Raw genomic sequence first — 57,671 nt, forward strand, 5'->3', positions numbered from 1 at the left:
CGATTTCCACGCCAGCAGACGCAAAGTATTGCGTCTCTACATCGGGCTGGCAACTCACCAGCTGGCACAACCAGCTTATCAGGCGCTGGTCAGCCACCAGCCCAGCAAGGCCAGCCAAGGCAACGACAGCGGAATCCCCAGCCCCACCATCTGCGCGGCCAGTGGCGGATTCAGTCCGTACCGGTCGGCCACCACAGCGGCTGTGTTCATCGGGCCGATGGCGGCGCCCAGCACGCAGAGGTCTACCACACGCCCCGGCTGCTGCACCACGGCGTGGTAAAGGCCATAGATAAGCAGTGGCGCCAGCACCAGCTTGTAGGACAGCCCCAGCAGCAGGGCCTGTCCGTGGGCCCGGGGCACCGCCAGATTCATTTGCAGCCCTACCGAGAGCAGCGCCATAACGGCGAAGGGCGCGCTAAGCTTTTCCAGCACGTCGCGCACCAGCGCCGGATGCTGGTAGCCCAGCGCATTGGCTACCATAGCCAGCACAAACGCCAGAAACGGCGGAAACCGCAGCACGTTGCCCAGCATGGCCCGCCACGAAGGCTCGGCAGCCCCGTACCAGGAAGCCACGGCCACGCCCAGCGTGACGCCAATCAGAAACGAGCCCACCTGGCTCATCATAATTCCCAGCTCCAGCCCTTCCCGGCCATACAGCAGCTCGAAGATCGGGAAGCCAACAAACGAAGTGCTGCTGATGCCGGCCGTCAGAATCAAGGCCCCCACGGTGCCCCGCGAGAATTGAAGCCACCGGCCGACGACGCTGAAAAACAGGTAGCTCACGCCAAAGATAAGCCACGGAGCCAGCACTGGCAGCAGAAAATGCTGGTCGAGGTGTGCTACGGATAGGTGCAGAAACGTCAGGGCCGGCATAAATACCAGCACCAGCAGCTGATTCAGCACGGCGGGCGTGCTGGCCGGCACCAGCTGCCAGCGCCGCAGCAACGCTCCTACCGCCAGGCACAAGAGCAGCAAAACCAGGTTTGTCATGAAAGGGGTCTTGGGGGCTTAGGGTCTTGGGGGCTTGGATGCAGTTCCAAGGTCGATTAGGGTTGAATCCGTCAAAACAGAAATCCAAGACCCTGAGCCCCTAAGACCCCAAGCCCCCAACCTCCAAGCCTCTAAAACGTCAGCGTTACGTTGGTGTAGTAGTAGGCCCCGTTGAAGCCAAACTGCGCCACGTTGCGGGAATACGGAATTTCGCCGTTGGAGTAGCTGGCGAAACGGCTGGAATCCACTTTGTCGGGATACACGTTGGTGATGTTGTTGGCGCCCAGCGTAATGGACACCACTTTGGCCGGGTTGTACACCAGCGCCAGGTCAAACAGGGTTTTGCCCTTGAACTCCTGGCTGATGTGCCGCGGGTTGGGAATGGCTGTGGTGGCCGTGGGCTTTTCAAAGGCCGTCACGGCGCCGAAGTACGAGGCGCGGGGCGTCACGCTGAACTTGCCGATCTGGTAGGTTGCCGACAGCAGAATCTTCTGCCGCGGCTGGGCCCGCTCAATCAGCCCGATGCTCACGGTGTCAATTAGCAGGATGCGGTTGGCGGTACCGGCCTGCAGGGCCGCGGGCGTGTCGCGCGTGTTTTCAATGTTGGTGGCGTTGAAGGTCAGGGCCAGGCTGGCAGTGAGGCGGCTGGCGTCGGTCAGCTCGGTTTTGTAGGTGGTTACCAGATCAATGCCGCGGGTGCGGGTATCAATGGCGTTGGTGAAGAAGCGGATTTCACTGATGCCGTCGAAAGCGGGAGTTTGCAGCGCTTTGATGCCCGTGTTGCCCGAGCCCTTAATCAGCCGCTCACTGTTGATGATTCGGTCCCGAATGTCGATCTGGTAGGCATCCAGCGTGAACAGCAGGTTTTCGCCGACCTTGGCCGCCACACCCAGGCTGTAGTTCCAGGAAGTTTCGGCCTTGGGGTCCTGCACGCCCAGCGGTACCAGGCGGGGGTCGTCGTTGCGCAACTGTTTGGTTTGCACAATGGCGCCGCTTTGCACCGTGGAGGTACTCACGCTGTTGAAGGTTTGCTGCAGCGATGGCGCCCGGAAGCCGCGGTTGACGGAGCCGCGCAAAGAAATGCCTTCGGTCACTTTAAAGCGCGAAGCAAACTTGCCCGATATGTTGCTGCCGAAGTCGGAGTATTTCTCGTAGCGCAGGGCCGTAGTCAGCAGCAGGCGCGCCGTAATGTCACTTTCCACATCCACATACACGCCCACGTTGGAGCGGGTGGTGTTGGTTTCATCCTCGGGCGCAATGCCGGGCCGGCCGCTGGAGCCGGGAGCCTTGGCTGTGCGCGCGGGCGTAACGCCTGGCGCAGTACCGATTGCCAGGGGCCCCACAAAATACGACTCGGGGCTGCCGCGCTCCAGCTGAAACCGGTCGACCCGGAACTGGCTGCCCAGGGCGAGGTTAAACGACTTGGTGCCGAAGAGGCCTTCGTAGTTGCGCGACACGTTCACCTCGGTTGTGCTCTGCCCGAAAGCGCTGCGCCCCACGTAGAAATCAGTGGGCGAATCGGCGCCCATCGACGGGTTGGCAGTTTTGTTGGCGTTCAGATCGAGGTAGTTGTAGCCGTAGCCGGTGCTGAAGTCGAGGTTCCAGCCGCCAGCCAGCTTGCGGCTCACGCCCACCACGCCGGAGTAGTCGTCGCTGCGGCCCGGCAACTCGGGCAGGTAGCCGTCGGGGTGAATGGGGCTGTAGTTGACGTTGGCCGGCTGCGCGTTGCGGAAGAAACCGTAGGCCAAAATGTTCTTGCGCGAAAACCCACCAAAGCTGTACACCGACCAGCCGCTGCCGCCCACCGGCACGCCCAGGTTGAAAAAGCCCTGGTAGATGTCGGCCTGGTTGCTGCCATACACGCCCACTTTGAAAGGCTGCCCTACTTGCGGATAAATGTTGCCCCGCTCGGCGCGCCGGGCATTTTCGTTGGCTATCTGGGTGGCACTGGGCTGCGCGGGCAAGGCCGGGAAAGCCGTGTAGATGCCGCCCACGTAGTCGTCGGAGCGGTTGGTTTGCTCCTGCCGCTGGTATTGCAGGGTCAGGTTGAGGTAGCCGGGGTTGGTTTTGCCCAGCTTTACGCCGTAGTTGGCGCCGGCCAGGTACTGGGCGCCGTCGCCTTCCTGCGTGATGCCAAACTGCGTTCTGACGGTAGCCACACCGGTGCTTTTGTTGAGGCCCAGGTTGATAACCCCGGCAATGGCATCCGAGCCATATTGGGCGGCGGCGCCGTCGCGCAGCACCTCAATCCGCTCAATAGCCAACGAAGGCACGGCGTTCAAATCGGTTACTACGGTGCCGGCACCCACGGTTACGTTCAGGTTCAAAGCCGAAAACTGGTGGCGGCGCTTGCCATCCACGAGCACCAGCACCTGGTCGGGCGAGAGGCCGCGCAGCGTAGCCGGGTCGGCGTAGTTGGCTACTCCGTTTACCCCGGTTTTGGCAGAATTGAACGAGGGCGAGTTGAACTGCACCTGCTGACCCAGATCAGTCTGCCCGGTCAGCTGCAGCTCTTTGGCGTTGAGCACATCCACCGGCGAGGGGCGCTCCACGTCGGTGCGGGGCAGGCCGCGCGAGCCTACCACCATCACCTCACTCAGGTCGGTGGTACTGGTTTCCAGGCGCACCTCCAGCGAAGTGCGCTGCCCCACGGCAATTTGCTGGCTTTTGAAGCCAATGGCCGATACCACCAGCGTGGCGCCGGGCTTCACCGTGAGCGTGAAGCGCCCATCGGCGTCGGTGCTGGTGCCGTTGGTGGTGCCCTGCTCCACGATGGTAGCACCCGGAATGGCCTCGCCGCCCGGCGCACCCGTTATTCTTCCCTTCACAACTCCGTCGGCCACGCGCGGGGCGCCGGGAGTTGGGTTGAGCACCGTTTCCAGCAAAGCCGCCGCCGGCCGCACCGTGCCGGCGCCCCGGCTGGCTTCTGCCGCCCCCGGCAAGGCCAGCAGCAGCAACAACACCTGCCCGGGCAGCAATGGCCGGCACCGGGGAACTGAAAGTAAACGAGTCTTCATGTAGTGGTGGGAATGGGGGTTGAACAGGTAGGGGAACAAAGAAAAAAGCACGGCGCACTACAGGAAGCGCCATACGCCGGCGCACCAGCTGCCGTCAGCAATGCAGAGCACGAGCAACGTCTCCGTCAGGGAGCTTCGCTCAGGTCCTGGTCGTGGAAGGAAGTAACCCGGGTTTCAGCCATCAGCAGCGCCACCAGCAGCGAAATTCCGATGCAGCCCGAGACATACCAGTAGAAGTACGACTCGTGGTGCAGCCCCTTGCACCAGAGGGCAATGTATTCGGCGGTGCCGCCAAACACGGCTACCGTCAGGGCGTGCGGCAGGCCAATACCCAGGGCCCGGATTTCCACCGGAAATAGCTCAGACTTCACCACGGCACTGATGCTGGTGTAGCCGCTCACTGCAACGGAGGCCAGTAATAGCAGCCCCAGGGCCTGCCACGGAGTGGTGGTATGGCTCAGGGCCGTCAGGAGCGGCACACTGCCCATTGTGCCCAGCACTCCAAACCCGATTAGCAGCGGCCGCCGACCAATCCGGTCGGAGAGGCTGCCAAATACCGGCTGCATAGCCGCAAACCCCAGCAATGCCAGAAAGCAGGTGTTGGTGGCGGCGGCCTTGGTCATGTGGGCCGTGTTCACCAGAAACTTCAGCATGTAGGTGGTGAGAGTATAAAACGCCAGTGTGCCACCCAGCGTCAGGCCCACCACTTTCAGCACGGCGCCCGGGTAGCGCCGCAGCACTTTCAGGCTGCCGCGCAGTTCCTCGGTCTTCACTTTCTGCCGCTCGAAGGCTGCCGTTTCGTCGAGGTTCTGGCGCAGATACAGCGCCACCACCGACAGCAATGCCCCAATCACGAACGGAATCCGCCAGCCCCAGGCCAGTAGTTCTGCTTCCGTGAGCAGCACTTTCAGCAGCACCAGCTGAATGCCCAGCGCCAGCAGTTGCGCCGCAATAAGAGTGAAATACAAAAAGCTGGAATAGAAGCCGCGGCGACTCCGGGACGCCATTTCACTCAGGTAGGCCGCCGAAACGCCGTACTCTCCGCCCACGCTCAAGCCCTGCAGCAGGCGCGCCGTGAGCAGCAGAATCGGCGCCACGATGCCTACAGTCTGGTACGTAGGTGTCAGGGCAATCAGCAACGAGCCCAGCGACATCAGCAGCACCGACAGCGTCATGGACTGCTTGCGGCCTACTTTGTCGGCAATGCGGCCAAACATCCAGCCCCCGATGGGGCGCATCAGGAAGCCCAGCGCGAAAATACCGGCCGTTTGCAGCAGCTGGGCGGTGGTATCGTCGGAAGGAAAGAAGGAAGCCGAGAAGTACAGCGAAAACGACGAGAAGGCATACCAGTCGTACCACTCCACGAGGTTGCCCACGGAGCCACTGAAAATAGCTTTCAGGCGACGGCGCGAAACATTTTCCGGCCCGGCAAGCTGGCGCCGGGCAGAGTCGAAAGTAGGAGCAACAGAAACGAAAGCAGCCACAACTCAGGGAAATCAGGAGGGATACTTGCCGCGCCAGTTTGTGAGTAGTCACTTACTAGTTAGCACGCTTCAAATGAGCAACCTGATTTTGAGGAAATTTCAAAGAAATGTTAAGGTCAGTCTGAAATTTGCCTGCCAACTCCTTTTTTGCAGCCCTTCTTACTCCCGCACTGCGGCAAACACCACCCGAATACAATGCCAGCCCTCGGCGTAGGTGTACTCGACGCGGTGATGGTACAGCTCACTTATCCGCTTAACAATAGCCAGGCCGATGCCAATGGAATCCAGCGCAGCATTGCCCTTGCGGAAGCGGCCGAACAGTTCCCCAACCGGCACGGAGGGCGCGTGGCCAGTGTTGTGCAGCGCCAGCTCGGTAGGCGTAAGCACCACCCGGATTTCGCCGCCGGGCAGGTTATGGCGAATGGCGTTGCTGAACAGATTGTTGAGCAGCAACTGGGCCAAGGACTCATCCAGGGGCACATGCACGCCGGGGGCAATATCCTGCACGGTGTGCAGGCTTTTCATTTCGGCCAGATCAGCAAAAGCTGCTTCGGTGGCGGGCACCAGCCGGCTCAGGTTGGTGAGCGGCGCGGGCTCCGACTCAAAGTGCTCCAGCTTGGCCAGCAGCGTCAGGGCCTGATTGATTTTGGCCAGCCGTTCCAGCTCGTCGTGCATGGTGGTCAGCATCAGCAGCTGCTTTTCGCTCAGCTCGGAGTCCATGAGCAGTTCGAGTTTGGCTTTCATGCTGGCAATGGGCGTCTGCAACTCATGCGAGGCATTTTCCGAGAATTCCTTGAGGCCCTGATAGTCGCTCTGGGCGCGGCTGGTCATTTGCATCAGGAAGTCATTGAGCACGTTGAACTCCTTGGTGCGGCTGGGCTGCAGGCCGATGGTGGTTTTCTGGCTGAGGTGAAACCGCTCGATGCTCAGCAGAATGGCGTTGAAGGGCTTCAAAATATACCATGAAATGACCTCACTGAGAATTACCACCAGTGCCAGCAGAAACACAAACGTCCAGGCAAACACCAGCACAATGCCTGTCAGGTACTCATCGCTGGGCATCACCACCACGGCCCGGCTGGTGATGGCATAGCGCTGCCGCTGCACGCGGGCGTAGGTGGTGAGGCGCACTACATTCACAGCCGACTGCAGCGTGGGGTCCCACTCCTGCTGCACCTGCACCAGTTGGGCATGGGCCACAGTATCGGTGGCCGCAAGCAGACGGATGCGCACGCTGGCTCGTGCCGGATGGCCACTGTAGTCGCGGCCGCTGCGCAGTTGGGCGGCCACTACCTCGTTGAGGTGGCGCAGCTTGCCGATGGTGGTTTGGGTGACGCTGCGTGACATGGCCCCGTACACGATGGCAAACCCAACGGACAGCACGAACAGCGTGATAACCGCATAGGCCAGCGTGTAGCGGTGGTTGAGTTTCACTACTCAGCTACGTTTAGCTTGTAGCCCAGCCCATACACCGTGCTGATGTAGTCCTGGCCGCCGACATCCGTAATTTTCTTGCGCAGGTTTTTCACGTGCTGGTACACAAAGTCCACGCTGTCAAGGTTATCGGTGTAGTCGCCCCAGAGGTGGGCTGCAATGGCCTGACGGGTCAGCATGCGGCCTTTATTGTTGATGAAGTACAGCAGCAGATTGGTTTCCTTGCGCGTCAGGTTCAGCAGCTTGCCTTTCACGCGGCACTCCATCGAGTCGAGGTCGGCAGTGAGGTCCTGGAAGGTGAGGATGTTGCTGTTTTTGTGCGGGCTGCGGCGGCGCATGATGGCCTTGATGCGGGCGTGCAGCTCGGGCAGCGGAAACGGCTTGGTGATGTAGTCGTCGGCGCCTTCGCTGAGACCGGTGAGCTTGAAATCCAGCGCATTTTGGGCCGAAATGATAATCACGCTGCTTTCGACGCCGTCTTTGCGCAGCAGCTTGAGCAGGTTGATGCCATTGCCATCGGGCAGCATAATATCCAGCAGCACACAGTCGTAGGTGAACAAAATCAGCTTTTCGCGGGCCTCATCAAAGGTAGCCGCCACCTCGCACAGGTAGTGCTCCTGCGTGAGGTACGTGACAATGCTTTTTGCCAGCTCCGGGTGGTCTTCTATCAGCAGGATTTTCATAACAGGCTATAGGGCGCTGGCAAGATGACTAAAAGTAATCAGAAGCTGTTCAGGTTGGCTACACGTACTGCTCTTACTACCTATGCCCTTGCGAAGCCCCTACGTACCGGCTCCGACACACATTTCTGCATCGGAAATAACACCCATTAAAATAGCATATAGCGGAGAAATAAAATCTAATTTATATGTCAAAAACGGGATTTATTGCAAATAATTACTAAAAAAGAATGTCGTTTTGAAGAGCTATAACATACTGGATGTAATCCGAAACTGTGTGAAGCCAGCGACACCTAGCAACTTTTATATGATTGATTTAGTGCCTCTGGTTTGTATTAAGTTTCAAGCTGATTGACTTGAAAAAGGCATTGCGATTCTCTTTATTACTTTTCCCTTCTACATTAAAAGGCTCAAAGTGAAAAGCGTAGGCAATTTTGCCAACCAGCAGCATTCTCACATGCTGAGTTGCAGGCTGCTTTTGACCGGCTACAGGCACCTTATAGGCAAGCTCTATTCCCTCCACACCATTTACAGAAAAGGCAGATTTCTTCAACAGTTCTGCTTCAGAGCCTGCGAGCCAGCCTACTGGAGCTGCCTGATAATACTCTTTTCTTCCCACTGCCGTCAGGTAGTTATCTGACTCATGAGTCATATCATCCCGGATAATTATATATCTACCAACGTTATCCTCTACAGCAGACATACGCATATGTTGCTCAAAATCAACCTCTTTAGTATTAACCTCTTTGGTTGCTGGTGTGTTAGGCAGCTGTACTTGCAACTGGTCATCTACGGAGAAAGCAACCCATGAACTATCAATGAACGAGCTTACAATAAGTAGCAGCGAGAACCAGTATAAGGTGTATCGTTTTTTCATCCCGTTAAATTATGGCAAGTTGTTCATAGAATCGACATTGGCCCTTTTCTAAAAATAAAGAGGGCCGCTGCGTCAACTGACACTGTGGCTTTTTGTTGGTTGGTAGCAACTGGCAACTACTTATTTGGTAAGCAGATCAAGCTAACCAACTGACGCAAAAGTGCGTGCATCATAGCTAGGGCGCGTACCCTGAAAATAAGGTGTGTACCTCAGGAAAATAAAAACCCCGTTTCTGAATCAGAAACGGGGTTTATTGTAGAGAGGATGGGATTCGAACCCACGATGAGCTTTAGACCCATACACACTTTCCAGGCGTGCTCCTTCAACCACTCGGACACCTCTCTGGGTGCGGTTAGGTGGCGCAAAATAACACCCGTTTTTCCGGATACGCAAGCCAGGCCCGCAAATCGTGGGCTAATTAGAAGGCAGCAGTGCACTGCAGCAACAGATGGGGCACGCTGCTACTCTGCACTTGGGCGCGGTTGAAAGGCGTAGCTCACGCCAAGACTTGCGCCGCCCCCGGGCACTATTCCCCACAGGCTGATAGGCGGAATCTGCAGGTTTTTGTTGGCCACCAGCTGCGCATTGACTGCCATATGCGGGCCTACCAGGTAACGCAGGCTAACTCCCCCCACCAAGTGCGGCGCACTGGCCTGAATCGGCTGATATACATACGTATCGGTGCCGGCAGCGGAAGTACGGCGGATGATGTCCTGTTCGCGCCCATGCACCGCGGCTATGCCTAACAGCCAGTCGAACTGCAGGGGCATTTGCGGATGGCTACGGCTGAATCGTGCCAGTAGCGTGACACTGGTACTACGCGTTTTGGTCTGGTTGAGAAAGGTGTAATTCTCGCCATTAACCATTGAGTTGTACTGCTCCTCATCAGTTTCCCGTCCATGCTGCAGCTCCACTTGTAGCGCCACCCGCGGCTTTACCTGGTAGCCAACCATCAGGTTCGCCGGACGCAGCCGGGAATAGGGCCGATTGATGGAATAGTAGGAATGCGCTGCCGCGCCAACCCCCACGTACCATTGCATGGTGGCAGCAGGAACCGCCGCTTCCTGCCCTTGGGCCGTGGCGCCATGCAGCAGCAATAGGGCCAGCACTGGTAACAAATGTTTCATAGTGTATTTCAGTAAGAGATTAGCAATAACAATTGACACGCAACAATATACACGGATTCATCACACAATCAGCAAAACCCAAGCACATATAACAATAGCGTAATACTCTTCCCCTGCCACCGGGCAGCGCAACCCGGCTTAATACTTAACCGAGCGTGATTTCGCCGCGCAAATCATGCGTAAGCAGGCGGCGGGTTTCGGCCGCTGGCTGCCCCAGGCCCAGCACAAACATGAGCTTAGTGATGGCCGCCTCCAGCGTGATGTCGTCGCCGCCGAGCACGCCCAGGTCGGTGAGGTAGGCGCTGGTTTCGTAGCGGCCCTGCAGCACGCGGCCCTCCTCGCACTGGCTCACGTTGAGCAGATGCACACCCTGGTCGGTGGCGTCGCGCAGGCACTTCAAAAACCAGGGCGCAGTAGGGGCATTGCCGGAGCCATAGGTTTCGATGACCGCACCGCGCAGGCCGTCGGCTTCCAGCTGGGTGCGCACCATACGCTCCGTCAGGCCCGGAAACAGCGGTAGAATCGTGACGTGGTCGTTGAAGCGCTGGTGGGCGCGCAGGCGGGCGGCGGGCAGCAGCCGGATCTGCTCGTCGTAGAACTCCAGCTCGATGCCGGCGCGGGCCAGCGGCGGGTAGTTCTCGGAGCGGAAGGCGTTGTACTGCTGGCTTTCCACTTTCTTGGCCCGGTTGCCCCGGATCAGCACGTCGTTGAAAAACAGGCACACTTCCGGTACCCGCACCGTGCCAGCCACCGGGTGGCGGGCGGCGGCAAACTCCAGCGCCGTCACCAGGTTGCGGCGGGCATCAGTCCGGATGCCGCCCACGGGTACCTGCGCACCAGTAAACACCACCGTTTTGCCCAGGTTTTCCAGCAGAAAGCTCAGTGCCGCCGCCGAGTAGGCCATGGTATCGGTGCCGTGCAGCACCACGAAGCCGTCGTAGCGGGCGTAGTTTTCCTTGATGAGGGCCGCAATGCGCAGCCAGTCCTCGATGCTGACGTTGCTGGAATCTATCGGTTCGCCGAGACTCTGCACCTCCACCCGCATGTTGAGCTGGCGCAGCTCGGGCATCTTGCGCCGGATCTGGTCGAAGTTCATCGGCACCAGCTCGCCGCGATTGTTGTAGGCCATGCCGGCCGTACCGCCGGTATAAATAACGAGGACAGCAGTTTCAGGGCGGGAATCGAGAGCAGGCAAGGGCGGGCAGGATTGAGTTGGAGGCAGAAAGGTAGAAAGGAAGTAGCGCGAACTTTGTAGTTCGCGTCCCCGCGCCATCCGGAATCGTTGAAACGACGCGGAGACGCGAACTACAAAGTTCGCGCTACTGCTTGTCAGGCAGCTACTACAGCCGGAACAGCTGCCGGGCGTTGTGGGTGGTGGCTTCCACTACTTCGGATTCGGTTTTGCCGAGCAGTGTGGCGATGCGCCGGGCAATGAGGGGCAGGTAGGCGGGCTCGTTGCGCTTGCCGCGGTGCGGCATCGGGGCAAGGTAGGGGCAGTCGGTTTCGAGCAGCAGGTGCTCCAGCGCTATGCCGGGCAGCACCTTGTCGAGGCCGCCGTTTTTGAACGTGACCACACCCCCAATACCCAGCAGGAAGCCCAGCCGGATAGCTTCTTCGGCCTCAGCCGCGGTACCGGAAAAGCAGTGGTACACGCCGCGCAGCGTGCCATCCTGCCCGGCCTCGATGAGGTCGGTGGTTTCGCGGAAAGCTTCGCGGGTGTGCAGCACCAGCGGCAATTGGTGCTTTTTGGCCAGTTCAATCTGCACGCGCAACGCCTCCTGTTGGATGCCGAGGGTGGTCTTGTCCCAGTGCAGGTCGATGCCGCACTCCCCTACTGCCGCAAATGGGCGCCGGCCCAGCCAGTCTTCCACCTCGTACAGCTCCCGCTCGAAGTTTTTGGTCACGTGGCACGGGTGCAGGCCCATCATGGCGTGGCACTGCTGCGGAAAGCGGGCCTCCGTTTCCAGCATGGCGTCGATGCTTTCGTGGTCGATGTTGGGCATGACGATGGTTTGCACCCCGGCCTCAAAGGCGCGGTTGAGCATGTCGTCACGGTCGGGCTTGAACTGCTCGGAATAAACGTGGGCGTGCGAATCGGTGAAATGCATTGCTAGGGCTTAGGGCCTGGGGATTAGGAATTGGGGCTTGGTAGCGGGGTTGAAAACGGCACCGGCTTGGCGGGTGCAAGTTACGGCGGACCGGGCTCGGGGCGGCATCTGGCCAGCAAGTCAGCGTGCGGCAACCTGCCCAACGGCTAAAAGAGCCGCCGGACCGGAACTCCTCCCCAGCTCACCACACCCATCCACGCCCAAGGCACTGCGCAGCAAGTCTAAGTACTGTGCCCTAATCACTAGGCCCTATTTCCCAAGCTCTAAAACCTACCGATACTTTCTGCCCTTCCAGTCGAAGGAAAGCGGCAGCAGGCGAAATATGGCCAGGGCGGCGGTGAGGACAGGCGTGTAGAGCTCGAACAGCGGCAGCAGATGCAGCGGCGCACGACGGCCGGCGCGGCGGAAGCTGACGGCCGCCAGCACCCCTTGTAGCAGCATTTTGGCCAGCAAAACCAGACCCGCCGCCAGCGGACCGCCCAGCCAGCCCAGCGCCAGCAGCGCCGGATAGAAACCCGCGTAATAGAGCAGCCCACCTTTCAGCCACCACGGCAAACTCTCCACGCCGCGGCTCCAGCGGCGACGCTGGTGCAGCAACGCACCAAACGTGGGCATCGGCAAGCTCTCGGCCAGCACCTCGGGGCGAAACAGAATTCGGTAATGGAAACCATGCCGAAGCGTGGCGCGAAACAGCTCGAAGTCCTCGGTCACGGAAAACGGCAGCGCCTCGTAGCCGCCGGTGGCTTCATAAGCGGCGCGCGTCACCAGCATATTGTTGCCCATGGCCGTCACGGGCCTCCCCAGGTCGGATACCACCTGCACCAGCCCCAGCGAAATCAGCCAGTCGAGGCCCTGCAGCTTATCGAACAGGCGCGGGCCCTGCACCAGTGTAAGGCCCGTCACGGTGCCCACGCCCGGCTGCGTTTGGGCCAGCAGCGCCGAAACCCAGGTGTGGGGCACGGCAATATCGGCGTCGGTAATAAAGAAAAAGTCGGTGGTAGCAGCGCGGGTGAGGTGAGCCAGCACGTTGGCCTTGCCGCGGGCCGTGCCCAGCGTTTCTCGAATCGGCACCACCCGGAACGCGCCACCAAAACCCTGCATGGCCTGGCTGGCTGCCTCCGCGGTGCTGTCAGTGGAGCCGTCGTCGCCGAGCAGCACTTCCAGCAAGTGCGCCGGGTACTCCATCTGCCGGATGGCCTGTAGGCAGCGCCCAATGGCCGCCGCCTCGTTGCGGGCCGCAATCAGGACACTCACGCGCGGCAACGGCTCCGGCAACGGCCCCGGCTGACTGCCGCGCCGCACGGCCAGCAGCAGCGTGGACGTCGCCAGAATCAGAAACCAGCCGGCCAGAAAGAGCGTGAGGAAAAGCAAATTAATGTGCTGATTATTGATGTGTTAATGAGTTGCTCAGGACCGTCATGCAGAGCGCAGCGAAGCATCTCGCGTGCTGATGCTGGATCATTCTTACAACGTCAGCACGCGAGATGCTTCGCTGCGCTCTGCATGACGTCCTGATTTTGTTCTCATGCTACAACAGCTCAAACGAATACCCTTGTTCAGCGCAGCTCTCCAGGTAGCGGGGCAGCACGGCGCGCATGTTCTGGCGGGCCTTGTGGCTGTCGTGAAACACAACGATAGCGCCGGGGCGAGTGTGGGCCAAAGCGGCCCGCAGGCAGGTTTCGGGCGGGTAGGTGGCGTCGTAGTCGTAGGTGAGCAAATCCCACATGATGAGGCGGTAGTGGGGGTGCAGCGCGGCCGCCTGGGCGCGGGTAAGGCGGCCGTAGGGCGGGCGCAGCAGTGGCCGGGTTTCTGGCTGCGGTAGCAGCGCATCCAGCGCCTGCTGGCAGCGCGCCACTTCCTGCAGATACTGCGGCAGCGGCGTGCGCCAGCCACTCACGTGGTGGAAGGTGTGGTTGGCTAGCCGATGCCCGGCGGCCAGCACCTGCCGGGCAATGTCCGGGTGCTTCTCTAGGTTGTCGCCGACGCAGAAGAACGTGGCGCGGGCGCTGTAGCGGGCCAGCTGCTCCAGCACAAAGGGCGTTTCTTCGGGAATGGGTCCGTCGTCGAAGGTAAGGTAGAGTGGTTTCTCCCCTACCCGCACCGGCCCGCGCCACTCAGTGTGCGGCAGCCAGCGTTGCATGATTTCAGGGAGGCGGTGGACACGCATAGGCTTTCAATTAAAAATTGAAAATGGTGATAATTGAGGCTAACAATATCGGGAGTGATAGTAGGCCAATGTCCGCCTGTACTGGGTGCGTAATGATTTGCAGAAGACAATAGGCGCTCATCATTTTTAATTCTTAATTCTCAATTATTAATTGCCGCAAGCACCGCCTCCCACAGCACTTCGGCGCTGTGCTGCCAGGAGTAGCGGTTCACGTTTTGTAGGCCCTTTTCGATGAGTGAAGCGCGTAGTTCGGGCTCCTGCTGCAGGCGCACCAGCGCGTCGGCAATGGCGCTGAAATCCTGTGGGTTGGCGAGCAGGGCCGCGCCGCCGGCTACTTCAGGCATGGAACTGCAGTCGGAAGTCAGGACCGGGGAGGCGCAGGCCTGGGCCTCGATGATGGGAATGCCGAAGCCTTCGAGCAGCGGCACGTAGACGGTAGCGTAGGCGGCGGCGTAGAGCTGCACCAGCTCTTCTTCCGTCACGCGGCCGGTCAGATGCACATCGTGGCGAAACTGCAGCTGCTGGTATACATCGAACATGGGGCCGGCCTTCCAGGCTGTGCGACCCACGATAAGCAGCTTGGTAGCGGCGCCGGTACGCTGCTTGAACGCGTCGAAGGCCAGCAGCAGGTTCGTTAGGTTTTTGCGCGGGTGCAGGGCGCCCACAAACAGAAAGTAAGGGTTGCCGGCCGCGTACCGCTCCCGCGTGGTCGTCTGTACGGCCTGCGGCTGGGGCTGGAAGTGCGCATCTGCCGCGTTGCCGGCCACCCGGATTTTGCCGGGCGCCACGCCATACGTGCGCACCAGATCCTGCCGCGTAGCCTCCGACACGGCCACCAGCTGCGCCGAAGCGCGGGCAAAACGAGGCGCAAAAAACTGGTAGTACCGATGTTCCAGCCCGCTCATGTGCTCCGGAAAATGCTCGAAAGCCAGATCATGAAACACCGTGACGCGGGGCACGCTGGTAGCCAGCGTGGTATAGCCGTCGGGGCTGAGGAACACGGCCGGCCGGTGCCGCCGCAGCCACAGTGCCACGGCCCCCTCAAACCACGCCACCCACAGAAACGGGTGCCGCGCCGACGGCAGCAGCACATGCGGCACCACGTTGGGGCCCGTCAGGTAGCGCGCATCAAAAGCCCGATCGAACAGCAGGTGAAACGTATGCTCGGGGTGTGCCGCTACCAACTGCTTCAGCGTCTCGAACGTGAAACGCCCAATGCCCTCCAGCTGGCCGCCGGGCAACAGAAAGCGGGTGTTAACGGCGATGTGCAAGGTTGGGTGATGAGGTGACAGGTGACAGGTGACAGGTGACAGGTGACAAAGGTAGCTGTCATCCTGAGCAGAGCGAAGGAACTTATCACGTCAGAACGACTCAGCGAACCTCAGCGGGAACCTCGTCGAAATGACATGTGCCGGCGTGATAAGGTCCTTCGCAAGCTCAGCATGACAAGCGGTTCACCTCTTTAGCAGCTGCCGCAACTCGGCTACCTGCACAATACGGATCAGGAACAGGATGCCCACGAAGCTGAGGCCGGCCAGCACCGATTCCGGCAGCCAATGTAGGTGCAAACCCATCTGTAGGGCCGCCCACACACCGCACAGCAGCCCAAACGCCAGCGCCAGCCGCGCCAACCACGCCCACGGCACCGGCACGCCCGTCCGCCGATGCACCAGCCACAGGTAGCCCACCGACACAAACACGGCGCACACCAGCGTGTTGATGGCCCCAGCCACCGCCCCCAGCCGCGGCAGCAACACCAGGTTCAACCCTACGTTCAGCACAATGCTGAGTCCTACCAGCCAGCTTACCGGCCGCTCGTGGTTGGTGCTGGTGAGCAACGTGCTATAGATGGCAAAGAAAGCATGCACCAGCACGCTCACGAACAGAATCTTGAGACAGAGCGCCATACGGGCCACTTCCAGCGGGGTGCTGTGCGTGAACTGCCAGAATAGCACCTCACCCCGAAACAGCACGAAGCCGCAAATCAGCAGCATGGGCACCGTGACCACGCGCTGGCCAAACCAGAGCAGGTCTTTTTGCTCCTGCGGCCGGCCGGTGGCGTGGGCGAACTTGGCAAAAAACAGCGGCAGCACCGTCCAGAGGTACATCATCATGGTATCCAGCCAGCGGTAGGCAGCGGCGTAGTAGCTGGCTTCCTGCGCCGACACCAGCCGCTCCAGCATCAGCATATCAATCCGCTCATTCAGGCCATACACCAGCGTAATAAAGGCCAGCGGCAAACTGGCTTTGAGCACCGTGCGGGCCTGGCCCACCTGCAGCCGGAACCGCACCCGCCCATAGAGCCGCCCAATGACGCCGTAGAGCACCACAAATGTGAAGCCCACGGCCAGCGTGCGGGCGCTCACGTAGCGGTCCAGCGAAATACCGATGGGCACCAGCAGTAGCACTAGCCCCAGCAGCAGAAACTTTTCCAGCACCGACAGCAGCGCATCGGTATTGAAGCGTTGATGCGCCTGCAGCACGCCCCGCAAAAACAGCGTAAACTGCGCCAGCAGCAAGCCGCCCGCCGTGAGGCCGAGCAGCGTGAGCGTGTGGCCGCGGTAGCCCAGCAGCCAGCCAATGCCCAGCGTAGCCAGTAAAAACAGCCCCGACAGCCAGCCTTTCAGTGGGAGCAGCGTCGGGAAATACTCGGTCAGGAAGTTGGGATTAGCTGCCACCCGCTTGGTGGTCAGCTGCGTGGTGCCCAGGTCCGATACCTGCGCCACGATGGTAGCCAGCGTGAACAAGGCCGTAAACGTGCCGAACGCCGCGTGCCCCAGCCGGTCCTGCACCAGGTTTTCCACCACCACCCAGCCGGGCTTCACCAGCAGATTGAGCAGCACTACAAAGCTGATATTTCCGAAAAAGCGTTTGATAGAGGCTAGGAATAGAGGATGGGCCGCGAAAATACGATAGTCGGCGCAAGAACCCGCAGGCAGACGCTGGGCCGGGCGCATAGTTGGCAGCCCGCGGCCAGCATACTGGTCCATTCTTCCTACTTGATTCTTGCCCGATTGCACTAGCTTTGCTGCGTTGTGGTGGAGCCGAAGGACCGGCACCCCCGCAGTAGCTTGTCTTTTCGCTCCTCTATGTCATCCCGATCTTATTCGCTGCTGGGCCTGTGGCCGGTTATCAATCGTTGGAAGTATCTGGTGCTCGGGGCCGTGGCGCTGGCGCTGGTAGTTAGTGCAGTAGTGGCGCTGCTGATGCCCAATGTCTACAAGTCCACATCGGTTTTCTACCCCACCAACCCCAACACCACCGACCCCGACCGGATTGTGACGGAAGGCGGCAAGCTGGAGCTGGGCGGCCGCAACGAAGATCTGGACCGGGTTATCACCATCGGGCAGTCGCAGCCGGTGGCCGAGGGCATCATCCGGCGCTTTAAGCTGCACGAGCACTACAAAGTGGGCAAGCCCGGCGACGACATTGCCGACAACGCCGCGCTCAATGAATTCACCAGCAACCTCAACATCGTTCATAACGACCGGGACGCCATCGAGCTGACCTTTCTGGACACCGACAAGGTACTGGCGGCCCGGATCGTGAATGCTATGGTGCAGAGCATCGACTCCGTCAACCAGCAGCTCACGTTTGCCAACCGCCGCAAGGTGCTGGGCCTCTACGAGCAGCGCCGCAAGTTTCTGGAGCGCGAATACCAAAGCACCTACGACAGCCTGCTAACCGGCCGCCGCCGCTACGGCGTGTATGGCCTGGCCTTGGAATCCCGGTATCTGGCCAAGGAAATCATTGAAACTGAAAGCGCACTGCGGCGCGCCGAGGGTGAAGGCAACAGCAGCAAAGCCGCCGGTTTGCGCCGCGCCCTGCGTGCCCTCACTACCTCCGACGGTGGTAACATCTTCAATCTGGAAAGCTATTCGGCCGGCATCGACCGGATGAACACGCTCTACGCCCGCTTCAACGACGTGCAGGGCCGCCTGCTCAAGGCCCGCAGCGACTACGAATCGGCCAGTCTAAGCATCAGTGGCAAGATTTCCAGCATCTACGTGGTGCAGGAAGCCTACCCTGCCACCCGCAAGGCCGCGCCGGTGCGCTGGTTTATCGTGCTGTCGTCGGTGCTCGTGACGTTTGCCTTCTCCGTCATCTTCATCACGCTGCTGGAGCTCTACCGCGGCAATCTGTCGATCAAGAATTAGTTGTTAGGGCTTAGGCAATAGGGCCTGGGGCTTAGGTTATTTATCAGCTTAACCTCCAGTTAACAATCCCTATTCCCTAAGCCCTAGGCCCTATTGCCTAAGCCCTACATGAAACCCCTGTCTTCCCTGCGGCCGCAATTCACCGACCAGCGCCTTTTTATGGCGTTTGTGGGGCTGTTGCTGAGTTGTGGCACGGCGGCTATGCTGCGCTCGGCGGGGTGGCTGGCGCTTCCGGTGGCGGCGCTGGGCGTGGGCGTGCTGCTCGTAGATTGGCGCTGGGTGTACTACATTCTGCTGGCCACACTAGCCTTCTCGGTGGAAGTGGCGCTGCCCGGCGGCCTGAGCATGGACGTGCCTTCGGAGCCGCTGCTGCTGGTGCTGCTGGTTTGCTTTGTGGTGAGCATATTGCTGGGTGGTAGCCAGGTGCCGGCCCGCGTCTGGACGCACCCGCTGGTGGTGCTGATGGGGCTGGCGCTGCTGTGGTCGGTAGTGAGCACGGCGTTTTCGGTGAACACGCTCAAGTCGGTGAAGTACCTGCTGGCTAAGACGTGGTACATCGTGCCTTTTGTGTTTGTGACGCTGGCCGTGGTGCGCCGCGCCCAGGACATCTGGCGGCTGGTGGCGCTGTTTGCGGCGGGCGTGTGCGCCACCGTGGTGTACACCATGCTGCGCCACGCCGCCAAGGGCTTCGGCTTCGATTCTATTAACTGGGCCATTCAGCCGTTCTACCACAACCACGTGCTGTACGCCGCCACGGCCGCGCTGCTGGTGCCGCTGGCCTTCTATGCCGCCCGCGACGCTACTTCGCGCGGCGCGCGTTGGCTCTGGTACACAGTGGTGCTGATTGCCGTAGGTGGCGTGCTGCTCTCCTATACCCGCGCCTCCATGCTGTCATTAGTGGTGGCTGGGCTGTACTTCGGCATTATCCGGCTGCGCCTGACGCGGGTGGTGCTGGTGGTAGCCAGCGTGGGCACGTTGCTCACCACGGCCTATTTCGTGCGCGACAACACCTATATGCTGTACGCGCCGGAGTTCGAGAAAACCATCTTCAACGGCGGCAACTTCGAGAAGCACCTGGAGGCCACCTACAAGCTGCAGGACGTATCGGGCATGGAGCGGGTGTACCGCTGGGTGGCGGCGGCCCACATGATTGCCGACAAGCCCCTGACCGGCAGCGGCCCGTCCACGTTCTACCCCGAGTACAAGCGCTATACGGTGCGCAGCTTCCGCACCTACGTGAGCGACAACCCGGAAAAATCCACCACCCACAACTACTTCCTGCTGCAGCTGGCCGAGCAGGGCGTGCCGGGCTTTTTGCTGTTTGTGGCACTGGTATTCACGGCACTGCTGCTCGTGGAGCGCCTTTACCACCGCGCCCAGACCGCCCAGCACCGCCGCCTCGTGATGGCCGCCGGCCTGTCGTTGGTCATCACAGTGTTTCACCTGCTGCTCAACGAGTTGGTGGAGGTTGATAAGATTGGCTCCTTCTACTACATTTCGATGGCCATCCTGATCCGGGTGCAGCTGTGGGTAGAAGACGACGAGCAGGCCCGGGCCGCATAGTTGTTAGTTGTTCGTTTCTAGTTGTCGGTGAAAAGAACTTGAACGACCTGACAACTGACAACCAGCAACTGACAATTCCCCGCCAACATCTATCAACCCACTACTAACAACTAATATCTCTAGCCTGTACCTTCGCCAAAGGCAGCAGTGCCCGCACCTATTTCCCTTCTTTTGCCACTGACGATGACGGTTAACGAATTCTTTGAGCTGTTTCTGGATGAATTACGCAGCAATCAGCACCTGACCAGCTACTATAAGTTTCTAGAAAATCCGGCCAGCTTCGAGTTCCGCAAGTCCTACGTCACGCAGCGTCTGCACTACATCCTCGACCACCTGCCCAACCCGGAGGCTGCGATCTGGGACTGCGGCTGCGGCTACGGCACCACCGCTATATTCCTGGCCCTCAACGGCTACAAGGTGCACGGCACTACGCTGGAGTTCTACTTCAAGCATATTCCGGAGCGCCTGCAATACTGGTCGCAGTTCGGCGACGTATCGGGCTTTACCTACAGCTACGAAAACCTGTTCGACTCGCCCCCGGCGCCGGCCAGCTACGACCACGTCATCATTCAGGACACGCTGCACCACCTGGAGCCGCTGCAGGATGCGCTGCGCATCTTCCACTCAGCCCTGAAGCCGGAAGGCAACCTCATTATCGTGGAGGAAAACGGCGGCAATGTGGTGCAGAACCTGAAGCTGTATTTGCGCCGCGGCAACAAGCGCATCATTGAAATCTACGACGAGCAGCTGCAGAAGAACATCCTGCTCGGCAACGAAAACATCCGTGACCTGGCCACCTGGCGCCGTGAGCTGGCCAAGCAGCACCTGCACATCTACCCCGCCGACGTGCAGTACATCCGGCTGTTTCCGCCGTTCATGTTCAAAAACGGCAACTCCCAACAGGTAATGGCCCGCGAAAGCCGCCTCTGGCGCAGCAACTCGCTGCTCAAGGAAAAGCTGTTTTTCGGCCTCAATTTCGTGGCTGGGAAAGCTAAATAAGGCCCCACAGGCGGTCATGCAGAGGCGCAGCCGAAGCGTCTCGCTAGTGTGGTAAATATACTACATGACCGCCTTACTTGCCTACTTGAACCGGCAGCTCAGGATTGTGACGTCATCGGCGAACTGGCTGCCGTTGACGTTGTAGGCTTTGATGGAAGCCAGCAGCTCTTCGTGCAGGCGCTTGAGCGGCAAATAGCGGTTGCGGGCCAGCAGCGTCAGAATGCCTTCTTCGCCGAATTCTTCTTGGTTGGCGTCGAACACTTCGGTCAGGCCATCGGTGTAGTTGAGCAACAGGGCACGACCTGGAATGTGCACCTCTCCCACTTTCAGGCCCGGCAGCTCATCCATCACGCCCAGCATAATGGTGCCTTCGCGCAGGCGCTCCACTTGCCCCGAGTCGGATATCAGCAGGGGGTCGTTGTGGCCGGCATTCACGTAGCGCAGCACGCGGGTGGTGCGGTCATACACCCCAAAAAACACGGTGATGAACTTGTCGCCGCCGGCGTTGCGGAAAATCAGGTTGTTGAGTTCCTGCGCTACCATGGCAATATCTACCTGCTGGCGCAGCAGCGTGCGCAGCCCGGCCTGGAAGTTGGACATCAGCAGCGAAGCCGCCACACCCTTGCCCGACACGTCGGCCACGCAGAACAGAAAGCGGTTGGCATCGATGTCCACCACATCGTAGTAGTCGCCGCCAACGGCCGTGTGCGGCACGTAGGAAGCGGCCACAGCCACATGGGCGTCGTTGGGCAGCTTGCGCGGAAACAGCATGGTCTGCACCTCCTGCGCAATTTCAATTTCCTTGCGCATGGCGGCGGCCGCAATCCGCTGCCGGCCCAGACGGCGGTTGTCGATGGCGCCGAGCAGAATGTTGCTGAGCGTTTCCAGAAACTTAGCCGCCTCACCGCTGGCGTAGTCTTCGTGCACGTTGCCGATGAACACATAGGCCACCACCTCGTCGTTGCGCACCACCGGAATCACAGCTTCCAGCATGCTCCACTCGGGACCCAGGGCCATGCCAGCCAGCGCGGCCGGCTGACCGCCAGTACCCAGCAGCACCGATTCGGGCAGCGCAATGCGCCGGAAATCGGGCAGCATGGCTCCAAACGATACCACGCATTGCCACTGGCCTTCTTCCTTTACGTAAAGCACCAGCCGCCGGATATTGAGCTGGCCGAGCAGCGTGAACTGGAAGATTTTGTAGAGCGCGCCCTCGCTATGGTCCTGGTTGATGGCCTGCGTGATTTCCAGCAGGGCCCCCAGCTCCCGGTCTTTCAGGAAGAGGCGCTTTTCAGGCGTAAGCGTAGAGTTGGGCATGGACTGATATGCTGATTATTGATGTGCTGATTACCGATTTTTACTGGCTGTTCTACCTATTTCGCTAGCTGTCCGATGGGCGTCAATTTCACATCAACACATCATTCATCAGCACATTAGCTCAGCGGCGTTTTAGGATCGTAGGCGTCGCGCAGGCCGTTGCCGAGCAGGTTGAAGCTGAGCACCAGCAGGCTGATGGCCAAGCCGGGCAGTAGCGTCAGCCAGAGGCCGGCTTCGGTGCCCAGCAGCTGGAAGCCTTCGTTCACCATCAGGCCCCACGATGGCGCCGGTGGCTGCACTCCCAAACCCAGGAAGCTCAGGCCAGCTTCGAGCAGAATGGCCGCCGCGAAATTACTAGTTGCAATGACAATGAGTGGCCCGGTCATGTTGGGCAGCAGGTGCCGGATGATGAGGCGGCTTTGCGGCAAGCCCAGCACGCGGCCGGCCTCCACAAAGGTTTTTTCGCGCAGGCTCAGCATCTGGCCGCGCACCACGCGGGCCACGTCCACCCACATGGTCAGGCCCACGGCCACGAACGAAGTCCAGACGCCCTTGCTATCGAGGGCCAGCGAAATGGCAATGACCAGCATGATACCCGGAATGCTCCACACCACGGTCATCACGCCCAGCAGCAGCGAGTCCAGCCACCCACCCACGTAGCCGGCCACGGCGCCCACGGCCATGCCCAGCACCACCGAAATCAATACGGCCACCAGCCCGATACCCAGGCTCACACGGGTACCCAGCAGCAGCCGGCTCAGCTCGTCGCGGCCCGATTTGTCGGTTCCCAGCCAGTAAGTGCGTTGCATCATGCGTTCCTGCGCCACGATTTGCTGCAGTTCATCTGTAGTACCGGCGCGGCCTGCCACCTCGGCCAGCGAATAGCGCCGGGCCTTATCAGCCAGGGCCGAATGGTTTTTATACGGTTCGATGAATACCGAGTCTCCCTGGAAACGGTAGCTGCCGATGGGCACCTCCTGGTAGCGCGGGGCGCGGCCGTAGGCCCAGGTCCGGAAGATGTTGTCGGCGGCAGAGCGGATAGAATCCCGGATGGGCAGGCGCAACACCGTGGCCTGGAAGCCGGGCGCTTCTTTCTGCAGCTGCACCAGACTGTTATTGGCATTAGGCGAGTTGTCGGGTAGCACCCAATACCCTAGCAGCGCAATGAGGGCGCAAAGCACAATAAAGCTCAGCCCGGCCATGGCGGGCCGGTTGCCCAGCAGCCGCTGGCGCACATAGTAGCCCGGCGAGCGGGCAGCGGCCGTAGCCGCCACAGATGGCGTAGTGAGCGTAGAGCCGGCCACGGCTAACGGGTGTTGTGCTGCAGCAGGCCTTCCTTGGAAGCCAGAAACAGGCAATCCTGGCTGAGCGCCCCGAACGAGCTTTCCTCATAGGCCAGTTCGGTATCAGGGTCGGGCCAGTAGCTGCGGATGAGGCCCTGTTCAAGCAAAACGCGCAAGTGCTGGGTCAGCTCGGCGGCCGGTAACCCGGTTTTCTGGAGCAGCGTGGCGAACGGCGTGACAAAGTATAGCTCGTCGAGAATTTCGAATTCGGGGTCAGTCACGGAGGAGAATTATCTGTGGGAAGGGCAAATGTAGCTGAGCGGGGCGGCTTTTCGGCGGCTTTTATCAATCAGCCATTACCAGGCCTGGGCCATTGGTTCCGGAAAAAGCATCCTGCGAACGAACGTAAAGCAGGATCTGCCGGATTTCGTCGTCGCTGAGCTGGAAGCTGGGCATCTGCTGCTTCTGGTACTGGTTGAAAATCTTCACGGCGTACTCGTCGCCGCTGGCTACTACTTTGCTGGAGTTTTTGACCCACGGAATCAGCCAGCTTTCGGGGCGGCGTTTGGCGATACCCGCCAGGGCTGGACCAACTACCACGTCGTTGATTGCGTGGCACTGCGCGCAATTACCTTTAAACAGGGCATCACCGGCCGCAACGTCCGCTGGATTGGTGCCGGGTGGCAGCGGTACGGGGGCCGTAGTTTGTGTGGACTCTGTACCAGTTCTTGGGCCCTCGCAGTAGGAGAGGCTATCTTCTTGAACTTGCGGCTCCTCATGCAACAACCCCGTCATGCTCAACAGAAACACCCCAATCGTGACAACGAGCAGCGCCAGGGCCGCCGGAAACACCAGCTCCAACCAGTTTCGGTTCATCGGATAACGAGAGTAGAATACGTAATCGCCGCTCAGTCACTGCTAAATCCGGCCTGCGCGGCGAAGGCGGCACACCATTGGCCGCCCTGTTGAAGTACGCTCCCGGCGGCCACAAACCCAACCTAATTCCGGCCTTTATTTCACCGGCCGGCCTTTCCAGACGTAGCCGCCGCACAGGCCGGCCAGCCCCACCAGCAGCGCGTACGGCGCGTAGAGCAGCTGCAGCACCGGCACCCAGCGTAGCCAGCGCCGCCGCCCCAGAAACTGCAGTACCGGCGCCAGAAACCAATAGTCGGCGCCCAGCTTGAGCGCCCAGGCGGCGGCCACCCAAGGCGCCAGCGCCGGTTGCCAGCACAGCGCCAACAGCCCAGCCGCCAGCGCCACGTTGGCCAGCAGCACCAGCACCGCCAGCTGCTGCGACGGCGCGTGCCGGTAGTGCCGCCACTTGCTGGCCCAGCGCACCCGCTGCTGCAGCAGCGCCGCCAGCGTGGCCGGCCCGGTGGTGCGCACAATGGCGGCGGGGTGCTTCAGGAACCGGATGCTGCCCGGAAAGGCGGCGTGGAGCTTGTGCAGCAGAAATTCGTCGTCGCCGCTGGGCAGGTGCTCGTTGCCGGCGAAGCCCTGCACGGCCGCAAAGGCGTCGCGGCGATAGGCCAGGTTGGCGCCGTTGCACATGGTGGGCGTGCCGGCCGCAATGCCAGCCGCGCCCGTGCCCACCAGCCCGGCAAACTCCAGCCCCGACAGCTGCTGCAGCCACGTAGCGCCCCCCGTAAGCAGCACCGGCCCACTCACGAAACGCACTTCCGAGCCAGCCTCAGCCAGCAAAGCCGCGTAGCCAAGGAGCCAGTCGGGGCCGATACGGCAGTCGGCATCGGTGCACACCACCCACGGGGCACGCGCCTGCGCCAGCGCCACCTGAATGGCCGCTTTCTTCCCGACTCCGGCCCCAGGAACGGCAGCCAGTTGGATAAGGCGGAGCGCGTAGGGCGCGGCACAGTCGGCTACTACGGCCGCCGTGTCGTCGGTGGAATGGTCATCCACTATCAGCACCTCGAAACAAGCAGCCGGCATAGTTTGCCGGGCCAGATCGTGCAATAAGCGTGGCAGGTTGGCAGCTTCGTTGCGGGCGGCAATCAGCACTGAGAAGCGCGGCTGCTTCGTTGCCGCACCAAGCAAAACGACTGGGGTGGGCAGCTGATCGGATTTCTCTGGTTCTAGGTTTACTGTCGCCATTCGCTGCCAGGCTAAGCGGAAACGCAGCATCTGCAGCACGTAGAGCAGCGGCGCAGCTAGCAATAGAAGCCCGAGAAGTGTACTCATGCGGCGGGCGGCATAGAAGCGGAATCGGCTTTGCGACGTTTGCGCAGCACTTTCAGGCGCAGCACAAACAGCAGCCCGGTGGCGCTGGGTAAGGCAATGTTGAGAATCCAGAGGCTGAGGCTGGCACTGAGCACCGGCAAGGCCGGCTCGCCGAGCAGCCCGAACAGATGCGTGGCCGACAGCTCGCGCACACCCACATCGGCCAGCGCATTGAGCGAGGGCACCAAGGACTTCAGCAGAAACGTACTCGCCACGGCCGCCGCCCCGGGCCCCAACGCGGCCTGTGCCCCGTAGGCTTTCAGCAGCAACCCAAACTGCGCGCAGAACACCGCATACCGCAGCCCCGACAACGCCAGAATGCTGTGGATGGCGGGCGCCCGGTACGTGGGCATCACGGCCAGAAACCGCCGAAACCGCCGAAGCGGCCGGATGGCCATGAGCACCGCCAGCAGCAGCCGGGAGCGGTAGAGCGGCAGCAGCACGGCCGCATTCAGCAGCACCGCCGCCACCACTGCGCCCAGCCCACTGGCCGGGTAGCCGCGCAAATAAAACGTCAGCAGAAAGTAAAGCAAACCCGCCGAACCAGCCAGCACCGTAACGACCAGCTGCGCGTAGCGGCCCAGAAATACTGCCCCCAGCGCGTCGAGGCGGCGGCTTTTGAGTTCGATGATGCGGCCGGCGTAGTCGCCGACGCGGTTGGGCGTGACGAAACCCAGCGTAAGCCCCACCAGCACCGCCCGGAAGCTGCGCCCATACGATACCGGCTCCAGGTGCCGGGCCAGGCGCCACCATTTCCAAGCCTCCACGCCCCAGTTTACGGGCACCAGCACCAGCGCCAGCAGCACTGGCCCGCGCCCGGCCCCGGTGAAAGTGGCCGCCAGTAGCCCGCGCCACGCCGCCGCCGTAGCCCCATCGGCGAAAACGGAGTGGTACAGCAACCCCAGCGTGAGGGCCGTGATAAGCAGCTTGCCCGCCACCACCAGCCCCTGGCCCCAGCGCGGGGCAGTTGCCGGCTTTTTTTCCGGCTTTTGGGCGTAGTTTTGTAGATGCTGGGACAAGAAGAGAAGGCGCTTTCGGTTGAAAGCAGCAAGTTACCGACGAAAATCAACGCCAGCCTTTCTTCTTCCTGATTCTCTGCCCTGTTTGCCCCGCCCATGATTCTGCCCCTCGCTCCTACCGACCTGCTGCCCAAGATTATCATGGGCGTCGACCCCGGCACCAACCTCATGGGCTACGCAGTGATTGAGGTGCAGGGCCAGCGGGTGCGCATGCTGGAGTACGACGTGATTGACATGCGCAAGCTGGGCACCAACCACGCCCTCAAGCTCAAGCGCATCTTTGAGCGCATGACCGAACTCATCGACGAGCATCTGCCCGACGAGTTGGCCATCGAAGCGCCGTTTTTTGGGGTGAACGTGCAGAGCATGCTCAAGCTGGGCAGGGCGCAGGGCGTGGCCATTGCCGCCTGCCTGGCCCGCCAGATTCCGTACGTGGAATATGCGCCTACCAAGGTAAAACAAGCCGTAACCGGCTCCGGGAACGCCAGCAAAGAGCAGGTGGCCCACATGCTCCGCCAGACTCTGAAGCTCCCCCCCATCGAAGAAGCCCCCAAGTTCCTGGACGCCACCGACGCGTTGGCCGTGGCCATGTGCCATCACTACCAGAAGGGCAACAACGTGAAGGCCGGCAACAAAAGCTGGGGCAAATTCCTGGCTGACAACCCCGATAAGATGGCGGCCACCACGACTATCAAGAAGCCGGTTCGCAAGAAGCCCGCGGCGTAAGGAGCGTTAGTTAGCGTAATTCAACTTTTAGGATAACGTGATACCCGATCCTTAGTCGTCTAGTCCCGAGTAATACATCAATGTGAAGAGGTTTTTTTTGTTAAATACGCCCTGATACTGTCTGCGTATTGCTCATCCAACACATCCTTGTGTTCCGCTAGGGCTCTATCCAAAGCGCGCCTGCGCAACTCCCAATTTTGTGCCTCCAGTGGGAAGATGCCTTTGTGCCCCCTGATAAAGTATTGTGCTGTGGAGTGCGACGACGACGGATTTTCAATTTTCATCAACCCGTAGCCACCTGTGGTAATCACTTGAACGAGGCAACAATCGTAAATATTGATGGGGTGGCCTGGCCCCATGTCCTTCCGCAACGTGGCCTTGAGTTTCCTGATATCTGATGCACGCAAATGCAGTTCCGCCATCGAAGTACACCTAGCCGGTAATTTGAGGCGGGCGGGAGGGCGACAGGTCACAAGGCTACTCGCAGCAACCACAACCACGAGAAGCACCTTAAAAACTTTGCGAGAGTGACAGGGCATGTATAAGTTCATTGGACTCCTGTTACTGATAGCGTCGTTATAATGATAATGGACGGGATATTCATACCACAGAGAGGCATGAGCTTTTAAAGCCCTTGCTCGTTCGCAGAATAGTTCAAGAACTAATGACAGTTTTTCTGTTACGCTGTTTCATACATAGATTCAGACATCTTCTATATTTCACAAAATACCATATACCTAACCTATGCAGCGCCGCCCTGTCCGTTCTACATCCCTGAAAGCCGTGGGCTACGAAGCTGCCACGCAGACGCTGAAAATTGAGTACCGCCACGGCGGGCTGGTGCGCTACACCGGCGTGCCGGCCGCCATTCACGCGGCGCTGCTGCAGCTGCCCAACAAGGCGCTGTTCGTGGAACAGGTAATAGAACGCAACGACTACGGACGCGAGCAGTTGCGCGGGTAGCGGCCCCGCGCCTATTTCGGCCACTGATATGCTCCCGCCCAGCCGCGGAACTCCTCCACGGTGGCCGTATGATTGGCCAGCCACTGCTGCACTTCGGGTGTGCGGCCCGCGCGCGACTCTTGAATGGTGTACGCCAATGCCGGCACGTAGCCCTGTTTTTTCATTTCCACAAAGTAGGGCACCATATACTGCCAGGTAAAGCCATTCTGCTTCGCGGATTGCTGTTCGTCCATAACGCTGATCAGCGACTCCAGCTTGCGGATGAGCTGCTCGGTGGGCGTTTTGTCTTTGTTCTCCTCACTGAAATCCAGCGCGCCGCTCATGCTCAGCAGCATATCGGCCGGCCCGAAGTTGTCGGCCCGGCCCTTCTTGCCGGCATCTTTCACGGTTTGCGGGGCCAGGCTGATGGTAACGGCCTTTTCGCCGGTTTTATCTACGCCCTGGCCTACTAGCTTATCGAAGCGTGCCAATACGGCCTCGGCACGGGGGCCGGTGGGCTCTACCTGCAGCAGGCGCAGCATGGCCAGCAGCGCCGGCACCCGGTTGCCTTGCTGCTGCTGCAACAGGCCCAGTGCATTGAGGGAACTGGCGTGCTCCGGCCGGCACCGCACCGATTGCTGCATATTGGCAATGGCCTCGGCGGGCTGCTGCAGCGACGTGGCTTGCGTGACGCCCAGGTTGAAGTAGAGCGGCCCTTCGTTGGGGTAGCGCTTCAGCCCTTCCTGGTAGATTTTGGCCGCTTCCTTCGGTTTTTTAGTGCCGTCGAGGGCATTGCCATAGGTGCTATAGAACCCTGCGCTGGGGTTGGAATCCTGCTTCAGGATTTGCTTGCACAGCTCTACGGCTTCCTCGTTGCGGTCCAGGGCATTGTAGGTCAGGGCCAGCTCGTAGCGGGCGGTGGCGTTGGCCGGGTCTTGCTTCAGCGCTTCTTTATAGCGCAGCACGGCTTCGTCGTACTTGCCCTGGTCGTGGAGCGCCACGCCTTGCTTCACCAGATCCTGGCTGGTGACAGTCTGGGCTGATGCGCATTGAATGGAGAGGCTGAGTGTCAAAGCCAGCGCTATACCGGCATATCGGTTGAACATATTGCAAGAATTATATCAAGGGAAAGTATCGACTTCAAAAATAGAACTGGCGGATAAAGGAACCGTTATACCTCAATTTCGCCCCGCAGATACGTGACGGCATAGCCGCTCATGAGCACCCGCTCGCCGCGCAGCTCACACCACAGGTCGCCGCTGCGGGCCGATACCTGACGGGCGTGCAGGTGCAGCTTACCGAGGCGCTCGGCCCAGTAGGGTACCAGCGTGGTGTGAGCCGAACCGGTTACCGGGTCTTCGGGCACGCCCACCCGCGGACCGAAAAAGCGCGACACAAAATCTACACCCCCGGAGCCGGGCGCGGTGGCAATGACGGCGCGGTATTCCACTTTCATCAGGTGGGCCATGTCGGGCTTTAAGGCACGCACCTCGGCTTCGGTGGCAAACACACACACCAGGTCGGGGCCAGCCAATAGCTGCAGCGGGGTAGCGCGGAGGCCATCGAGCAGGCCGTCGGGGTGTTGCTGAATGGGGTGCGGCGGCCGAGCCGGGAAGTCGAGAGTGAGCATACCGGCCTCGGCCTGGCTCACGCGCAGCGGGCCGCTTTTCGAGTGAAACACGATTTCGGCGCCCGCAAAACCCAGATGCCGGTACAGCACGTGCGCCGACGCCAGGGTGGCGTGGCCGCACAGCTCCACTTCCACGGCCGGCGTAAACCACCGGATTTCAAATTCGCCGCCGGTTCCGGGCACGAAGAAGGCGGTTTCGGCGAGGTTGTTTTCAGCCGCTATGGCCTGCATGGTTTCGGCGGGCAGCCAGCTTTCCAGCGGGCACACGGCGGCGGGGTTGCCAGCAAACGGCCGGTCGGAAAAGGCATCAACCTGGTAGATGGGAAGCGTCATGGGGCGAATGTAGCACATGCCGGGAAGGAAGCGGCAAGTTGTGGGCGGCCAGCGGTAAGCCACAAGCACATGTGCCCAAAGCCTGCAGCCTATAGCTTGCCACTTGTAGCCTGTAGCTTATGGCTTGTAGCGTAGGGCCTGCTGCTCTTTTTTCAGGGCCCACGCAACCCGGGCGGGCGGCGGCCGGTCATGGGGGCAGAAACCGGTTACGCTTAATGTTTATTTGCTATTCCTCCGCCATATCCGCGCATGCCGCAGCCTCTACCTGATCTACTGGCCGATTGTCGTCGTGGGAGTCCGGCAGCTCAGCGGGCGCTCTACGAGCGGCTGGCGTACCAGCTGATGGGTGTGTGCGTGCGCTATTGCCCCAGCCAAGCGGAGGCCGAGGATGCGCTTCAGCTGACGTTCATCAAAATTTTCACCCGCCTCGACCAATATCGTGAGCAGGGACCTTTCGAGGCCTGGGCCCGTCGCATTGCCGTCAATACGTCGCTCAACGCCTACCAGCAGCACCGCCAGCGGGCTCCACAGGCCACCTATGAGGAAGCGGCCAACGTGGCGCACCCCGACGGCTCGGCGCTCGACCAGCTTTCCGCCGATGAAGTAGTGGCCCTCATCAATACTCTCCCTTTAGGCTACCGCACCGTGCTCAATCTCTACGCCATCGAAGGCTACTCACACCAGGAAATCGGCGAACTGCTGGGCATTTCGGAAGGCACCAGCAAGTCTCAGCTTTCGCGGGCCCGGCGGTTGCTGGAAGAGCGTCTGCTGGCCAACAACAACTTCACCTTGTCATGACGGAGCGCGAATCAGAAGAGTTGTACGAGGAACTGCGGCGCAAGCTGGAGGGCTACGGCAGCACGCCCCCGCCCGACCTGTGGGCCGCTATTCAGCAACAGTTGCCGCCTAACGGCCCTAAACCACCCGTACCCGCCCGGCCGGTGCCGCAGCCAGCCCTGCGGCGGCGCTGGGTTTTGGCGCTGCTGCTGTTTATTGGGGTAGCCGTGGTGAGTGTGCTGGGTATCCGGTTGGCTTCCCGTCCTGAAACCGCCGCTCTGCCAGCTGTTTCGGGCACGGCGAACAGGCCGAGCCGCCCTGCCGGCGCCGCCACTATCGCGCAGCCAGCTCCAATTCCTCAGCCACCCACCCGCCCAGTGGCTTCTGCGCCAGTGGCATCAGCTTATGCAGAAACGGCAACAGCTGGCAGTACGAGAGCCGCTGCAACCACATCCGCCGCTACTGCCGCGCAACAAGTCTCTCGCGAAACGACTGGTGGTACAGCCAACAGCACTACTAATGCCACTCCACAGCCCCGCACGGCTCTTCCCAGGTTGCAGGCAGCCGAACTAGCCGGCACCATGCCAGCGGCTACCCCGCAACGGCGGCAGCGGATTTCAAGCCGCTCCGTCGGCTCACAGCCACCTGAGTATACCACCCGCCCACTGCTTGCTGCCAGCCGAAAGGACAAGGCCAAGAGCCAGCTAACAACCCGCAGCTCCGGCCACACGCCACCTGCCGCTATTGCAGATACTCCCGCTCGTTTGCAGGCCGCGACTATTCTGCCGGATTCCGGCGCTTCGCTGGCCGTGGCCGACCGGCTGGAATCTGTCGCCGCAATGCGGGGGCGGCAGCAGTTGCAGAACGCAACAGATACGACGCAGGAGCAGACGACTGCTATTGCGCGCCGCAGGCTGAAAGCTGATGTGAGTATGGCTGCCGATGGTTTTACTCACTCAAAAGCCGAACCACCGAATAGCGGAAGCAGGCGGCAGTCAGCAAAGCCACTGGCACTAGCGGCGCCGAGGAGTGGTTTGCTACCGCAGCTGCCGCGGGCAACTCAGCTGCAGCAATTCGCCGCCACGTTGCCGGCCGTGCAACCGGTGGCTGTAGTGCCGCAAGTACTTCGCCCGGCGAGCCGCTGGGCGGTAGAGCTGCTGGCGGGCCCGGCCATTAGCTACCGGCGTTTGGCAACTTCGGACTCGGCCAGCTTCAGCCAACTGGAGCGGCCAGCCCTGACTTTTGCCACCCAGCTGCAGGTGCGCTACGCCCTTACGCCCCGCCTGAGTGTGAGCGGCGGACTGGGCTACCTCACCTACGCCACCCGCCTAAACCTGCTGCTCCAGCCCCCGCGCGACACCACCAGTACGGCTCTGCAGATGGTGCAGCAGCGCGATACATACCGTTATTTCACCTTGCCGCTGCAGGCGCAGTACCAGTTGGGGGGCCAGACGCGCCTCCGCTATGGAGTGGCGGCCGGCGCCGCCGTGGAGGTTTATGCCGGCGGCCGCACCAGCGGCAATACGCCCTGCACCTGCAGCCAGCAGCAAACCTGGTCGGCTACCAACAGCCCGTACCGGCGGCTGGGCGTGAGCTTGACGGCGGGCCTGGATGTGCGCTATGCCCTCACGCCGCGCCTGCACCTGTTGGTGCAGCCTACCGGTCGCTACGCGCTGATATCCATTGTGGCCCCGGTTGGCAATACATCTTCGCCTATTCCCTCCCTCCCGGCCCGCCATCCGTTTGCGGCCGGCTTGCTCACGGGCTTTTCTTTCGACCTGCGCTAAAGCCGCCCGACTGGCCACCGGGCTGGCAGCAGCCAGGTCGTATTTTTCCACTATTCATTGTTTCTGATCTATGAACCTTCGATTATTAGGCCTTACGGCCATGGTATTGCTGCTGGGCAACTGCAAAAAAGACGCAGATCTGGTGCAAATTCCGGATTGTGACCTGTCGGTGCCTGCACCTCCTATCCAGCGCAAGCTGGCCAGATATGCCTTGCCCGAGCAGCAGTTCTATATCCGTCCGGGCCTAGACACCACGGTCCGCACAGCCAGCTCCTACCGCATCCGCATACCGGCCAACCTACGCCGAGTCTACGGGCAGCCAATGTCTGGCAGCTTGGTGCAGGTGCGGGTACGTGAGATTACTAAACGCAGTGAGATGATCTTCTCGCACGCTCCTACCATCTCAGACGGGCAGCTGCTGGAGTCGGCCGGCATGTTCAGCATCCGGCTTTCACAGGATGGGCAGCAGGTTGTGCTGGCCCCGAATGCCAGCCTTAATGTTACCACCGTGCTACCACCAGCCCTGAGCAGTACTGCTGGCATGGGTCTGTTTTCGGCCCTCAGCAGCCCTGCCGACTCTGCCCTGATCGGCTCCTGGCTTCCGTTGCAGCCAGGCAGCATCACCCCCTTTCCCGCCACAGGCACACCTACCGGGTTTCAGGTCTCGTTGAGCGCCGGGCTTTACAATGCCAATGCCAGCCGCCTAAGCTGGATCAACTGCGACCGGTTTGTGTCGGCCAGCCCGCTCACCACGGTGCAGGTGCGCGCCACCCGGCCCGGAGCCAACAGTGCCAATACCCTTGTGTATCTGGCTTTCAGCACGCTGAACTCTGCTCTCCGCCTCTACCCTGCTATTTCAACCTCCGACACCTTTCTGGCCGGCCAGGTGCCGCAGGGCTACGCCGTAACGGCAGTAGTCATGCACATGGACGGCACCCAGCTGTACTTCGGCAAGGAAAGCGCCACGGTAGCCGCCAACCAAACTTTCGCGCCCACGCTGCGGGCCGTGACGGAGGAGGAGATGGTAGCCGAAATCCGTGCTTTATAGCTTTTATCAATCCACTATAGCTACCTAGCTGGGGCTGCGACTCAGCCGTACCTATCTGATTTATCAGCATTTACTCGCCACACGTATTGTACGCCACGAGAGGCGCCGCCATAGAGTCGGCGCCTCTCGTATTTCGGCGCCAACCAGCACTACTGCAGGTGCCCGCCAATTACTACGCTGCGCACGGGGTTTTCCCCCAGCCAATAGGGTATCTCCTGGTAATCGCGCACGTCCAGTAGCAGCAGGTCGGCGCGCTTGCCGGGCTCCAGGCTGCCGCAGTGCTGCTGCTGCCCAATGGACCAGGCAGCGTTGATAGTGGCAGCGGCCAGAACTTCCTTGGCAGTGAAACCCATTTTCAGGCACGCCACTGACAAGGCCAGCCACAGGTTTTTGCTGGGACAGGAACCCGGGTTGAAATCGGTGCTGACCGCCACCGGCAGACCCGCGTCGATGAAGGCACGGCCGGGGGCATACCGCTCCTGGCGCAAAAACAGCGGCACCAGCGGCAGCAGCACTGCCACCGTCTGGCCCTGCGTTTGAGTGGCAATGCGCGCGGCGGCGGCCGGCGTCAGGTAGTCGGCGTGGTCGATGCTGACGGCGCCCAGCGCGGCGGCCATTTCGCAGCCACCCAGGTCGTGCAGTTGCTCGGCGTGGATTTTCAACCCGAATCCCAATGCCTGCGCCTGCATCAGATACTGCCGGGCTTCTGCCACTGCAAAGGCGCCTTCCTCGCAGAAAATATCCACGAACGGCACGTCGGCGGGGCTGAGTTGCGGCAGCACGTCGCGCACCAGCATCTGCAGGTAGTCGGTGGGGCGGCCTTTATACTCGGGGCCGGGCACGTGGGCCCCCAGAAACGTGGGCACCACCCGCACGGACTGGCGGCGGCCGGCCTCCTGCGCTACCTGTACCAGCTGCAGCTCGGTTTCAGCCTCGAGGCCATAGCCGCTTTTTGCTTCCACAGTCGTGATGCCGTACTGCCGGAAGCCGGCCAGGTGGTGCAGCGCATTGTCGAGCAGCTCGGCGGCCGAGGCGGCCCGGGTGGCACGCACGGTGCTTAGAATACCGCCGCCGCTGGCCAGAATATCAAGATAGGTTTCGCCGTGCAGCTTGCGCTGAAACTCGTGGGCGCGGTTGCCGCCAAACACCAGATGCGTATGGCACTCTACCAGCCCCGGCATCACCACCTGGCCCTGAGCATCCAACACCTGTGTGTCTGCCGTCACCTGGGCTTTATCCAGCGCTGCCATGGGCCCAAGTGCTACAATCTGGCCGTTTTTGCAGGCAATGAAGGCGTTTTCCAGAATAGGCCAGTCGCGTAGTTGTAAACCAGCGAGCGGCCGTTGGGCTGCAGTACCGACCATCGTGAGCAGCTGGCCACAGTTATGAATCAGGAGCGAATAAGGCATTGCCGGATGAGTTGAATTACGCTGGATAAGCCTGAAACCTCCAATATGCACAGTTCTGCCTAACCAGCGGCTGCCCGCATGCAGGGCTTGACAGTTTCCTGATTTCCTTGTAAATTGACTTTCAACTATATAACATATTTCTAATTCAATAATCGTCCTTATTCTATTTGAGAAAACGGATTTTTCAGACGGGCATCCAACGCTGCATTTTTACGTACTGAGTGCATTATTCTTATATTTCCGCTTTCCACCTGTTCCATCAGCGCTTCCCAATATGAAAAAGAGTTTACTTGTTTTTCTGTTGCTTGCTGGAAGTCATACCCTGCTGGCCCAGCTGCCAACCAACAGTTTCGCCGTGACATCAGCCTGCCCGGCCAACGCCGGTAATCCATCGGTGTTGCAGCAAGTGAATACGGATGGCTCACTCACGCCTATTGGCACTGTCACCAGCAACGGAACCCCCATCATTGTTAACGCGCTGGGCTCCGATGATAACGACCGGACGGTTATTTATGGGTTGAATGTGGTGCAGCCGGTTACGGTCACCAATTTCAACACTCCTCCCGATCTGTACCGCATCAACTTAAGCACCGCCGAGGCCACCAACCTGGGCGCAGTAACGCCGCCGCCCCGCCCCACCGACGTCACGACCCCGACGCAGCCCGGCGAATCAGGCTTTATTGATACGGAAATCACGCTCAACTTCATCGGCGACGGCGACGCCAGCTCCAACTACTATGTAGCGGGCGCTACGTTCCGGGTGTTCTATGTTATTGACTTCACGTTTCCTAGCCTGCTGCGGCCGGTGCGCGTATCAGATTTGAGGCTGTACGTGGGTGTGGTGGCCTTGCCTACCTTTCCGGCCACCGCACCAGTCTGGCGCCGCCTCGATGCCTCCGACCCGGCTACTGCGGCCGTCATTGCCGGCTATCAGGCAGAGGTTCAGGCATACCTCAACAGCAATGGTACCGCCCCAGTACCGCAGGGCGGCATTCAGGACTGGGTATTTGATGTGCGCTCGGGCAATCTGGTGAGCTACCTCGGCCAAGAAGACAAGTTTATTACCATCCGCACACCAGGGCTAGCCCCAGTGGGCATCACCACCCAGCCCACCACGCCCATTCCCACGCAGCAGGATATCGGCTCGATGTTTACGGACCGCGACGGCAACGTTTACGCGGTAGACGCCGATGGTGGCACTATCTACAAGCTCGACCGGCTGACCGGCAACTACTCAGGCCAGTCGTTTGGCTCGGCCTTTGGTTGCTCGCGCGGCGATGCCGTGAGCTTGCCGGGTGCTTTGCCACTGCCCGTTACGCTCACTGAATTTCGGGCTGAAGCCAGTGGCCGCGCCGTGCGCCTGAGCTGGGCAACTGCCAGCGAGCAGAACGCCGACGCATTTTTGGTGCAGCGCCGCCACGCAGAAGGTGACTGGCAGACCATTCAGAGGGTTCAGGCCAGCAACCAGCCCAAAGGCCAGCGCTACACCACCCTGGATACTGCGCCGCTCAGCGGGCAGCTCTACTACCGCCTGGCCATGCGCGACCTTGATGGCACGCTAACGTACTCGCCGGTGCAGGCCGTGCAACTAACCGGGAAGCTCAGTCTGCAAACCTACCCCAATCCTTCTGCCGATGGCCACTTGAACGTGCAGCTGACTGAGCCCAGCACTGCCGAAACCACGCTGGAGCTGCTAAGCGCTACGGGCCAGGTAGTACGCCAGCTGCAGCCAGCCGCTGGCCTCACCACTATTCAGCTGGATGCGCATACTCTGCCCGGAGGCCTGTATTACCTGCGCATACGGCAGGCCGGCCAGACCAGAACCGTGCCCGTCGCCCTGACTCATAAAGGCTTGTAGCAGGTTTCAGACCACTTTTTTGGGCCTTCAGAGCATGTTGCCCGGCGCTACGCTTCAGCTTGTTTGCCAATAAACCCAACCTAATGTAAGCGGAGGGAGTTAGGCTATACATGCCTGAACTTCCCGTACCGCTCATTCTTACGCTGGCGCTAGATGCTGACAGCCAACGTTTCTTTGATGCGCTCCGGCGGCAACACTTCCCAGCAGAGCGCAATTTCCTGCAGGCTCATCTGACGCTGTTCCACCACCTGCCCGGCACCGAATATGCCTCCATCTGCCAGACCCTAGCTGAGTTATCGGCGTCCGAGGCACCCCTGTTGCTGTCTGTTACGGGACTACGGTTTCTGGGCCGGGGAGTAGCGTATTCGTTGGAAAACGGCCGCCTGCAGGCGCTGCACCAACAGCTGCAGACCACCTGGCAGCCCAGCCTCACGCCGCAAGACCAGCAGAAGCTCAGGCCTCACGTGACAGTACAGAACAAAGTCGACCCCGCGGTGGCGCGTAGTTTGCACCAGGAGCTAGCTACCGACTTTCAGCCCTTCGAAGTTACTGGCACCGGGCTGCAGCTGTGGGCTTACCGCGGCGGCCCCTGGGAGGCGCTACGGACATTTGCCTTCGAAGCCACCGTATAAAATCACACTATTGCTGAACAAGAAAGGGCGCGTAGCTTGAAGCTGCGCGCCCTTTGTATGTTTAGTGGTGTGATGACAGCCTAGATTTTCTCCGGCAACAGTGTGGCTTCCTCGAAGTTGCCCAGGATCGGCTTGTCGCCTTCCGTTACGGCTTCTACCAGCAGAGCGCCGCCCACGAAGGCGCCTTTCCAGGACTCGCCGAGGCCGCCGAATACTTCCTCCCGGTCGCCGCGGGAACGGAGCTTGTTGATGCCCATTTTGAAGGCACGCACCTCTTTGGCCGTACGCTGGGCCCATTTCTCATCATCCGAAGCCAGCGCGCCTACCAACGCACCGTTGCTGATATTCATTTCGCCCACCAGCTCTTCCACACGGTCCACCAGCACGATGCTGTCGATGGGGCCGAAAGGCTCCTTGAAGTACAGCTCGCTCTGGCGCGGCAAATTCACAAGGGCGCGCGGGGCGCGGTAGGCGCTCATGTCCTGGCCGGGCAGGAACAGGCTTTCGTCGAGCTTGCCTTCGTAGATGGGCGTGGCGCCGGTTTTGAGTGCGTCGGCGTAGAGGCGGTCCAGGTCTTCAGCCTGGGCGCGGTTGATGACGGGGCCAAACGCCAAGTCAGGCAGCTTGTCGTCGGCCGTATCCACGAGCGTGGGGTTGCCCACTTTCAGGCCCTTGATGGTGTTCCAGTAGGTTTCCACGAACTGCGGGAACAGGCGGCGCTCTACCACAAAGCGCACATAGGCCGTGCAGCGCTGCTTGCCATAGTCGTAGCCCTTCTTAAGCTGGTCAGAGAGGCCGTCCCAGTCGGAGAAGTTCCAGATGCCGTAGGTGTTCACGCCTTCCATTTCCAGCATGTAGCGCTTGTGCTCCGAGCTGAGAGCGTCGGCGATGTTGCGGCCGTTGTAGCGGCCACCCACGAAGCTGAGGCAGTCCACGGCGTCGTTTTTCACCAGTACGTCGCTCAATTCGCCACCCGAGCCGCTCACCAGCGTCACGGGCAAACCGCAGCGGCGGGCAATAGCAAAGGTCAGACTCAGTGAAATAAAGCCGCCATCAGTCGGCGTTTTGGCAATGACGGAGTTGCCGCACAGGGCCTGCACCAGCACCGCGTGCAGCAGTACCGACATCGGGTAGTTCCAGGAAGCAATGTTGCTGACCAAGCCCAGCGGCTTGCGCGAGCCCAGCATGCCTTCGATGTTATCGACGTACCATTGCACGCCCTCAATGGCGCGGTCGATGTCGGTGAAGCCCAGCTTGTAGGTTTTGCCGATTTCCCACATGATGAGCTTGCCGGTCAGCTCGACGTGCTGGCGCAGCTGGTCGAGGCAGTCCTGCACTTTGCGCTTGCGCTCATCGAGGTCGACGCGGGCCCAGTCGGCAGCTTCTTTCTTGGCGGCCTGCACAGCGCGCAGGGCAGCGGCGTGGTCGAGCATGGGCAGGCTGCCCAGCGCCGTGCCATCCACCGGCGACGTAAACGGACGAGGCTTGCCGGGCTCCTGCCAGCGGCCTTCCATCAAATTCAGAAAGGTGCCATCGGCCGCAAATACTTCGGGCGTTACGGCTTTCATCTGGCTCAGCAGGCTGCTGAACTCCACTTGGGGCGAAATGATTTTTGGCATAGTGAAGGGAGAGCAGCTAAGTGGTTTGGTGATAACAGAACGATGCTCCCCAAAGTAGGTTCGAGGGAATTTGTTTTCGGACCCGGCGGAATAAAGCCTTACGCCTTCACGGCTACCGGCCGCAACGACGTGAGGTCGGCGATGCGCACGGGCTGGCCGCTGGCAATGCTCTTGCGGGCCCCAATGCCTACCAGAATGGCCATGGCGCCGTCGCGGCTGCCGGCAGCCTGGCGCCAGGTGTCGGGAGCATCGGGAGTGCGGAAGATGCGGGCCCGCAGCAGCTTGTCGCCGCCGCCGTGGCCCTCGGCCTGGGGCACCCGGATGTACTCCACTGATCCAAAATTGCGTGCCACCATGATTTCATCGTAGGGTTCCAAAGTCATAGCGCCCGACTCCTTAATCCAGGCTTCCACGCGGCCCTTGGTGCCGTTGAACGCAATGCGGTAGCCTTCATAGGGCGAGTAGGTGGTGAGTGAGTAGCTGACCTGCACGCCATTGGCATAGCCGATGGTGGCGGCCATCTTGTCGTAGATGTTCACGTCTTCCTTGAACACGCAGCCGTCGCGCAGGTAGCCGTCGTACTGCTCGTTGGCGGCGTACAGGGCCATCAGGCGGGCGTCCTTGGTCATGTCCCAGTAGTACGGGCACTGGGCTTTGTGCGGGCAGGGGCGGCAGTTGGTGGAGCGGAACGGACCATTTTTGCCGTAGTTTTCCAGCGCGCCCTTGGCGTACACCGTCTCGGGCTCCGACTCCAGCCACCAGTTCAGCAGATCGAAGTGGTGGCTGGCCTTGTGCACCCACAGTGAGCCGCTGTTTTCCACGCGGCGGTGCCAGCGGCGGAAGTAGTCGGCGCCGTGGCGGGTGTCGAGGTACCAGTGAAAATCGACGGATGTAATGGTGCCAATAGTGCCCTGGCGCAGCAGGTCGTAGATTTGCTGACGGTGCGGCGAATAGCGGTAGTTGAACGTGACAGTCACCTTTTTACCGGTGCGCTTCTCGGCATCCAGAATGGCCTGGCACTTGGTTTCGTCGGTGGTCATGGGCTTCTCCGACACGATGTCGGCGCCCATTTCCATGCCCTTGATAATGAATTCGTCGTGGGTGCCGTCCACGGTCATCACCAGCAGCACCTCGGGCTTCTGGCGGCGCATCATCTCCTCGAAGTCGGTGTAGGTGGGGCAGCTGACGCCCAGCATCTTTTTGGCAGTTTCGAGGCGGCCTTTGTTTTTGTCGCAGAGGCCCACAAACTCTATCACATCGGCATGCTCTTCCAGCAGCATCTTGCCCCACATGCCGGTGCCGCGGTGCCCGGTACCCACCATGGCCACACGGCGCTTTTTGCCGCCGGGCGCCGCCAGCGCGGCCAAAGGCCCCGGCGTAAGTAAGCCAGCCGTGGCCAGCACAGATTTCTGCATGAAGTCGCGGCGGGAAGAATCGTGCGGGGCCTGGAGCATGGGAAACGAGTGGGAGTTGAAAAAAAGCGCCGCGCAAAGGCAGCTTACAAAGCAGAAGCTTCCACAGAGGCCAGGGCCACCAGACTCTGCACCATATCGGCAGAGCCTACGAACAGCGGGGCGCGCTGGTGGAATTCGGTGGGCACCACGTCCAGCACCGGTCCGGTGCCGGTTTCGGCCTGGCCGCCGGCCTGCTCAATCACGAAAGCCAGTGGGTAGCCTTCGTAAAGCAGCCGCAGCTTGCCCTGGCGGTTTTTGGCCGTGGGCGGGTAGAGGTAGATGCCGCCCGTGAACAGGTTGCGGTGGTAGTCGGCCACTAAAGACCCCACGTAGCGGGCACTCAGGCGCTGCTGCTTGCACTCCAGCAAAAAGTCGCGCACGTATTGGGGGTAGTCAAACCAGTTGCCTTCATTGCAGGAAAAGGTGGTGCCGCCGGTCGGAATCTTGATGCTGGGGTGCGAGAGGAAGAATTCGCCCAGCGAGTTTTCGTACGTGAAGCCCACCACGCCGTGCCCGGTGGTGTACACGAGCATGGTGCTGGAGCCGTACAGAATGTAACCCGCCGCTACCTGCCGGCGGCCGCCCTGCAGAAAGTCCTCAGCGGTGGCCTCCTGCCCCACCGGCGTCACGCGCCGGTAGATGCTGAAAATGGTGCCGATGCTGATGTTGACGTCGATGTTGCTGGAGCCGTCGAGCGGGTCGATGGCCACCACGTACTTGCCCTGGCAGTTGCCGGTATGGATGATGTCGTCTTCTTCCTCGCTGAGCACGGCGCAGGCCTCGCCTCCGTTTGTGAGGGCGCGGATAAAGCGGATGTTGGCTTCCACGTCCAGCTTCTGCTGGGCCTCACCCTGCACGTTCTGCTGGCCCATGGCCCCAATGATGCTGGTCAGGCCCGCCCGGTTCACTTCGCGGTTCACGATTTTGCCGGCCAGCGCAATGTCGCGCAGCAGCTGGCTCAGCTCGCCGGTGGCAAACGGAAACTCGGCCTGCTTGCGCATAATATAGCGCTCCAGTGTAGTGCCAACCGGCTGGGCAATAGCGTTTTCAGACGTAATACTCATGATGAAGGATGGATACTGGAAGGACGCAGCAAGGGCGCGGAGCCTGCCGAATAGCTCGGGGCCCTACTTTGCGCACCCCGGCAGCTGCCGCAGTTGCTTTGCTGGTCGAAAATCTAGTGTAGGTATGCTGCTCCGTGGCAGTGCGCTTAGCTCTTGGCTTCGGGCTGTTTCTGGCTTTGCCAGAGCACTACCTGCCAGCCTTTTTTCGGGTGCCTGACCTGCACTACCACGTACTTGATATGGGCGACGTTGGGCGTGCCGTCGGGCTTGTTGGGCTGGTAAATGGTGATGGTACCATTCACCACGGCCGCTTTGCCGTCGTTGTAGGCGCGCACATTCACCAGTTCCACGTCAATCTTGTCGTAGACGCTTTTGCCGTCTCGGATACTCTGGATGTACTCAGTTTTGTTGTTCTGCTTGCCGTTGGAGTGCGTGTACACCAGGTCGTCGGCAAATACTTTTTCCAGCACCACGTAATCTTTTTTCACCTGCGCCTCGAAGCGCTGGCGCTCCAGGGCTTCCACTTCTTTAGCAGCTGCCAGGTCTTTCTTGCTTTGAGCGAACGTGAACAGCGGCAACAGCAGCGCCAGCACCAATAAGAGCTTTTTCATGGGACAGGATTAGCGGGTGGCAGGTTCGGTGTCGAGGTTGATTTGCTTCATCCTGGGGGCCAGGAAGTGCATCAGCACCCAGGCCAGCAGGTAGGCCGCACCGCAAATCCAGAACATGATGAAGTAGGCGGTTTGCAGCTGCCCGATGCTTTCGTAGTACACAAACATGCGCTTCTGCACCAGCGCCGACAGCAGGATGCCCCCCAGCCCGCCAGCCATGCCGCCAATGCCCGTCACGGACGCCACGGCCCGCTTGGGGAACATATCCGACACAGTGGTGAAGATGTTGGCGCTCCACGCCTGGTGGGCCGCCGCCGCAATGCCAATCACGAGCACCGCCAGCCACATATTCAGCTGCCCCAGATACTGCGCAAACACAATCGGGAACACGCACAGCGCAATCAGCAGCATCGACAGCTTGCGGGCCTTAAAGGCGGGCATACCGTTGCGGATGAAGTTCAGCGGCACCCAGCCGCCACCCACGCTGCCAATGCTCGACAGCACGTACACGGCCGCTACCGGCAGAGCCACCTCGGTGCCCTTGAGGCCGTATTGCTTGTTAAGGAAGTCGGGCAACCAAAACAGATAAAACCACCATATCGGGTCGGTCAGGAACTTGCCTACCACGAAGGCCCAGGTCTGGCGGAACGTGAGCAGCTTAAACCACGACACCTTAGGCTCGGTGGTGATGGATGCTGCGGCCATATCGTCCACGTCGCTGTGGATATAGTCGAACTCGGCTTTGGTGAGGCGCGCATGGCGGGCCGGCACTTCGTAGTAGATAAACCACAGCACCAGCCACACAAAGCCCAGTGCGCCGGTAATCACGAAGGCCCATTTCCAGCCGATGGATTCGGCAATGAGCGGCACCGTGAGCGGCGCAATAATGGCCCCCACATTGGAGCCCGAGTTGAAAATACCGGTGGCCAAGGCCCGCTCCTTCTGCGGAAACCATTCGGCCGTGGTCTTGATGGCAGCCGGAAAGTTACCGGCCTCCGTAACGCCCAGAAACGCCCGGGCCACCGAAAAGCCCAGCGTGCTGCTCACAAACGCGTGCCCAATGGCGGCCAAACTCCACAGAAACGTGGAAAGCGCGTAGCCCATCTTGGTGCCCAGCTTATCGATGATGCGCCCCACGCCCAGCATGCCCAGCGAATAGGCCAGCTTGAAGGCAATTTCGATGTTGGCGTAGTCTCCGGAGTTCCATTTAAACTCGGTTTCCAGATAGGGCTTGAGCAGGGAAATAACGGCCCGGTCGAGGTAGTTGACGGTGGTGGCAAAGAACACCAGACCACAGATAGTCCAGCGGTATTTGCCAATCACATCGGTGACGGGGGCCGAAGCAACAGGAGCAGCTTGTATCATCGGTAGCGGGTGGGAATGGAAATGAGCAGATAGTGGCAGGCCGCAGCCAGGCAGGCCGTTAGTTCTTCAGCGTCGGGAGGTAATCCAGCAAGTCGGTAAGCAGGGTTTTCAGGGCGGCAGGGTCGTCGTTCTTGAACAGCTGGGAGCCCATGCCTACCACGTTCACGCCGGCTCCAAACCACTCACGCAAACTTTCACGGGTGGGCTCTACGCCGCCAGTGACCATCAGTGGCACATGCGGCATGGGGCCCCGCAAGCTTTTGATGAAGCCCGGCCCAACCACATTGCCCGGAAACACCTTCACGATGGCCGCACCCAGCTGCGTGGCCTCGTACACCTCGCGCACGGTCATGGTGCCGGGCAGCCAGGGCGTGCCGTGCTGGCGGCACGCCTCCGCCACTTCAATTGTGATGCACGGCTGTACCACGAAATCGGCGCCGGCGGCAATGAACCGCTCGGCGTCGGCGGCCGTGTAAATCGTGCCGATGCCGAGCAGCATTTCCGGGCAGTTCTGCTGCACGAAACCCATCAGCTGCCCAAACACCTCAAACGCCTGCGGTCCGCGGTTGGTGAACTCAAACACGCGCAGTCCGCCCTCATAGCAAGCCTGCAGAATACGCTGGGCGTACGCGGCATCGGCGTGGTAGAACACCGGCACGATGGGCGTGGCCAGCACAGTTTCGAGGATATGAGCAGCGGAGAAACGGGGCATGTTGTGCGTGGTTCGTTGTTAATTTTTCGTCATGCTGAGCATGTGGCGCATCAAGCCAGTGTGCGCAGCCGCAGTCGAAGCATCTCTACCTCTGACTAATCAATGGCATTGCAACGAAGCGGTAGAGATGCTTCGGCAAGCTCAGCATGACGTGCTTTTCCGGCCGGCTAGCGAAGCAAGCGGCCCGTGAGGTTGCCGGCCATGATGTGCTCCACTTCAGCGGCTGTCACGAGGTTGACGTCGCCGTGGATGGTATGCTTAAGGGCCGAAGCGGCCGTGGCAAACGTCAGGGACTCGTCGGTGGTGGCGTAGTGCTGCTGGCCGTAGATGTAGCCCGAAATGAACGAGTCGCCGCCGCCGATGCGGTCCACGACGGGGTTGATATCGAAGTAGCTGGTTTGGTGATAGGTGCCGTTCACGTAGGCCATGCCCCGGATTCGCTCGTGCGAGGCGCTCTGTGTTTTGCGGCGCGTGGCAATCACTTGCTTGATCTGTGGAAACTGCGCTATCAGCTGCTCGCTCATCGACAAAAAGCTGTTTTCGGCGCCGGCTTCCGCCTTGATGCCGAACAGGTCGTCAGCGTCGCCTTCGGTACACACCACCACGTCGCAGCCGGCCACCAGCTCGGGCATTACATCCTGCGCCTGCTGGCCATACTGCCACAAGTTGCGGCGGTAGTTTACGTCGGCCGAAACGGTGATGCCAAGCCGGCGGGCCGCCCGGATGGCGTCGCGCGTGGCCTGGGCCGCCGAGGCCGAAATGGCCGGCGTGATGCCGGTCCAGTGCAGCCAGTTCGCATTTTTCAGAATCTCATCCCAGTTGAACCACTCCGGCTGCAGGTTGGCGAAAGCCGAGTTGTAGCGGTCGTATACAATGCGGCTGCCGCGCAGCGAGGCGCCTACCTCCAGGAAATACAGCCCCAGCCGCTCGCCTTGGAACACGCAATGCTGCATGTCCACGCCGTGGGCCCGAAACGCCTGCGCGGCGGCCTGGCCCACCGCGTTGTCGGGGAAGCACCCCACGTGCGCGGCCGGCATGCCCAGGTGCACCAGCGCGGCGCCTACATTGGCGTCGCCCCCACCATAGGTTACTTCCAGCGTGCTGGCTTGCGGCAACCGGTAATTGAGCGGCGGCGAAAGCCGCATCATGATTTCACCAAAGGTGACGACTTGCTTCATGTTGGGGACTTGGGAGCTTAGGGACTTCGGGTCTTGGGAACGTCATTCCGAGCTTGCGAGGAATCTCGCGTGCTGACATTGCCGTGGTAATCAGGTGCCAGCACGCGAGATACTTCGGCTGCGCCTCTGCATGACGTTCATTTTCACTTACACTGCAGCAACTTCAGCAGGCCTGACCACGGTTTCAAAGCCGAAATAGGCCTTGGCGTTGCCGTAGCAGATGTTTTTGATGATGTCACCCAGACCTTCCAGATCTTCAGGCAGCTCACCGTTTTCCACATCCTGGCCAAAGAGGTTGCACAGCACGCGGCGGAAATACTCGTGGCGCGGGTACGAGAGGAAGCTGCGCGAATCGGTGAGCATGCCCACGAAACGGCTCAGCAAACCCATGTTGCTCAGGGCGTTGATCTGCTTTTCCATGCCGTCCTTCTGGTCAAGGAACCACCAGCCGGAGCCGAACTGCACCTTGCCCGCCACCGAGCCATCATTGAAGTTGCCGATCATCGTGGCCATCAGCTCGTTATCGGCAGGGTTGAGGTTGTAGAGGATGGTTTTAGTGAGCTTGTCCTGCTCGTCGAGGCGGTTGAGGAACTTCGACAGCGCCCGACCCTGCGAGAAGTCACCAATAGAGTCCCAGCCGGTATCGGGGCCGAGCTGGCGCAGCATGCGGGCGTTGTTGTTGCGCAGCGCGCCGAGGTGAAACTGCTGGGTCCAGCCTTTCTCCCAGTCCATTTCGGCCAGCAGCACCAGCATCGCCGACTTGAAGCGCAGCACTTCATCAGCCGCCAGCTCCTCGCCACTGCGGATTTTCAGGAAGATTTCGTTGCACTCCGACTCAGTGTAGTCGGCAGCGTACATCTGCTCCAGACCGTGGTCGGAGAGGCGGCAACCCAAAGCCGCGAAGTAGTCGTGGCGCAGGCGCAGGGCCGTTTGCAGGTCGAAGAACGTGCGGATTTCCACGGCGGCGGCTTCGCCCAGCTTGTCGAGGTACTGGTTGTAGCTGGCGGCGTCATCAACAGCCATGGCCTTGTCGGGCCGGAAGGTGGGCAGCACGCGCACCTCGAAGTTGCTGCTTTGCAGGGCGCGGTGGTACTCCAGCGAGTCAGCGGGGTCGTCGGTGGTGCAGAGCGTTTCCACGTTCATCTTGCGCAGCAGGTTGCGCACCGAATACTCAGGCGTGCATAGCAGCTCGTTGCACTGGTCGTAGATGCGGCGAGCACTGCCGGCGTTCAGCAACTCCGTGATGCCGAAGTAGCGCTGCAGCTCCAGGTGCGTCCAGTGGTAGAGCGGGTTGCGCACAGTCTGGGGCACGGTTTCGGCCCATTTCTCGAACTTCTCCCAGTCCGTGGCGTCGCCGGTGATGTAGCGCTCGGGCACGCCGTTGGTGCGCATGGCGCGCCACTTGTAATGGTCGCCGTAAAGCCACACCTGCGTGATGTTGTCGAACTGCCGGTCCTCGGCAATCTGGTCGGGCAGCAGGTGGTTGTGGTAGTCGATGATGGACATGGCCGCGGCATACTCGTGGTAGAGCGTGCGGGCGGTGGGCGTTTGCAGTAAGAAGTCGGCGTTGAGGAAGGGCTTCATAATCAAACAGAATTATGATGGGTGGGAGCCGCAGGTGGGCAAGGTGGGTAGGGCGGATTTAAAGATACCGGGTTCAGCCCCCGATTTTGCCCATTTTGGGCGGCAAACGGCGTATTTATCTACGCAAACGTTCCCGGTAATTGAGGTTGGCGGGTGGGCTTTGGCTGAACGTCATGCTGAGCGAAGCGGAGCGGAGTCGAAGCATCTCTACCCCAGACTAATCAATGGCAGTGCAACGAAGCGGTAGAGATGCTTCGACTCCTCTCCGCTTCGCTCAGCATGACGTTCTTATTCTCTGTCGTTCTGCACTACAAACTCACGCCGCGTTTCCACGGAATAAAATCGGTTTGGCCGTGGCGCACGGCGGCCACTTCCTCACCGCTGGCAACCCGAATGACGTAATCCAGAATCCGCTCGGCGGCTTGTTCGATAGTTTCTTCGCCGTCGATGACGGTGCCGGTGTTCACGTCGATAATGTCGGGCATGCGGCGGGCCAGGGCCGTATTGGAGCTGATCTTCACGACCGGGGCAATGGGGTTGCCGGTGGGCGTGCCGAGGCCGGTGGTGAAGAGCACCAAGTTGGCCCCCGATCCTACTTCGGCGGTGGTGCTTTCCACGTCGTTGCCGGGCGTGCACAGCAGGTTGAGGCCGGGCAGCGTCACAGGCTCGGGGTAGTCGAGCACGGCCACTACCGGCGAGGAACCGCCTTTGCGGGCTGCCCCAGCTGATTTCATGGCGTCCGTAATCAACCCGTCGCGGATGTTGCCCGGTGAAGGGTTCATGTCGAAGCCAGAGCCCACGGCAATGGCGGAGTCACCGTAGGCTTTCATCAGGGAGCTAAACCGCTCGGCCGTGGCCGTGTCCACACTGCGGTCTACCAGTTCCTGCTCGACGCCGCACAGCTCCGGAAACTCCGCCAGAATTACGGAGCCGCCAGCCGCTACCAGCAGGTCGGAGACGTGACCTACGGCGGGGTTGGCCGAGATGCCAGAGAAGCCGTCGGAGCCGCCGCATTCCAGCCCGATGCACAGCTTGCTGATGGGCGCGGGCTGGCGCGTTTGCTGATTAGCGACCATCAGGCCGGCAAACGTCTGGCGCAACGCCGCGCTGACTAAGGCCTCCTCAGTCCCTATTTTCTGCTGCTCCAGAATGTACAGCGGCTTCTGTAGTCCACCGGGGCTACGCTTGTCGATTTCATCCTGCAGCATGCTTACCTGCGCGTTCTGGCAGCCCAGGCTGAGCACGGTGGCACCCGCCACGTTGGGGTGCGTGATGTAGCCGGCCAGCAAGCCGCACAGCGTCTGGGCATCCTGCCGGATGCCGCCGCAGCCGCCTTCGTGCTGCAAAAACCGGATGCCGTCGACGTTGGCAAACAGCCGCGGTTTCTGGTGGCCGTTTTCGGCGGAGTGCAGGTCGGTAGCCAGAATTTCTTCCACAGTTTTGCCGGCCTGCATCAGCGAAATCAACTCCTGCGTTTGGGGCTGGTAGCTTTTGCGGCGGGCGTAGCCGAGGTCATTTACCAAGGCTTCTTCCAGTACCTGAATGTTGCGGTTTTCGCAGAACACCAGCGGAATCACCAGCCAGTAGTTGGCAGTGCCCACGCGGCCATCGGTGCGGTGGAAGCCCTGGAAAGTGCGGCCGGCCCATTGGCTTACGTCGGGCGCGTGCCATTCGGGGCGGTTTTGCTGGTGCTCGTCGTAGCCGTCGGTGGCGTGGTGCATGTTGGCCGTGGTCAGCAGGCCGCCGACGCCAATGGCCTGGGCAGCTTTGCCTACCAGCACACCGTACATGTGTACCGGGTCGCCGGGGGCCAGAAACTGCATGGCCAGTTTGTGCTTGGCAGGTATCTTTTCGGTGGTCGTGACGGTGGTGCCGTCCCAGGTGACGGGCGTGCCCACGGGCAGGTCCTGGAGGGCGACCAGCACGTTATCAGCAGGGTGAATTTTGGCTACCAGGTGTTTCATGGGGGTTGTGGGCTACTTACTTGGCCGGAATGTAGGGCCTGCCGGCAAACCCGGTATCCTGTACTCTCCGGTACCGGACCGCAGCGGCCGGTCTTTGGGCCGCGCTAAGCGGCTATTACTTTCTTGTTGAGGGCCTGCGCCACGGTGGCGTGGGCACCCTGCTCCAGCAGCTGGCGCAGGTAGCGGCTCACGCAGTCCGAGAAGCCGGGCAGCGCAGCCAGGTCGTGGCCCCACAGAGTTTGGTTGTGCAGCACGGTGTGCGCAAGCTCGGCAGGCTCCAGGCGGCTCCAAAGCTCCGCGTAGTAGCCGGCTTTATCATCCTGAATCGGGTATTCCTGGCTTTCCAGCTCACCGTACCATACCTGGTCTTTCTGGTGGGTGCCGCGCATGAACAGTAGGTAGGCCGCAAAGCCCAGCGCCATGTAGTGTGGCACGGCCCGCAACTTCTGGTAGTAGTGCAGCAGTGTGGGCACGTTGCGCATCTGCAGCTTGGCCGTGTAGTTCATCGAAATCGACAGCCAGCGGTGCTCGATGGCGGGGTTGCGGAACCGGTCCAGCACCTGCATCCCGAAGCGCTGGCCCACTTTTTCGTCGACGTTGTAGGGAATACCGGGCAGCAGGTCGCCGAGCATCAGGTTGTGGATAAAGCCAGCTACGTAGTCGTCCTGCATGGCCTCGCGCACCGTGGGCAAACCCGCCAGAAACGCCAGCCCGCAGCTAAGCGTGTGCGTGCCGTTGAGCAACCTCAGCTTCAGCTCTCGAAACAGGTTGATGTTGGGCTGCACCACCACACCGGCATCGGCCTGCTCAAAGCTCAGCACCTGCTTCACCCGCTCGTCGCCTTCAATAGCCCAGAGCGTGTACACCTCCGACATGGTCAGCAGGTCGTCCTGGTAGCCGAGTTGGGCGGCCAGCGCGGTTTGGGTGGCGGCGTCGGGGCGGCCGGGCACAATACGGTCTACTAGCGAATTGCAGACCTGATTGGCGGTTTCCAGCCAGTCGATGAATTCCACATCGAGGTTGTTGCGGTGGGCCTGCTCCAGCAGAATGCTTTCCAGCTTGGTGCCGTTGTCCGGAATCAGCTCGGTGGGCACTATCACGAGGCCTTTGTCTTTGGCGCCGCCGAACGCCTGATAACGGGCGTGCAGAAATGCCAGCAGCTTGCCCGGAAACGATACCGGCGGATTCTGCCGGATATCATCGGAAACCAGCTGAATGCCGACTTCGGTGGTATTAGACAGCACCACGGTCAGCTCGGGATTGGCGGCGCAGGCCAGAATATCGGCCCACTGGCTCTTAGCCGACAGCACGCGGCTGATGGCCGAGCACACCACGTTTTCCTCGATTTCCTGCCCATCGTCGATGCCACGGATGCCGAGCGTGTAGAGGCCATCCTGGCGGCGGAAGGCGTCGATGTCGCCGCCGTCGGTGGACTTCACCACCACAATGCGGCCGTTGAAGATTCCCTGGCGGTTGGCTTTGTCGATGAGGTAGTCGGGCAGGCCGCGCAGCAGCACGCCAGTCCCGAATTGCAGCACTTTTTCGGGCAATGCCAGTAAGTCGGCGGTGGGCAGGGCTACAGCCGGGGTGGCAGGCAGCTGGGCAAGAAGATTGGCGGATAGATGCGGCATGATGAAGACCGTTATTTTGTGCTGCCCTGCGGGGCATTAGCATTCCATTTTTGCTGCCAGCGCGGATAGTCGCGGTTGAGCAGCTTGTCGGGCCAAGTGCCGGCGTAAGCGTAGCCGGTCCGGCGCTCGTATTCGATTTCGGCCAGCTTGGCGCGCGGCTTGGAGTCGCGCCCCACGTAGATGGGCTGGTTGGTAGTCAGATCGTAGAAGCGGGCCCAGATGACGGAGCCGGCTTGTGGCACTATCACCCGGTCGAAGCCCTTGGGCTGCTTCGGGTCGGGTTGGTCGGTCACGGTGTAGCCGGTCAGCTGCACGGCCCGCAGCCACGCCACCGCCGCTTCCACCGACGCCCGAATGGCAGGCGTGGGGTTGTCGGTGTCCAGCAAAAACTGCACGATGGCTACGGTTTCCATTCCGCTGAGCGAGGCCAGCTCGAAGGCGCGGGCCTTCACCGGCTGAAGCGTTTTGTCGTCGTGCTGGGCGCACCAGGCGGTGAGCTTGCCGCGCTGCACATACTGGGTTTTCAGGATACAGTCGATGCCCCGGTTTACTGCTTGCGTAGCGGATTCCACTAAGCTGGCGTCCAGCACTTCGAGGCCACGGGTGCGGCGGCTTACGTCGCGCAGCACCTGCAACACCTTCACCATGGCGTTGTCGTTGTAGGTTATCTGGTGGCGGTAGCCGCTGCGGTCGGGGTAGTATTGCGGGAAGCCGCCGTTGGCATACTGCATCTGCAGCAAGTAGCGGACGCCCTTTTCGGCAGCGGCTTTGTAGGTCGGGTTTTGGGTGGTGGCAAAGGCGCCAGCCAGGTAGCGGATTTCGCGGGTGGTGGCATCGTTGTCGATGGTGGCGTCGGGCTTGGCGGTGGCGGCCCGGGCGGCGGTGCGCTCGGCGGCCGTCAGCGGCTGGTCGTATTTCACCTTCACCTCCCCTATTGCCTTGGGCCAGCCGCCTTCAGCGCGCTGATACAGCAGCATCCGCTCCGCCACCGAGTCAACGGCTGGCACGGCGGCGGCGGGTGCTACGGCTGGCTTCGAGGTAGAAACTGTGGAATACCGGTCTTTGGCGGTGGGGTCGTAGGCCGGAATGGCAACCGTAGCTGCTTTGCCCGACACCGGATACCAACGCCCGCCGAACGTCCAGTCGGCGGTAATCTGCGACGCTTTGGGGGCGCCGGCAGCCGCACTCAGGTTGTCTTTGTGCCAGGCGTAGTCGCCGCCTTTGCGGTGGCAGCTCTGGTAGTACACGCGCCGTCCCCACTGCTTGGCTCCGGGGCCCGATTGGGCCCAGTAGATGTCGGCATCGGCCATGTTTTTCGGGAATCGGCAGTTGATCAAAAAGAACTGCGCCTCGCGGTGGAAGCGCCCCAGCTTGAAGTTGTCGTCGCCTTCGAACACGCAGTTTTTCAGCACCGTTTTCGACTCCTGGTTGCCGGAGCCATCGTGCCAGATGGCAGCCGATATATTGTGGCAGATGAAGCGGCAGTTTTCGGCGTAGGCCCAGCCGCGGGGGCAGTAGAAATCCACGCCGCCTTCCATCGTGCAGTCCTTGAAGTAATACATGCCGGCGTCCACGTCCCAGGGGCTCACGGTGTCGCCGTTCAAGGAGCGAAACGTGCAGTGCAGCACCATCAGGCGGGTGGTGCCGGGCATGGTGCGCAGCGCCATCTGGTGGCCGGTGGCACTGATTTTCTTCTGGCCGCTGGGGTCTGCGGGGCAGGGCATCACCAGGTCAGCTTCGCCGCGGTGGTCGAAGCCATAGGAGTTAATGACGGTCAGGTTTTCGAGCGTGATGTCGGGCGAGTTGCGCATGTTGAGCGTGGCTACGCCCCAGTCATCCGGGCCGCCCACCGGGTCGCAGCGCCACGCATCGCGCGACTGCGCGTAGGTGAGCACCACACCCTTTTCACTCTGGCCCTTCAGGATAATATTCTGTTTGTTGTCAATGAACACCTTCTCTTTATAGGTGCCGTTTTTGATGTACACCGTGCGCGGCTGGCTGGCCTCATTGGGCAGACTGTTGAGAGCGGCCTGGATGGTCCGGAACTGGCCCGAACCATCCGCCGCCACCGTCGTCTGCTGGGCCTGGGCAGTTAAGATCCCCATCCCCCCTATTCCAGTCAGCAGAAGCAGTAGTGTTGTCAGTAATTTCATAAGTTGGGTTGGCGCCGTCAGCAGGCCTACACAAAATCCTCGCGCATGGGGCTGAAGGCATCAAGCAGCACGCCGGCCTCCACACACACCACACCATGCACCACATCTGAGGGCGCGTGAAACGTGTCGCCGGCGTGCAGCACCTGCATCCGGCCGCCCACTGTCGCCTCAAATACACCACTGACCACGTGCGTCATTTGGGTGTGCACATGCTGGTGCGGCGCCCCGATGCTTCCCGCCGCAAACTCCACGCGCACCAGCATCAGCTGGGCATCGTAGGTCAGCACTTTCCGGCGCAATCCCTCGCCCACGGTTTCCCAGGGCTGGGCGCTGTCTTCCAGAAAAAAGTTGGCGGCGGGAAGCATGGTTAGCAAGCAGTTAGTAGCCGAAGTTTTGCTTTACGTTCGGGTCGGTGTCGAGCGTGCTTTGCGGAATTGGCATCAGCTCCTTGCCCTTACCAGGCTCAAAGTCAGCCGCCAGACCCGTGCCGCCGGGGCGGGTGTTGGTGATGTAGGCCGCGTTGACGGTAGAGCGCCACGCCACCGACGTGGTGCCGCTCGGCGTGGTAGCGGGAGAAGGCCGGTAGAACGAGCGAGCCCACTGCACCTGGCCATTCACGACGCGGAAGTACTGGGTGACAGGTATGGTGTTGTAGGGCGCAGTGCCGGCCTGCATTTTGGCCAGCTCGGCCTTGGTTTCGGCAAGCTGAGAAGCCAACTGGCCCCAGCGCAGTAAATCATACTTGCGAATACCTTCGCCGCCAAACTCCAAGAGGCGCTCCTTTTTCAAAGCCGTGAAGAAAGCGTCCTTGGACGTCAGGTTGAGGCCGGCAGCGGCGCGGGTAGCGTTGCCGCCGAAGCCGCGGGTACGCACTTCCAACAGCGCCGTGCGGGCCGCCGAAGTAGGACCATTCAGCTCGTTTTCAGCTTCGGCAAACATCAGCAGCACATCGGCGAAGCGGATGAGCGGCCAGTTGTAGCCGAGGTAGTTGCCGGAGCCAGGCAATACCGGCACGCGCCAGTCGCGGCGCCATTTGCCGGTGGTAATGGCCACCAGCGAGGTGCCCGCCTGATTGTTGTTGCTGCCGATGGTGTACGGCGTCAGCGTGATGTCGCGGCGCACATCCGTGGAATCGAAAGCGTAGAAGTAGGTAGGTACAGCCACGATGGAGCCCTGCGACGAGCCGAATATCGGCGACGTATTCAGGCGCGGACCATCGTAGTAGCCCAGCTTGCTGTCGGCGGTGGCACTGCTGCCTCCCATAGCTACCTCGAAAATCACCTCGTTGGCGCTTTCGCGGCGCTGCTCATTGAAGCTCTTGAACAGGTCGTAGAAGCTGGTATTGAGCGTATGCTCGCCGCGGTTGCGCATCAGCTCGGCGCACTCCACCTGCGCAATGCGGTAGTAAGTCAGGTAGTCGGAAGGGCGCGTAATCTGGCCGGTGGTGGCGTTGGCCGAGTAGCCGCCGCGCTGCAGCGCCAGGCGGGCGCGCAGGGCTTTCACGGCACCTTTGGTGATACGCTCATTCACGGCACCCGCTTTGGAGCGCCACGGCACCAGCTTCTGGGCTTTACCGAGGTTGGCAATCAGCGTGTCCAGGGTTACGTTGCGGTCCACGGAGGGCAGCTGGAAGCTCTGCGACGGGTCGGTGGGCGTAAGCGGCGCCGGCACGTCGCCCCAGTTGCGGATCAGCTCGTACAGATACTGCGCACGCAGCGTCAGGGCTTCGCCGTGTAGGCGGTGCAGGGCAGCGGTGTCGGCGGCCGTACCGTTGCGGTAGAGCGCCATCTGCGGGATGTTTTTGATGCAGATGTTGGCCTTTTCCACGCCCGAGTACAGGTCGCCCCAGGGGTTTACAATCTCGGGGTTGGTGGGCTGGGCCTTGTAGCGCGACAGGCCGCGCTGGCCGGCGTTGGCAGCACCGGGCGCGCCAATCAGCTCGTCGGTGTCGTAAGGGTAGTACAGGTTGAGGCGGGTGCCGTAGGTCCGGTCACCGGACAGCAGATCGTAGGCGGTGATGACGGCCGTAGTGGCGCCGCTCACCGAGCTAAAGATCTGTTCAGTGGTGTAGAAAGCGTCCGGATCGGCTTCCAGGTAGTCTTTGCAGCCCCCTATCCCGAGGAGCAGGGTCAGGGCCGCAGCACTGAGAGTAGAACGAAAGAAGGCAGGTTTCATGATGTCAGAATTTAGGGATCAGGGCTCAGGGCCTGGGGCTTAGGATGTTCTTGCTTGGCCGCCGAAACGACCCAGGCCCTAAGCCCCATTTCCTACTCACTAAAATTTACAGTCCCAGGTTCACGCCGAACAGGATGGCGCGGCTGCGGGGGTAGGCAGCGTAATCGACACCGGGCGTGAGGCCCGTAGCGCGGCGCGTGTTGGCCTCGGGGTCGTAGCCGGTGTATTTCGTGAACGTGTAGAGGTTGTTGCCTGTCACGTAGAAGCGCACCTGCGTGAGCTTGGCCCGGCCAATGAGGTCTTTCGGCAGCGAGTACCCAAAGGTCACGTTGTTGACGCGCAGAAACGAGCCGTCTTCAATGGCCCAGGAGTGCGTGAACAACTGGCGCGTCGGCTGCCAGATTTTGGCATCGGGGTTGGCCGCGCGGAATCCATCGAGGGTTGTAATCGGGGCGCCGTTGGCGTCGATGGTACGGTACCGGTCGGTGGTGATATCCAGCATGTTGCTGAGCGGATTGATGGCCGAGGTGAACTCAATCTTGTTGGCGTTGTAGATGTCGTTGCCGTACACGAAGTTGAGGAACACGCTGGCGTCGAAGCCTTTGTACGCGAACTGCTGGTTGAAGCCACCCGTGAACTTTGGGTTGGCATTGCCGATAACCGTGCGGTCAAGGTCATTTACCACGCCGTCACCGTTCAGGTCTTTCAGCTTGATGATGCCCGGCGCCACCGGCTGGCCCTGCACGCCGGCGTTGGACGCAATACCAGCTTTCAGCGTGCCCGTGCGGGTAGTAGCGTTGTAGCTCTCGAAGTCATCGGGGGTGTAGAAACCGTCCGTCACGTAGCCGTACATCAGGCCGATGGGCTGCCCAACGGCCGCTACGAAATCCTGCGAGATGGCCGTGCTGGCCCAACCCGAGTACACACCCGGAATGTTGGGCGCGCCGCCCAGGCTCTCAATCTTGCCCCGGTTGAAGGAGGTGTTGACGTTGGCGGTCCAGGTGAAATCCGGCGTCTGAAGCACTGTGCCGCTCAGCTGCAGCTCCAGGCCGCGGTTGCTGGTCGAGCCAATGTTCTGCAGCTGCGAGCTGTAGCCCACCACCACTGGAATCGGCACGTTCACCAGCAAGTCGCGGGTGGTGTTGTAGTAGGCGTCGGCCGTGAACTGCACCCGGTTGCTGAACAGCGACAGGTCCATGCCCAGGTTGCGCGACACCGTGGTTTCCCACTTCAGGTTTTCGTTGGCCAAGAATGGCACCGAAGCGCCGCCCACCCGAATGTGGTTCAGCCAGTACTCGCCGCCGCCGCCTGAGAACAGCTGCCGGAACGCAAAGTCGTTGATACGGTTGTTGCCGGCCAAACCGTAGCTCAGGCGTAGCTTCAAGTCAGAAATAGAAGTAATCGACTTCAGGAAATCTTCCTGCGACACGCGCCAGGCCAGCGAAGCAGCCGGGAAGTAGCCCACCCGGTTGCCGGCCGCATACTTCGACGAGCCGTCGGCCCGGAACGTGGCCGTAAAGAGGTACTTATCAGCAAAGGTGTAGTTGAGGCGGCTGAAACCCGAGAGCAGGCGCGCGTTAATCGGCACGCTGGTAGTGGGCAGAATCGGCTGAGCCACGGTGCCGGCCGGCAGCACGCCCTGGTTGATGTTGGCCAACGCCTGGCGCGAGGTGATGTCCAGCGGCAGGAAGTTGGTCTGGATGTACTGCGTGGTGCTGTTCTGCTGGTAAATCTCCTGGCCAATCAACGCGTCCACGCTGTGCACGCCCTTCGAGAAGGAGTAGCTCAGCACGTTGGAATTGTTTATGGTAGTGAGCGTGCCCGAGCTCACCGAGGCAAACGGCAGCGCGGCGTAGTTGCCGGCCTGCTGCCGGATGGTGGGCGAGTAGCGGCCGTTGAAGGTTTCAAGCTTGGAGTCGGTGATGTCGAAACCCGCCGTCGACCGAAAAATCAGGTTAGGCAGAATCGTGAGGCCCACGTTGCCGCTGATGTTGGTGGTGCGGCGGCGGTCCAGGCGGTATTCGTTGTCGATGGCAATGATGGGGTTCACCAGGCTGGACTGCTGGAAGAAGTCCTCATCGAACTGGTTGGGGTCGATGGCGCCGGCCAGCGGCACAGCCAGCGGCTGGAACTGCACCGCGTTGCGCAAGCGCGACGTAACCGTGGACAGCGAGCTGGAAGTGCCCGAGCCGTTGATTTTTTGGTTGTTGAAGCGTACGTTCAGCCCGATGGTGAGCTTCTCGGTGGCTTTGGTGTCGAAGCGGAAATTCACCAGCTTCCGGTCGTAGTCCGAGCCTCTCTGAATGCCTTCCTCCTGGTTGTCGGTGAGGCTCAGCGAGTACGTGGTACCCTTGGCGCCGCCGGCCACCGACAGGTTGTGGGTTTGCTGGAAGGCGTCGCGGCCGAACACCTGGTCCTGCCAGTCGAGGAATGGCGCGCTGCGGCTGGCATTCAGCGTATCTGACAGGAAATTGCGGCTGCCGAAGGCCGTCCGGAACGTGTTGATACCGCCGGCCGCTGTACCGATGGATTGGGCACGCTCAAACTGATAGTCCACGTAGT

46 protein-coding genes and 1 tRNA gene (1 of these 47 only partly in view) are annotated in these 57,671 nt (G+C 60.8%); 10 read left to right on the plus strand and 37 right to left on the minus strand.

Features of this window, described 5'->3' with window-relative positions:
• Positions 1–78 precede the first annotated feature (78 nt).
• The 14 genes from H8B14_RS13495 to H8B14_RS13560 form a co-directional block, all read right to left on the minus strand.
• Positions 79–990: an AEC family transporter gene (locus tag H8B14_RS13495; RefSeq protein ID WP_187316164.1), complete on the minus strand. Its 912-nt coding sequence runs from the start codon at positions 988–990 to the stop codon at positions 79–81.
• A gap of 131 nt (positions 991–1,121) precedes the next feature.
• Entirely contained in the window at positions 1,122–4,007 is a 2,886-nt protein-coding gene (locus tag H8B14_RS13500) for a TonB-dependent receptor (protein WP_187316165.1), read from the minus strand.
• Positions 4,008–4,132: 125 nt separating this feature from the next.
• Complete coding sequence (locus H8B14_RS13505; RefSeq protein WP_187316166.1) at positions 4,133–5,491, minus strand: MFS transporter; 1,359 nt, start codon at positions 5,489–5,491, stop codon at positions 4,133–4,135.
• Between the two features lie 159 nt (positions 5,492–5,650).
• Positions 5,651–6,925 (minus strand): sensor histidine kinase, encoded by a 1,275-nt coding sequence (locus tag H8B14_RS21360; RefSeq protein ID WP_187316167.1) that lies wholly within the window; start codon positions 6,923–6,925, stop codon positions 5,651–5,653.
• A complete protein-coding gene (locus tag H8B14_RS13515; RefSeq protein ID WP_187316168.1) occupies positions 6,925–7,608 on the minus strand; it encodes a response regulator transcription factor in 684 nt (227 codons plus the stop codon). Before H8B14_RS13515 ends, H8B14_RS21360 begins: the two co-directional genes overlap by 1 nt.
• 313 nt (positions 7,609–7,921) lie before the next feature.
• Entirely contained in the window at positions 7,922–8,482 is a 561-nt protein-coding gene (locus H8B14_RS13520; protein WP_187316169.1) for a hypothetical protein, read from the minus strand.
• 256 nt (positions 8,483–8,738) lie between these two features.
• A tRNA-Ser gene (locus H8B14_RS13525) sits at positions 8,739–8,826 on the minus strand.
• A 117-nt stretch (positions 8,827–8,943) separates the two neighbouring features.
• Positions 8,944–9,609 (minus strand): hypothetical protein, encoded by a 666-nt coding sequence (locus tag H8B14_RS13530; RefSeq protein WP_187316170.1) that lies wholly within the window; start codon positions 9,607–9,609, stop codon positions 8,944–8,946.
• Positions 9,610–9,754: 145 nt separating this feature from the next.
• Complete coding sequence (locus H8B14_RS13535; RefSeq protein ID WP_261990014.1) at positions 9,755–10,804, minus strand: asparaginase; 1,050 nt, start codon at positions 10,802–10,804, stop codon at positions 9,755–9,757.
• 145 nt (positions 10,805–10,949) lie between these two features.
• Positions 10,950–11,717 (minus strand): TatD family hydrolase, encoded by a 768-nt coding sequence (locus tag H8B14_RS13540; protein WP_187316172.1) that lies wholly within the window; start codon positions 11,715–11,717, stop codon positions 10,950–10,952.
• A 270-nt stretch (positions 11,718–11,987) separates the two neighbouring features.
• Positions 11,988–13,088, minus strand: coding sequence for a glycosyltransferase (locus tag H8B14_RS13545; protein ID WP_187316173.1), 1,101 nt, complete (start codon positions 13,086–13,088; stop codon positions 11,988–11,990).
• A 157-nt stretch (positions 13,089–13,245) separates the two neighbouring features.
• Positions 13,246–13,857, minus strand: a complete 612-nt coding sequence (locus tag H8B14_RS13550) for a polysaccharide deacetylase family protein (protein WP_261990015.1) — start codon at positions 13,855–13,857, stop codon at positions 13,246–13,248.
• Positions 13,858–14,024: 167 nt separating this feature from the next.
• Positions 14,025–15,155, minus strand: a complete 1,131-nt coding sequence (locus H8B14_RS13555; RefSeq protein WP_187316175.1) for a glycosyltransferase family 4 protein — start codon at positions 15,153–15,155, stop codon at positions 14,025–14,027.
• A 183-nt stretch (positions 15,156–15,338) separates the two neighbouring features.
• Positions 15,339–16,874 carry an oligosaccharide flippase family protein gene (locus H8B14_RS13560; protein ID WP_187316176.1) on the minus strand — a complete coding sequence of 512 codons (1,536 nt, stop codon included), beginning with the start codon at positions 16,872–16,874 and terminating at the stop codon, positions 15,339–15,341.
• A 99-nt stretch (positions 16,875–16,973) separates the two neighbouring features.
• Here H8B14_RS13560 and H8B14_RS13565 point away from each other — a divergent pair, with 99 nt between their 5' ends.
• From H8B14_RS13565 to H8B14_RS13575, 3 genes are all read left to right on the plus strand, one after another.
• The gene (locus tag H8B14_RS13565; RefSeq protein WP_187316177.1) at positions 16,974–18,041 is read left to right on the plus strand and encodes a GumC domain-containing protein; all 1,068 of its coding nucleotides are present in this window, start codon (positions 16,974–16,976) and stop codon (positions 18,039–18,041) included.
• Positions 18,042–18,149: 108 nt separating this feature from the next.
• Positions 18,150–19,604: an O-antigen ligase family protein gene (locus H8B14_RS13570; protein ID WP_187316178.1), complete on the plus strand. Its 1,455-nt coding sequence runs from the start codon at positions 18,150–18,152 to the stop codon at positions 19,602–19,604.
• 183 nt (positions 19,605–19,787) lie between these two features.
• Positions 19,788–20,603 carry a class I SAM-dependent methyltransferase gene (locus tag H8B14_RS13575; protein WP_187316179.1) on the plus strand — a complete coding sequence of 272 codons (816 nt, stop codon included), beginning with the start codon at positions 19,788–19,790 and terminating at the stop codon, positions 20,601–20,603.
• A gap of 81 nt (positions 20,604–20,684) precedes the next feature.
• On the opposite strand, the gene H8B14_RS13580 is transcribed toward H8B14_RS13575, so the two are convergent.
• The 6 genes from H8B14_RS13580 to H8B14_RS13605 form a co-directional block, all read right to left on the minus strand.
• A complete protein-coding gene (locus tag H8B14_RS13580) occupies positions 20,685–21,920 on the minus strand; it encodes a PP2C family protein-serine/threonine phosphatase (RefSeq protein WP_187316180.1) in 1,236 nt (411 codons plus the stop codon).
• Between the two features lie 116 nt (positions 21,921–22,036).
• Complete coding sequence (locus H8B14_RS13585) at positions 22,037–23,224, minus strand: ABC transporter permease (protein WP_315984829.1); 1,188 nt, start codon at positions 23,222–23,224, stop codon at positions 22,037–22,039.
• Between the two features lie 2 nt (positions 23,225–23,226).
• Positions 23,227–23,484, minus strand: coding sequence for a hypothetical protein (locus tag H8B14_RS13590; protein ID WP_187316181.1), 258 nt, complete (start codon positions 23,482–23,484; stop codon positions 23,227–23,229).
• 64 nt (positions 23,485–23,548) lie between these two features.
• Positions 23,549–24,079, minus strand: a complete 531-nt coding sequence (locus H8B14_RS13595; RefSeq protein WP_261990017.1) for a c-type cytochrome — start codon at positions 24,077–24,079, stop codon at positions 23,549–23,551.
• Between the two features lie 135 nt (positions 24,080–24,214).
• The gene (locus H8B14_RS13600) at positions 24,215–25,399 is read right to left on the minus strand and encodes a glycosyltransferase (RefSeq protein ID WP_187316182.1); all 1,185 of its coding nucleotides are present in this window, start codon (positions 25,397–25,399) and stop codon (positions 24,215–24,217) included.
• Positions 25,396–26,457, minus strand: coding sequence for a lysylphosphatidylglycerol synthase domain-containing protein (locus H8B14_RS13605; protein WP_187316183.1), 1,062 nt, complete (start codon positions 26,455–26,457; stop codon positions 25,396–25,398). Before H8B14_RS13605 ends, H8B14_RS13600 begins: the two co-directional genes overlap by 4 nt.
• Positions 26,458–26,553: 96 nt before the next feature.
• Between H8B14_RS13605 and ruvC the strand changes: the two genes are divergently transcribed.
• On the plus strand, positions 26,554–27,183 hold the full coding sequence (gene ruvC / locus H8B14_RS13610) for a crossover junction endodeoxyribonuclease RuvC (protein WP_187316184.1): 630 nt from the start codon (positions 26,554–26,556) through the stop codon (positions 27,181–27,183).
• 744 nt (positions 27,184–27,927) lie between these two features.
• A complete protein-coding gene (locus H8B14_RS13615; RefSeq protein ID WP_187316185.1) occupies positions 27,928–28,146 on the plus strand; it encodes a KTSC domain-containing protein in 219 nt (72 codons plus the stop codon).
• An 11-nt stretch (positions 28,147–28,157) separates the two neighbouring features.
• Here the strand turns inward: H8B14_RS13615 and H8B14_RS13620 are convergent, their stop codons facing one another.
• Both H8B14_RS13620 and H8B14_RS13625 read right to left on the minus strand, forming a co-directional pair.
• Complete coding sequence (locus tag H8B14_RS13620; RefSeq protein WP_187316186.1) at positions 28,158–29,231, minus strand: tetratricopeptide repeat protein; 1,074 nt, start codon at positions 29,229–29,231, stop codon at positions 28,158–28,160.
• 65 nt (positions 29,232–29,296) lie between these two features.
• Positions 29,297–30,088 (minus strand): PhzF family phenazine biosynthesis protein, encoded by a 792-nt coding sequence (locus H8B14_RS13625; protein WP_187316187.1) that lies wholly within the window; start codon positions 30,086–30,088, stop codon positions 29,297–29,299.
• A gap of 249 nt (positions 30,089–30,337) precedes the next feature.
• Here H8B14_RS13625 and H8B14_RS13630 point away from each other — a divergent pair, with 249 nt between their 5' ends.
• The 3 genes from H8B14_RS13630 to H8B14_RS13640 all read left to right on the plus strand — a co-directional run bounded on the left by H8B14_RS13630 (position 30,338) and on the right by H8B14_RS13640 (position 33,700).
• On the plus strand, positions 30,338–30,886 hold the full coding sequence (locus H8B14_RS13630) for an RNA polymerase sigma factor (RefSeq protein ID WP_187316188.1): 549 nt from the start codon (positions 30,338–30,340) through the stop codon (positions 30,884–30,886).
• On the plus strand, positions 30,883–32,652 hold the full coding sequence (locus H8B14_RS13635; RefSeq protein ID WP_187316189.1) for an outer membrane beta-barrel protein: 1,770 nt from the start codon (positions 30,883–30,885) through the stop codon (positions 32,650–32,652). The genes H8B14_RS13630 and H8B14_RS13635 overlap by 4 nt, the downstream gene beginning before the upstream one ends.
• A gap of 70 nt (positions 32,653–32,722) precedes the next feature.
• Entirely contained in the window at positions 32,723–33,700 is a 978-nt protein-coding gene (locus tag H8B14_RS13640) for a hypothetical protein (protein WP_187316190.1), read from the plus strand.
• A 149-nt stretch (positions 33,701–33,849) separates the two neighbouring features.
• On the opposite strand, the gene hutI is transcribed toward H8B14_RS13640, so the two are convergent.
• The gene (gene hutI / locus H8B14_RS13645; RefSeq protein ID WP_187316191.1) at positions 33,850–35,109 is read right to left on the minus strand and encodes an imidazolonepropionase; all 1,260 of its coding nucleotides are present in this window, start codon (positions 35,107–35,109) and stop codon (positions 33,850–33,852) included.
• Between the two features lie 301 nt (positions 35,110–35,410).
• Between hutI and H8B14_RS13650 the strand changes: the two genes are divergently transcribed.
• Together H8B14_RS13650 and H8B14_RS13655 are read left to right on the plus strand one after the other, a co-directional pair.
• On the plus strand, positions 35,411–36,967 hold the full coding sequence (locus H8B14_RS13650; RefSeq protein WP_187316192.1) for a T9SS type A sorting domain-containing protein: 1,557 nt from the start codon (positions 35,411–35,413) through the stop codon (positions 36,965–36,967).
• Positions 36,968–37,077: 110 nt separating this feature from the next.
• A complete protein-coding gene (locus tag H8B14_RS13655; RefSeq protein WP_187316193.1) occupies positions 37,078–37,599 on the plus strand; it encodes a 2'-5' RNA ligase family protein in 522 nt (173 codons plus the stop codon).
• Positions 37,600–37,679: 80 nt separating this feature from the next.
• Here the strand turns inward: H8B14_RS13655 and H8B14_RS13660 are convergent, their stop codons facing one another.
• The 14 genes from H8B14_RS13660 to H8B14_RS13730 form a co-directional block, all read right to left on the minus strand.
• Positions 37,680–39,218 (minus strand): aldehyde dehydrogenase family protein, encoded by a 1,539-nt coding sequence (locus tag H8B14_RS13660; protein WP_187316194.1) that lies wholly within the window; start codon positions 39,216–39,218, stop codon positions 37,680–37,682.
• 98 nt (positions 39,219–39,316) lie between these two features.
• Positions 39,317–40,672 (minus strand): Gfo/Idh/MocA family oxidoreductase, encoded by a 1,356-nt coding sequence (locus tag H8B14_RS13665; RefSeq protein WP_187316195.1) that lies wholly within the window; start codon positions 40,670–40,672, stop codon positions 39,317–39,319.
• A 44-nt stretch (positions 40,673–40,716) separates the two neighbouring features.
• Entirely contained in the window at positions 40,717–41,736 is a 1,020-nt protein-coding gene (gene fbp, locus H8B14_RS13670; protein WP_187316196.1) for a class 1 fructose-bisphosphatase, read from the minus strand.
• 146 nt (positions 41,737–41,882) lie between these two features.
• The gene (locus H8B14_RS13675; RefSeq protein ID WP_187316197.1) at positions 41,883–42,347 is read right to left on the minus strand and encodes a nuclear transport factor 2 family protein; all 465 of its coding nucleotides are present in this window, start codon (positions 42,345–42,347) and stop codon (positions 41,883–41,885) included.
• 9 nt (positions 42,348–42,356) lie between these two features.
• Positions 42,357–43,712: an MFS transporter gene (locus tag H8B14_RS13680; protein WP_187316198.1), complete on the minus strand. Its 1,356-nt coding sequence runs from the start codon at positions 43,710–43,712 to the stop codon at positions 42,357–42,359.
• 58 nt (positions 43,713–43,770) lie between these two features.
• The gene (locus H8B14_RS13685; RefSeq protein ID WP_187316199.1) at positions 43,771–44,424 is read right to left on the minus strand and encodes a beta/alpha barrel domain-containing protein; all 654 of its coding nucleotides are present in this window, start codon (positions 44,422–44,424) and stop codon (positions 43,771–43,773) included.
• Positions 44,425–44,591: 167 nt separating this feature from the next.
• A complete protein-coding gene (locus H8B14_RS13690; RefSeq protein ID WP_187316200.1) occupies positions 44,592–45,602 on the minus strand; it encodes a sugar kinase in 1,011 nt (336 codons plus the stop codon).
• Between the two features lie 147 nt (positions 45,603–45,749).
• Positions 45,750–47,186, minus strand: coding sequence for a glucuronate isomerase (gene uxaC / locus H8B14_RS13695; RefSeq protein WP_187316201.1), 1,437 nt, complete (start codon positions 47,184–47,186; stop codon positions 45,750–45,752).
• A 308-nt stretch (positions 47,187–47,494) separates the two neighbouring features.
• A complete protein-coding gene (locus H8B14_RS13700; protein WP_187316202.1) occupies positions 47,495–49,150 on the minus strand; it encodes a UxaA family hydrolase in 1,656 nt (551 codons plus the stop codon).
• 104 nt (positions 49,151–49,254) lie between these two features.
• Entirely contained in the window at positions 49,255–50,781 is a 1,527-nt protein-coding gene (locus H8B14_RS13705; protein WP_187316203.1) for a tagaturonate reductase, read from the minus strand.
• An 11-nt stretch (positions 50,782–50,792) separates the two neighbouring features.
• Positions 50,793–52,886: a pectate lyase gene (gene pelA / locus H8B14_RS20895; protein WP_222840603.1), complete on the minus strand. Its 2,094-nt coding sequence runs from the start codon at positions 52,884–52,886 to the stop codon at positions 50,793–50,795.
• A 74-nt stretch (positions 52,887–52,960) separates the two neighbouring features.
• On the minus strand, positions 52,961–53,299 hold the full coding sequence (locus H8B14_RS13720) for a cupin domain-containing protein (RefSeq protein ID WP_187316204.1): 339 nt from the start codon (positions 53,297–53,299) through the stop codon (positions 52,961–52,963).
• A gap of 13 nt (positions 53,300–53,312) precedes the next feature.
• Positions 53,313–55,109, minus strand: a complete 1,797-nt coding sequence (locus tag H8B14_RS13725) for a RagB/SusD family nutrient uptake outer membrane protein (protein ID WP_187316205.1) — start codon at positions 55,107–55,109, stop codon at positions 53,313–53,315.
• A gap of 106 nt (positions 55,110–55,215) precedes the next feature.
• Positions 55,216–57,671, minus strand: partial view of a SusC/RagA family TonB-linked outer membrane protein gene (locus H8B14_RS13730; protein ID WP_261990018.1) — the 3' portion only. Its footprint extends 781 nt past the window's final position; 2,456 of the gene's 3,237 nt are visible here — the last part of the coding sequence; the start codon falls outside the window, past its right edge — the gene reads right to left on this strand; the stop codon is at positions 55,216–55,218.

Source organism: Hymenobacter puniceus (assembly GCF_014333525.1).
In the GTDB taxonomy this organism is placed as follows: domain Bacteria; phylum Bacteroidota; class Bacteroidia; order Cytophagales; family Hymenobacteraceae; genus Hymenobacter.

Coding starts and splice junctions, on each gene's coding strand:
- H8B14_RS13495 (WP_187316164.1), bottom strand. CDS start 990: ATGACAAACCTGGTTTTGCTGCTCTTGTGCCTGGCGGTAGGAGCGTTG.
- H8B14_RS13500 (WP_187316165.1), bottom strand. CDS start 4,007: ATGAAGACTCGTTTACTTTCAGTTCCCCGGTGCCGGCCATTGCTGCCC.
- H8B14_RS13515 (WP_187316168.1), bottom strand. CDS start 7,608: ATGAAAATCCTGCTGATAGAAGACCACCCGGAGCTGGCAAAAAGCATT.
- H8B14_RS13520 (WP_187316169.1), bottom strand. CDS start 8,482: ATGAAAAAACGATACACCTTATACTGGTTCTCGCTGCTACTTATTGTA.
- H8B14_RS13530 (WP_187316170.1), bottom strand. CDS start 9,609: ATGAAACATTTGTTACCAGTGCTGGCCCTATTGCTGCTGCATGGCGCC.
- H8B14_RS13540 (WP_187316172.1), bottom strand. CDS start 11,717: ATGCATTTCACCGATTCGCACGCCCACGTTTATTCCGAGCAGTTCAAG.
- H8B14_RS13550 (WP_261990015.1), bottom strand. CDS start 13,857: ATGCAACGCTGGCTGCCGCACACTGAGTGGCGCGGGCCGGTGCGGGTA.
- H8B14_RS13560 (WP_187316176.1), bottom strand. CDS start 16,874: ATGGACCAGTATGCTGGCCGCGGGCTGCCAACTATGCGCCCGGCCCAG.
- H8B14_RS13565 (WP_187316177.1), top strand. CDS start 16,974: ATGTCATCCCGATCTTATTCGCTGCTGGGCCTGTGGCCGGTTATCAAT.
- H8B14_RS13570 (WP_187316178.1), top strand. CDS start 18,150: ATGAAACCCCTGTCTTCCCTGCGGCCGCAATTCACCGACCAGCGCCTT.
- H8B14_RS13575 (WP_187316179.1), top strand. CDS start 19,788: ATGACGGTTAACGAATTCTTTGAGCTGTTTCTGGATGAATTACGCAGC.
- H8B14_RS13580 (WP_187316180.1), bottom strand. CDS start 21,920: ATGCCCAACTCTACGCTTACGCCTGAAAAGCGCCTCTTCCTGAAAGAC.
- H8B14_RS13595 (WP_261990017.1), bottom strand. CDS start 24,079: ATGAACCGAAACTGGTTGGAGCTGGTGTTTCCGGCGGCCCTGGCGCTG.
- H8B14_RS13600 (WP_187316182.1), bottom strand. CDS start 25,399: ATGAGTACACTTCTCGGGCTTCTATTGCTAGCTGCGCCGCTGCTCTAC.
- ruvC (WP_187316184.1), top strand. CDS start 26,554: ATGATTCTGCCCCTCGCTCCTACCGACCTGCTGCCCAAGATTATCATG.
- H8B14_RS13615 (WP_187316185.1), top strand. CDS start 27,928: ATGCAGCGCCGCCCTGTCCGTTCTACATCCCTGAAAGCCGTGGGCTAC.
- H8B14_RS13620 (WP_187316186.1), bottom strand. CDS start 29,231: ATGTTCAACCGATATGCCGGTATAGCGCTGGCTTTGACACTCAGCCTC.
- H8B14_RS13625 (WP_187316187.1), bottom strand. CDS start 30,088: ATGACGCTTCCCATCTACCAGGTTGATGCCTTTTCCGACCGGCCGTTT.
- H8B14_RS13630 (WP_187316188.1), top strand. CDS start 30,338: ATGCCGCAGCCTCTACCTGATCTACTGGCCGATTGTCGTCGTGGGAGT.
- H8B14_RS13635 (WP_187316189.1), top strand. CDS start 30,883: ATGACGGAGCGCGAATCAGAAGAGTTGTACGAGGAACTGCGGCGCAAG.
- H8B14_RS13640 (WP_187316190.1), top strand. CDS start 32,723: ATGAACCTTCGATTATTAGGCCTTACGGCCATGGTATTGCTGCTGGGC.
- hutI (WP_187316191.1), bottom strand. CDS start 35,109: ATGCCTTATTCGCTCCTGATTCATAACTGTGGCCAGCTGCTCACGATG.
- H8B14_RS13655 (WP_187316193.1), top strand. CDS start 37,078: ATGCCTGAACTTCCCGTACCGCTCATTCTTACGCTGGCGCTAGATGCT.
- H8B14_RS13660 (WP_187316194.1), bottom strand. CDS start 39,218: ATGCCAAAAATCATTTCGCCCCAAGTGGAGTTCAGCAGCCTGCTGAGC.
- H8B14_RS13665 (WP_187316195.1), bottom strand. CDS start 40,672: ATGCTCCAGGCCCCGCACGATTCTTCCCGCCGCGACTTCATGCAGAAA.
- fbp (WP_187316196.1), bottom strand. CDS start 41,736: ATGAGTATTACGTCTGAAAACGCTATTGCCCAGCCGGTTGGCACTACA.
- H8B14_RS13675 (WP_187316197.1), bottom strand. CDS start 42,347: ATGAAAAAGCTCTTATTGGTGCTGGCGCTGCTGTTGCCGCTGTTCACG.
- H8B14_RS13680 (WP_187316198.1), bottom strand. CDS start 43,712: ATGATACAAGCTGCTCCTGTTGCTTCGGCCCCCGTCACCGATGTGATT.
- H8B14_RS13685 (WP_187316199.1), bottom strand. CDS start 44,424: ATGCCCCGTTTCTCCGCTGCTCATATCCTCGAAACTGTGCTGGCCACG.
- H8B14_RS13690 (WP_187316200.1), bottom strand. CDS start 45,602: ATGAAGCAAGTCGTCACCTTTGGTGAAATCATGATGCGGCTTTCGCCG.
- uxaC (WP_187316201.1), bottom strand. CDS start 47,186: ATGAAGCCCTTCCTCAACGCCGACTTCTTACTGCAAACGCCCACCGCC.
- H8B14_RS13700 (WP_187316202.1), bottom strand. CDS start 49,150: ATGAAACACCTGGTAGCCAAAATTCACCCTGCTGATAACGTGCTGGTC.
- H8B14_RS13705 (WP_187316203.1), bottom strand. CDS start 50,781: ATGCCGCATCTATCCGCCAATCTTCTTGCCCAGCTGCCTGCCACCCCG.
- pelA (WP_222840603.1), bottom strand. CDS start 52,886: ATGGGGATCTTAACTGCCCAGGCCCAGCAGACGACGGTGGCGGCGGAT.
- H8B14_RS13720 (WP_187316204.1), bottom strand. CDS start 53,299: ATGCTTCCCGCCGCCAACTTTTTTCTGGAAGACAGCGCCCAGCCCTGG.
- H8B14_RS13725 (WP_187316205.1), bottom strand. CDS start 55,109: ATGAAACCTGCCTTCTTTCGTTCTACTCTCAGTGCTGCGGCCCTGACC.